The 53,673-nt window shown below is 58.2% G+C and carries 44 protein-coding genes and 1 riboswitch (1 of these 45 only partly in view); of the genes, 24 read left to right on the plus strand and 20 right to left on the minus strand.

Translation table 11 applies throughout. The features are described from left to right. A protein-coding gene (aroD, locus tag ACESQ2_RS18000) for a type I 3-dehydroquinate dehydratase (protein ID WP_014837399.1) crosses the window boundary here: on the plus strand, nucleotides 1-211 show its 3' end. The gene continues 545 nt to the left of window position 1, outside the view; 211 of the gene's 756 nt are visible here — the last part of the coding sequence; the start codon falls outside the window, past its left edge; it ends in the stop codon at nucleotides 209-211. 38 nt (nucleotides 212-249) lie between these two features. Here the strand turns inward: aroD and ACESQ2_RS18005 are convergent, their stop codons facing one another. After that, a complete protein-coding gene (locus ACESQ2_RS18005; RefSeq protein ID WP_049069199.1) occupies nucleotides 250-1,146 on the minus strand; it encodes a LysR family transcriptional regulator in 897 nt (298 codons plus the stop codon). Nucleotides 1,147-1,376: 230 nt separating this feature from the next. On the opposite strand from ACESQ2_RS18005, the gene ACESQ2_RS18010 reads away from it, so the two are divergent. After that, nucleotides 1,377-2,687, plus strand: coding sequence for an MFS transporter (locus tag ACESQ2_RS18010; protein WP_025106482.1), 1,311 nt, complete (start codon nucleotides 1,377-1,379; stop codon nucleotides 2,685-2,687). Nucleotides 2,688-2,734: 47 nt separating this feature from the next. On the opposite strand, the gene ACESQ2_RS18015 is transcribed toward ACESQ2_RS18010, so the two are convergent. Further along, nucleotides 2,735-3,919, minus strand: a complete 1,185-nt coding sequence (locus ACESQ2_RS18015; RefSeq protein ID WP_373171044.1) for a sugar efflux transporter — start codon at nucleotides 3,917-3,919, stop codon at nucleotides 2,735-2,737. Nucleotides 3,920-4,147: 228 nt separating this feature from the next. Further along, the gene (gene sgrT / locus ACESQ2_RS18020; RefSeq protein WP_004098552.1) at nucleotides 4,148-4,300 is read right to left on the minus strand and encodes a glucose uptake inhibitor SgrT; all 153 of its coding nucleotides are present in this window, start codon (nucleotides 4,298-4,300) and stop codon (nucleotides 4,148-4,150) included. Nucleotides 4,301-4,387: 87 nt separating this feature from the next. Between sgrT and sgrR the strand changes: the two genes are divergently transcribed. The 4 genes from sgrR (at nucleotide 4,388) to thiQ (ending at nucleotide 9,529) form a co-directional block, all read left to right on the plus strand. After that, on the plus strand, nucleotides 4,388-6,043 hold the full coding sequence (sgrR, locus tag ACESQ2_RS18025) for an HTH-type transcriptional regulator SgrR (protein WP_014227906.1): 1,656 nt from the start codon (nucleotides 4,388-4,390) through the stop codon (nucleotides 6,041-6,043). 37 nt (nucleotides 6,044-6,080) lie between these two features. Next, nucleotides 6,081-6,243: riboswitch (TPP riboswitch) on the plus strand. A gap of 31 nt (nucleotides 6,244-6,274) precedes the next feature. Next, nucleotides 6,275-7,258, plus strand: a complete 984-nt coding sequence (thiB, locus tag ACESQ2_RS18030; protein WP_009654640.1) for a thiamine ABC transporter substrate binding subunit — start codon at nucleotides 6,275-6,277, stop codon at nucleotides 7,256-7,258. Further along, a complete protein-coding gene (gene thiP / locus ACESQ2_RS18035) occupies nucleotides 7,234-8,844 on the plus strand; it encodes a thiamine/thiamine pyrophosphate ABC transporter permease ThiP (protein WP_373171045.1) in 1,611 nt (536 codons plus the stop codon). Before thiB ends, thiP begins: the two co-directional genes overlap by 25 nt. After that, nucleotides 8,828-9,529 (plus strand): thiamine ABC transporter ATP-binding protein ThiQ, encoded by a 702-nt coding sequence (thiQ, locus tag ACESQ2_RS18040; RefSeq protein ID WP_014227903.1) that lies wholly within the window; start codon nucleotides 8,828-8,830, stop codon nucleotides 9,527-9,529. The genes thiP and thiQ overlap by 17 nt, the downstream gene beginning before the upstream one ends. Here the strand turns inward: thiQ and ACESQ2_RS18045 are convergent. Together ACESQ2_RS18045 and araC are read right to left on the minus strand one after the other, a co-directional pair. Next, nucleotides 9,516-10,283, minus strand: a complete 768-nt coding sequence (locus ACESQ2_RS18045) for a DedA family protein (protein WP_046877810.1) — start codon at nucleotides 10,281-10,283, stop codon at nucleotides 9,516-9,518. The two genes, thiQ and ACESQ2_RS18045, sit on opposite strands and share 14 nt — an antisense overlap. A gap of 128 nt (nucleotides 10,284-10,411) precedes the next feature. Beyond that, on the minus strand, nucleotides 10,412-11,257 hold the full coding sequence (gene araC, locus ACESQ2_RS18050; protein ID WP_004098545.1) for an arabinose operon transcriptional regulator AraC: 846 nt from the start codon (nucleotides 11,255-11,257) through the stop codon (nucleotides 10,412-10,414). Nucleotides 11,258-11,594: 337 nt separating this feature from the next. Between araC and araB the strand changes: the two genes are divergently transcribed. From araB to rluA, 6 genes are all read left to right on the plus strand, one after another. Then, nucleotides 11,595-13,304: a ribulokinase gene (gene araB, locus ACESQ2_RS18055; RefSeq protein ID WP_046877811.1), complete on the plus strand. Its 1,710-nt coding sequence runs from the start codon at nucleotides 11,595-11,597 to the stop codon at nucleotides 13,302-13,304. A gap of 10 nt (nucleotides 13,305-13,314) precedes the next feature. Next, a complete protein-coding gene (araA, locus tag ACESQ2_RS18060; RefSeq protein WP_014837391.1) occupies nucleotides 13,315-14,817 on the plus strand; it encodes an L-arabinose isomerase in 1,503 nt (500 codons plus the stop codon). A 73-nt stretch (nucleotides 14,818-14,890) separates the two neighbouring features. After that, the gene (gene araD, locus ACESQ2_RS18065) at nucleotides 14,891-15,586 is read left to right on the plus strand and encodes an L-ribulose-5-phosphate 4-epimerase (RefSeq protein ID WP_014227900.1); all 696 of its coding nucleotides are present in this window, start codon (nucleotides 14,891-14,893) and stop codon (nucleotides 15,584-15,586) included. Between the two features lie 150 nt (nucleotides 15,587-15,736). Then, nucleotides 15,737-18,094: a DNA polymerase II gene (gene polB / locus ACESQ2_RS18070; protein ID WP_049069205.1), complete on the plus strand. Its 2,358-nt coding sequence runs from the start codon at nucleotides 15,737-15,739 to the stop codon at nucleotides 18,092-18,094. 187 nt (nucleotides 18,095-18,281) lie between these two features. Continuing rightward, complete coding sequence (gene rapA, locus ACESQ2_RS18075; RefSeq protein WP_025106476.1) at nucleotides 18,282-21,188, plus strand: RNA polymerase-associated protein RapA; 2,907 nt, start codon at nucleotides 18,282-18,284, stop codon at nucleotides 21,186-21,188. Nucleotides 21,189-21,200: 12 nt separating this feature from the next. After that, complete coding sequence (gene rluA / locus ACESQ2_RS18080) at nucleotides 21,201-21,860, plus strand: bifunctional tRNA pseudouridine(32) synthase/23S rRNA pseudouridine(746) synthase RluA (RefSeq protein ID WP_373171047.1); 660 nt, start codon at nucleotides 21,201-21,203, stop codon at nucleotides 21,858-21,860. Between the two features lie 81 nt (nucleotides 21,861-21,941). Here rluA and citX read toward each other — a convergent pair whose 3' ends face one another. Both citX and ACESQ2_RS18090 read right to left on the minus strand, forming a co-directional pair. After that, the gene (gene citX, locus ACESQ2_RS18085) at nucleotides 21,942-22,481 is read right to left on the minus strand and encodes a citrate lyase holo-[acyl-carrier protein] synthase (protein ID WP_004098536.1); all 540 of its coding nucleotides are present in this window, start codon (nucleotides 22,479-22,481) and stop codon (nucleotides 21,942-21,944) included. A 168-nt stretch (nucleotides 22,482-22,649) separates the two neighbouring features. Further along, the gene (locus tag ACESQ2_RS18090; RefSeq protein WP_025106474.1) at nucleotides 22,650-24,005 is read right to left on the minus strand and encodes a 2-hydroxycarboxylate transporter family protein; all 1,356 of its coding nucleotides are present in this window, start codon (nucleotides 24,003-24,005) and stop codon (nucleotides 22,650-22,652) included. A gap of 322 nt (nucleotides 24,006-24,327) precedes the next feature. Between ACESQ2_RS18090 and ACESQ2_RS18095 the strand changes: the two genes are divergently transcribed. Both ACESQ2_RS18095 and ACESQ2_RS18100 read left to right on the plus strand, forming a co-directional pair. Further along, nucleotides 24,328-25,953, plus strand: a complete 1,626-nt coding sequence (locus ACESQ2_RS18095; protein WP_014837388.1) for a sensor histidine kinase — start codon at nucleotides 24,328-24,330, stop codon at nucleotides 25,951-25,953. Then, the gene (locus tag ACESQ2_RS18100; RefSeq protein ID WP_046877813.1) at nucleotides 25,943-26,641 is read left to right on the plus strand and encodes a response regulator; all 699 of its coding nucleotides are present in this window, start codon (nucleotides 25,943-25,945) and stop codon (nucleotides 26,639-26,641) included. Before ACESQ2_RS18095 ends, ACESQ2_RS18100 begins: the two co-directional genes overlap by 11 nt. 30 nt (nucleotides 26,642-26,671) lie before the next feature. Here the strand turns inward: ACESQ2_RS18100 and djlA are convergent, their stop codons facing one another. Then, nucleotides 26,672-27,499, minus strand: coding sequence for a co-chaperone DjlA (gene djlA / locus ACESQ2_RS18105; RefSeq protein WP_224260307.1), 828 nt, complete (start codon nucleotides 27,497-27,499; stop codon nucleotides 26,672-26,674). A 244-nt stretch (nucleotides 27,500-27,743) separates the two neighbouring features. Between djlA and lptD the strand changes: the two genes are divergently transcribed. The 6 genes from lptD (at nucleotide 27,744) to apaH (ending at nucleotide 34,578) form a co-directional block, all read left to right on the plus strand. Further along, nucleotides 27,744-30,086, plus strand: coding sequence for an LPS assembly protein LptD (gene lptD / locus ACESQ2_RS18110; protein ID WP_014227893.1), 2,343 nt, complete (start codon nucleotides 27,744-27,746; stop codon nucleotides 30,084-30,086). A 53-nt stretch (nucleotides 30,087-30,139) separates the two neighbouring features. Next, nucleotides 30,140-31,426: a peptidylprolyl isomerase SurA gene (gene surA, locus ACESQ2_RS18115; protein WP_004098530.1), complete on the plus strand. Its 1,287-nt coding sequence runs from the start codon at nucleotides 30,140-30,142 to the stop codon at nucleotides 31,424-31,426. 121 nt (nucleotides 31,427-31,547) lie between these two features. After that, on the plus strand, nucleotides 31,548-32,528 hold the full coding sequence (gene pdxA, locus ACESQ2_RS18120; RefSeq protein WP_014837386.1) for a 4-hydroxythreonine-4-phosphate dehydrogenase PdxA: 981 nt from the start codon (nucleotides 31,548-31,550) through the stop codon (nucleotides 32,526-32,528). Then, on the plus strand, nucleotides 32,525-33,346 hold the full coding sequence (rsmA, locus tag ACESQ2_RS18125; protein WP_004098527.1) for a 16S rRNA (adenine(1518)-N(6)/adenine(1519)-N(6))-dimethyltransferase RsmA: 822 nt from the start codon (nucleotides 32,525-32,527) through the stop codon (nucleotides 33,344-33,346). The genes pdxA and rsmA overlap by 4 nt, the downstream gene beginning before the upstream one ends. 2 nt (nucleotides 33,347-33,348) lie before the next feature. Beyond that, the gene (gene apaG, locus ACESQ2_RS18130) at nucleotides 33,349-33,726 is read left to right on the plus strand and encodes a Co2+/Mg2+ efflux protein ApaG (RefSeq protein WP_004098526.1); all 378 of its coding nucleotides are present in this window, start codon (nucleotides 33,349-33,351) and stop codon (nucleotides 33,724-33,726) included. Nucleotides 33,727-33,729: 3 nt separating this feature from the next. Next, entirely contained in the window at nucleotides 33,730-34,578 is an 849-nt protein-coding gene (gene apaH / locus ACESQ2_RS18135) for a bis(5'-nucleosyl)-tetraphosphatase (symmetrical) ApaH (protein ID WP_014227890.1), read from the plus strand. A gap of 40 nt (nucleotides 34,579-34,618) precedes the next feature. Here apaH and folA read toward each other — a convergent pair whose 3' ends face one another. The 12 genes from folA to citC all read right to left on the minus strand — a co-directional run bounded on the left by folA (nucleotide 34,619) and on the right by citC (nucleotide 49,197). Then, nucleotides 34,619-35,098: a type 3 dihydrofolate reductase gene (gene folA, locus ACESQ2_RS18140; protein ID WP_004098524.1), complete on the minus strand. Its 480-nt coding sequence runs from the start codon at nucleotides 35,096-35,098 to the stop codon at nucleotides 34,619-34,621. Nucleotides 35,099-35,295: 197 nt separating this feature from the next. Further along, entirely contained in the window at nucleotides 35,296-37,161 is a 1,866-nt protein-coding gene (gene kefC / locus ACESQ2_RS18145; protein ID WP_014227889.1) for a glutathione-regulated potassium-efflux system protein KefC, read from the minus strand. Beyond that, nucleotides 37,154-37,687, minus strand: a complete 534-nt coding sequence (gene kefF / locus ACESQ2_RS18150) for a glutathione-regulated potassium-efflux system oxidoreductase KefF (protein ID WP_004098522.1) — start codon at nucleotides 37,685-37,687, stop codon at nucleotides 37,154-37,156. The genes kefC and kefF overlap by 8 nt, the downstream gene beginning before the upstream one ends. Nucleotides 37,688-37,836: 149 nt before the next feature. Next, nucleotides 37,837-38,070, minus strand: a complete 234-nt coding sequence (locus ACESQ2_RS18155; protein WP_014227888.1) for a YgdI/YgdR family lipoprotein — start codon at nucleotides 38,068-38,070, stop codon at nucleotides 37,837-37,839. 387 nt (nucleotides 38,071-38,457) lie between these two features. Continuing rightward, nucleotides 38,458-41,682, minus strand: a complete 3,225-nt coding sequence (gene carB, locus ACESQ2_RS18160; RefSeq protein WP_014837385.1) for a carbamoyl-phosphate synthase large subunit — start codon at nucleotides 41,680-41,682, stop codon at nucleotides 38,458-38,460. 159 nt (nucleotides 41,683-41,841) lie between these two features. Further along, nucleotides 41,842-42,990: a glutamine-hydrolyzing carbamoyl-phosphate synthase small subunit gene (gene carA, locus ACESQ2_RS18165; protein WP_373171052.1), complete on the minus strand. Its 1,149-nt coding sequence runs from the start codon at nucleotides 42,988-42,990 to the stop codon at nucleotides 41,842-41,844. 457 nt (nucleotides 42,991-43,447) lie between these two features. Further along, nucleotides 43,448-44,269 (minus strand): 4-hydroxy-tetrahydrodipicolinate reductase, encoded by an 822-nt coding sequence (gene dapB, locus ACESQ2_RS18170; protein ID WP_004098517.1) that lies wholly within the window; start codon nucleotides 44,267-44,269, stop codon nucleotides 43,448-43,450. 245 nt (nucleotides 44,270-44,514) lie between these two features. Next, a complete protein-coding gene (citG, locus tag ACESQ2_RS18175) occupies nucleotides 44,515-45,360 on the minus strand; it encodes a triphosphoribosyl-dephospho-CoA synthase CitG (RefSeq protein ID WP_373171056.1) in 846 nt (281 codons plus the stop codon). 82 nt (nucleotides 45,361-45,442) lie between these two features. Next, the gene (gene citF / locus ACESQ2_RS18180) at nucleotides 45,443-46,969 is read right to left on the minus strand and encodes a citrate lyase subunit alpha (RefSeq protein ID WP_085520376.1); all 1,527 of its coding nucleotides are present in this window, start codon (nucleotides 46,967-46,969) and stop codon (nucleotides 45,443-45,445) included. Nucleotides 46,970-46,979: 10 nt separating this feature from the next. Further along, a complete protein-coding gene (citE, locus tag ACESQ2_RS18185; RefSeq protein WP_046877817.1) occupies nucleotides 46,980-47,849 on the minus strand; it encodes a citrate (pro-3S)-lyase subunit beta in 870 nt (289 codons plus the stop codon). Then, nucleotides 47,846-48,139: a citrate lyase acyl carrier protein gene (citD, locus tag ACESQ2_RS18190; RefSeq protein WP_014227881.1), complete on the minus strand. Its 294-nt coding sequence runs from the start codon at nucleotides 48,137-48,139 to the stop codon at nucleotides 47,846-47,848. The genes citE and citD overlap by 4 nt, the downstream gene beginning before the upstream one ends. Nucleotides 48,140-48,168: 29 nt before the next feature. Next, complete coding sequence (citC, locus tag ACESQ2_RS18195) at nucleotides 48,169-49,197, minus strand: [citrate (pro-3S)-lyase] ligase (protein WP_025106466.1); 1,029 nt, start codon at nucleotides 49,195-49,197, stop codon at nucleotides 48,169-48,171. A 405-nt stretch (nucleotides 49,198-49,602) separates the two neighbouring features. Between citC and citS the strand changes: the two genes are divergently transcribed. The 4 genes from citS to ACESQ2_RS18215 form a co-directional block, all read left to right on the plus strand. Next, the gene (gene citS / locus ACESQ2_RS18200) at nucleotides 49,603-50,943 is read left to right on the plus strand and encodes a citrate/sodium symporter CitS (RefSeq protein WP_014837380.1); all 1,341 of its coding nucleotides are present in this window, start codon (nucleotides 49,603-49,605) and stop codon (nucleotides 50,941-50,943) included. A gap of 160 nt (nucleotides 50,944-51,103) precedes the next feature. Next, the gene (locus ACESQ2_RS18205; RefSeq protein ID WP_345911763.1) at nucleotides 51,104-51,352 is read left to right on the plus strand and encodes an oxaloacetate decarboxylase subunit gamma; all 249 of its coding nucleotides are present in this window, start codon (nucleotides 51,104-51,106) and stop codon (nucleotides 51,350-51,352) included. Nucleotides 51,353-51,367: 15 nt separating this feature from the next. Further along, complete coding sequence (oadA, locus tag ACESQ2_RS18210) at nucleotides 51,368-53,137, plus strand: sodium-extruding oxaloacetate decarboxylase subunit alpha (protein ID WP_373171053.1); 1,770 nt, start codon at nucleotides 51,368-51,370, stop codon at nucleotides 53,135-53,137. A gap of 15 nt (nucleotides 53,138-53,152) precedes the next feature. Then, nucleotides 53,153-53,673 (plus strand): sodium ion-translocating decarboxylase subunit beta (locus ACESQ2_RS18215; RefSeq protein ID WP_204309154.1); only part of this gene is annotated, 521 nt, incomplete at its 3' end.

Consider the following 53,673-nt stretch of genomic DNA (forward strand, 5'->3'; position numbering starts at 1 on the left):
CCTGACCCTGCTCTCGGCAACCCTGACGATGAAAGAGAAGTACGCCACTCGGCCGTTAATCACCATGTCGATGGGTAAATCCGGCGGCGTGAGCCGGGTAACCGGCCGTTTGTTCGGTTCAGCAATGACCTTCGGTACCGTCGGCCAGGCTTCTGCGCCAGGGCAAATCGCCATTACCCAACTGCGTGAACTGATGGATATTCTTTCCTGATAAAACATCGCCCGGGGGTCACCCTCCGGGCGAGGTTGCTAGCGGATTTTTTGGCTGTCATTAATAATGACATCTTTAAATGACTGAATCGCCGGAGAAAGTACCCGCTCTTTCATCGTTGCCAGATAGATATAACGCGGAGGAATCGCATTTTTAATCGTCAGGATATGCACGTTGTAATACGAGAGCGCGGAAATTCGCGGCATAATCGCAATACCGTAATCAATACTGACCAGCCCCGCCATCGCCGTATCCTCATCAACGTAGCAGGCAATATCCGGCACCAGCTTTTGCTGCATAAACACGTTATCAATAAAGGGGCGTAACCCGCTATTTTCCGAAAAATAGATATAGGGATAGTGGATAGTCTCCACCAGGTCGACTTCATTTTCATAGAGCCTGGCCAGAGGGTGATCTTTTGCCGTTACCACGACCAGCTCCTGCTGAATAATAGGAATAAAGTCGATATCAGGCTCATCCGCAATATAGGAACAAATCGCCAGGTCGCTTTTCCCGGCCTTCAGTTCCTGCAGAAGCGTTAACGACGTTCCCTGAGTAAAAGAAAATGTCACATTGTGACGAGATGGTGAAAGGGAATATTTATTAATTAACTGCGGAACAACATATTCGCCCATGGTATAAATAAACGCAATGCGAATATTTTCCTTGTTCTCGTCGCTATTTTTTTGCAACGTCATGCGGCCATTCTCTAATGAGGACAGGGCATCTTCGACGTAGGGCAGAAAGCGCTTACCATTCTGCGTAATTTTGACATTGCGCCCTTTCCTGGCAAATAGCGCCACGCCAAGCTCTTTCTCCAGTTCAGATATGGCGTGGCTTAGCGAGGGTTGAGTGATAAAAAGACTGGAGGCGGCTTCAGTGTAGTGCTCGGTTTCTGCCAGCCGCTTAAAATAATAAAGTTGCTTTAGGTTCATTATTTTTGCTCGTATAATATAAGAATAAAACTCATGCCCCTAATATACCATACAGGCTATCGATGATGAGCCGAAAAGGAGAAATATCGGGGTCATATCAAATATTGTTCTGCCATGTCACAGAAGCCGTAACAAAGCGTGACTTATCATCGATAGCGTCAACGTCAAATAGAATATTTTTGCCTGCATAACTTCATGCAAAAATATTTTAAACTTTAAAGGAAATCACTATGAGGACGATCGATGCTCAGGAACGGCCGATTTTGCCGTCGGCCACGCAAAAGCGAACTAAAACGCGAATTGTAATTTTAATGTTACTATCGATAGGGACGATGATAAATTATCTCGATCGGACTATTTTAGGTGTTGTTGCGCCCAAGTTAACGAGCGAAATAGATATTGACCCGGCCATGATGGGGATCGTTTTTTCCGCTTTCGCCTGGACCTACGCGCTGGCGCAAATACCCGGCGGGATGTTTCTCGATCGCTTCGGCAATAAGCTAACCTACGCGCTTTCTATTTTTTTCTGGTCAACCTTTACCTTACTGCAAAGCTTTTCTGTCGGCCTAAAATCGCTGCTGCTGCTGCGTTTAGGCTTAGGCATCAGCGAAGCCCCCTGTTTCCCGGTTAATAGCCGTGTCGTCAGTAAATGGTTTCCGCAACATGAACGCGCCCGGGCAACGGCGACTTACACCGTCGGTGAATATATTGGCCTGGCCGCATTCTCTCCGCTCCTTTTTTTAATTCTGGAGCATCATGGCTGGAGAACGCTATTTTTCCTGACCGGTGGATTGGGTATTGCGTTTACTTTTGTATGGTGGAAGTTTTATCACGAGCCACATGAATCAAAAACGGCAAATAAAGAAGAGCTGGAGTATATCGGCGTAGAAAATACGACATCCGTCAATGAAAACATCCCTTTCAACTGGCATGATGCGAAACGTCTGCTGTGCTGCCGGCAAATCATCGGCGCCAGCCTTGGTCAATTTGCCGGTAACACCACGCTGGTTTTCTTCCTGACATGGTTCCCGACTTATCTGGCTAACGAACGCCACCTCCCCTGGCTTCACGTGGGTTTCTTCGCCTCCTGGCCGTTCCTGGCCGCGGCTATCGGTATCTTTTTCGGCGGTTGGGTATCCGATAAAATAATAAAGAAAACCAACTCAGTAAATATTAGCAGAAAGCTGCCAATTATTTCCGGGCTGCTACTGTCGAGCTGCATCATCATTGCTAACTGGGTCGATAGCAACACCGCAGTCATTATTATTATGTCGATTGCATTTTTTGGCCAGGGTATGGTTGGCCTCGGCTGGACGCTTATTTCTGACATTGCCCCTAAGAATATGGGCGGATTGACCGGCGGCATTTTCAACTTCTGTGCTAATATGGCATCAATTATTACCCCATTAATTATTGGGGTTATCATATCCATGACCGGTAATTTTTTCTACGCGCTGATTTATATCGGTTTAACCGCGCTGGTTGGCGTTATCGCGTATGTTTTTATTATCGGCGATATTAAAAGGATCGTGTTGAAATAACCTGTCCAGCCCCTGTCCCGGCATCCTGCCGGGACAGGGGGGGCGATTCAGATATCTTTCACCCTGCTGGTCATAAACAGCGTCACCAGCGAAATTGCGGCAATCGTCCAGTAGACGCTGGCGTGACCATAGCTTTGCGACAGCGCGCCCTGAATCACCCCCGCCAGAATCACCCCGGTGGAAATACTGTTGGTAAACAGCGTCGTCGCGGCGCCCGCCCGTCCGGGCATCAGATCCTGAAACCACAGCATGCCAATCCCGGCAACAATCCCGATAAATACGGCATTAAACAGCTGTAGCACCAGCAGCGCCACGCGGTCGTGGAACAGAATCAGACCGATATAAAACAGCACGCCCGCCGCAACCGCTGTCACCATCATCTTGCGTTTGCCCCAGCGCTTAACGTAGTAGCCCGCCAGTATCATCGCCGGGATCTCCAGCCCGGCAGCAGTGCCCATCAAAATCCCCGCGAGGCTGTCCGGCAGGCCAAGATCGCTGCTGATCCACAGAGGCATATCAATGATATACATGGTATTGCATGTCCACATCAGCGTGGAGGCGATGAACAGCATCCGCACGTTTTTATCGTGCCATCCTCCGGCCTGCACCAGCACGTCAGCGCCTTCAGAAGGCTGCTCAACGCGGGCGACCGAGGGCAGTTTGACGGCGATCAGCGCCAGGCTTATAACAAAGATCCCGGCGGCAATCGAAAACATGGTGGTGAAGCCATAATTCAGCGCCAGCATAAAAGCCAGCGGTGGACCAATAACCCACGCCAGCGAAAGCTGCGCACGCATTATCGAACTGAACATCACCACTTCGCGCGCCGAGCTATCGGCATATTCCCGCGCCAGGGCAAAAAGCTGCGGCATCGCGGCATTCGCCACCGAGGCCAGCATAACCCCGCAGGTAATCAGCGTCAGATAGTGGCGATTAAAAGCGAACAGCAGCGCGTTTCCCACCGCCATCAGGCAGCAAAACATAATCAGCCGCCGGCGATCGCCCCGGCTGTCGGAGCGTTTAGCCAGCCCCAGGCTGACCAGAATGCCGGCAATGGCGTTAACCGTATAGAACAGCCCTACCCAGAACGGCTGCGCGCCCACTTCGCGGCTGAGGAATAAGCTGAGCGTCGGCGCCTGCAGCGCGCCGGCGATCCCCATCATGAAAGCGACAAGCATAAAAGCGGCGTAAACGCCGTTTAGACGACGCCCCATCGTCATTAACCACAGCATGAAATATCCTTAAGCACGCGAAGAAAACGAAAAAAGCCAGCAGAAGTATTCTGCTGGCGGGTGATTCTATACTCTATGGATTTCGAGTTGCGGGCAGGCGGCCAGAACGTAAGTCCCTGGAAACATAGATAACTATGTGGCCTGGGCGAGCGGGCGCAGCCAACGCACCTGCAGCTTGAAAGACGACGAGTATAACACCAATACTCAGTCACACATGATGTCTGCAAGTCAATGATCCGAGGTCTGCGACGTAACTCCCCACTGCATCAGTTCGCCGAGCATTTTCTGCTGTCTTCCTGCCATCAGGCGGGCCAGCCAGGACGCATCCTGCGTCGCAGAAAAGTAGCGTTGGTAGAACTGTTTCATGGTTGACCCCATCATATTCACCTCCTCGCTTCATCGACGTTGATTATTGACTTAATATAGGAAGTAATAAATTGCTGAGTTTTTATCAGGAGTTCCCCTTTTATGTCTTCCGGTCGTTTACAACAGCAGTTCATCCGCCTGTGGCAGTGCTGCGATGGCAAGTCGCAGGAGACCACGCTGAATGCGCTGGCAGAGATGCTAAGCTGCTCGCGCCGCCATATGCGTACCCTGCTCAACATGATGGAAGCGCGCGGCTGGCTGACCTGGGAGGCGGAGGCCGGGCGCGGCAAGCGCTCCCGCCTCTCTTTTCTCTATACCGGTCTCGCCCTGCAGCAGCAGAGGGCGGAAGATCTGCTGGATCAGGACAGAATCGATCAGCTGGTGCAGCTGGTTGGCGATAAAGCCGCCGTCCGACAAATGCTGGTTTCCCATTTAGGCCGCAGCTTTCGTCAGGGCCGGCATATCCTGCGCGTGCTCTACTATCGGCCGATGAAAAATCTGCTGCCCGGCAGCGCGCTGCGCCGCTCGGAAACGCATATTGCCCGGCAGATTTTTAGCGCCCTGACGCGGGTAAATGAGGAAAATGGGGAACTGGAGGCCGATATTGCTCACCATTGGCAGCAGATCGCCCCCACCCACTGGCGCTTTTTTCTGCGTCCGGGGATTCATTTTCATCATGGACGAGAGCTGGAGATGGAAGATGTCATTACCTCTCTGCAGCGCAGCAACGCCCTGCCGCTGTTCTCTCATATTGAGCGCATCGACTCTCCCACCGCATGGACCCTCGACATTCATCTCCGCCAGCCCGACCGCTGGCTGCCGTGGTTGTTAAGCCAGGTCCCGGCCATGATCCTCCCGCATGAGTGGCGAACGATGGAGAATTTCTCCAGTATCCCCGTGGGGACCGGGCCCTACTCGGTTGTGCGTAATAACCAGAACCAGCTCAAAATTCACGCCTTCGATGACTATTTCGGCTACCGGGCGCTGATCGATGAAGTGAACGTCTGGGTCCTGCCGGAAATCAGCGAAGAACCCAACGGCGGGTTGACGTTACAGGGCACCACGCAAAGCGAAAAAGCGGTGGAAAGCCGCCTGGAAGAGGGGTGTTATTACCTGCTGTTCGACGCCCGCAGCCCGCTGGGCGGTAACAGCGCGGTACGCCAGTGGCTAAGCTATGTGTTCCAGCCCGCTAACCTGCTCTATCACGCGGGCGAGCACTATCAGGGCAACTGGTTCCCGGCTTATGGCCTGCTGCCCCGCTGGCATCATGCGCGCAGCCACGCCTGCGAGAAGCCTGCCGGCCTTGAGACGGTCAGGCTGACCTACTACCAGGATCACGTCGAGCATCGCGTGATGGGCGGGATCATGGCAACGCTGCTGGCCGAGCATCAGGTTAAGCTGGAGATCCAGGAGCTGGAGTATCAGGAGTGGCACCGCGGGGAGGTGGTCAGCGACGTTTGGCTCAACAGCGCCAACTTTACGCTGCCGATCGATTTCTCCCTGTTTGCCTGGCTGTATGAAGTTCCGCTGATTCGCAACTGTATCCCCATCGACTGGGAGCAGGACGCCGCGCGCTGGCGCGCGGGCGAGCTGAACCCGGCCACCTGGAGTCAGCAACTGTTGGCCAATCAAACCGTGGTGCCGCTGATCCACCACTGGCTGATGATCCAGGGGCAGCGCAGCATGCGCGGCGTACGCATGAACACGCTCGGCTGGTTTGACTTTAAGTCCGCGTGGTTCGCACCGCCGGAGCCGTAATGCTTTCCGTTGGCAAACAAAATCATTACACTAACTGCCGTTCTCAACGGGGTGCTAATAAACATACGCAATCTCATTCAAGTTGCCTCAACGCGCGGTTAGCGCAGAAGCAACCCGAAGACAAAGCGTATGGGCTGAGAAAATACCCGTCGAACCTGATCCGGATAACGCCGGCGAAGGGATTTGAGGCCCTCTCAAAATCCTTTGCCACCCCTTTTTCTGAGGTGCAAAGTGTTGAAAAAATTACTCCCCCTGCTGGCGCTGGTCGCCGCGCCCGTTTTTGCCAAACCGCTGCTCACCGTTTATACCTACGACTCGTTCTCCGCCGACTGGGGCCCGGGCCCGGCGGTTAAAAAAGCCTTTGAAGCCGACTGCGGCTGCGAGCTGAAGTTCGTGGCGCTGGAAGATGGCGTCTCGCTGCTCAACCGCCTGCGAATGGAAGGCAAAAACAGCAAAGCCGACGTGGTGCTGGGGCTGGATAACAACCTGCTGGAAGCCGCTTCGCAAAGCAAGCTGTTCGCCAAAAGCGGCGTCCCGGCGAGCGCGGTCAGCGTGCCCGGCGGCTGGGACAACGACACCTTCGTGCCGTTCGATTACGGCTACTTCGCCTTTGTTTACGATAAAAACAAGCTGAAAAATCCGCCGAAAAGCCTGAAAGAGCTGGTTGAGGGCGAGCAAAAATGGCGGGTGATTTATGAAGATCCGCGCACCAGTACGCCGGGCCTGGGCCTGCTGCTGTGGATGCAAAAAGTCTACGGCGATAAAGCGCCGGAAGCCTGGCAGAAGCTGGCGGCGAAAACCGTTACCGTTACCAAGGGCTGGAGCGAAGCCTACGGCCTGTTCCTGAAAGGCGAAAGCGATCTGGTGCTGAGCTACACCACCTCCCCGGCTTACCACATTATCGAAGAGAAAAAAGATAACTACGCCGCGGCAAACTTCGCTGAAGGCCACTACCTGCAGGTTGAGGTAGCCGCCCGCACCGCGGCCAGCAAACAGCCGGAGCTGGCGGAAAAGTTCCTTAAATTTATGGTATCGCCGGGCTTCCAGAACGCGATCCCCACCGGCAACTGGATGTATCCGGTGACGACGGTTGCGCTTCCGGCAGGCTTTGACGCGCTGATGAAACCGCAAACGACCCTCGAATTCACACCGCAACAGGTGGCCGCCGAACGTCAGAACTGGATTAGCGCATGGCAACGCGCCGTCAGCCGCTAGCTTTCGGCTGGCTCCTGCCGGGACTCACGGCGGCCATCGTTCTGGTCGTCGTGGCGCTGGCCGCCTTTCTGGCGCTATGGTTCAGCGCCCCGGAGACCACCTGGAGCGCGCTTATCCGCGACAGCTATCTCTGGCACGTGGTGCGTTTCTCCTTCTGGCAGGCCTTCCTTTCCGCGCTTTTTTCGGTGCTACCGGCGATATTCCTCGCCCGCGCCCTGTACCGGCGGCGCTTTCCCGGGCGCACGCTGCTGCTGCGCCTTTGCGCGATGACCTTAATTCTGCCGGTACTGGTGGCGGTCTTCGGCATTCTTAGCGTCTACGGTCGTCAGGGTTGGCTGGCCCAGCTATGCCACGTTTTTGGCTGGCAGTGGGAATTCTCGCCCTACGGGCTACAGGGGATCCTGCTGGCGCACGTATTCTTTAATATGCCGATGGCCACGCGCCTGCTGCTGCAGACGCTGGAAAATATCCCCGGCGAACAGCGGCAAATCGCCGCCCAGCTCGGCATGCGCGGCTACGTCTTCTTCCGACTGGTCGAGTGGCCGTGGCTGCGTCGGCAAATTCCACCGGTCGCGGCGCTGATCTTTATGCTCTGTTTCGCCAGCTTTGCGACCGTGCTGTCGCTGGGCGGCGGCCCGCGGGCGACCACCATCGAACTGGCGATTTACCAGGCCCTTAATTTCGACTACGACCCGGCGCGCGCGGCGATGCTGGCGCTTATCCAGATGGTCTGCTGCCTCGGGCTGGTGCTGCTTAGCCAGCGCCTGAGTAAAGCCCTCGCCATCGGGGCCAGCCATATTCGCGGCTGGCGCGATCCCGACGACCGGCTGTACAGCCGGCTGTGCGACGCGGCGCTGATTGGCGCGGCGCTTTTACTGCTGCTGCCGCCGCTGCTGGCGGTGATAGGCGACGGGCTGAACAGCAATCTGCTGAGCGTGCTGCATCAGCCGGCGCTATGGCAGGCGCTGTGGACATCTCTGCGTATCGCCCTTGCCGCCGGGGTCTTAAGCGTCATCCTGACCATGATGCTGCTCTGGAGCAGCCGCGAGCTTCGCGCCCGCCGTCACCCTCTGGCCGGTCAGGCGCTTGAGCTGAGCGGGATGCTGATCCTCGCCATGCCGGACATCGTGCTGGCCACCGGTTTCTTCCTGTTGCTCAATAACAGCGTGGGCCTGCCCGAGTCCGCCGACGGTATCGTGATTTTCACCAATGCGCTGATGGCAATCCCCTATGCGCTCAAGGTACTGGAAAACCCGATGCGCGATATCGCCGCCCGCTACGGCACCCTCTGCCAGTCGCTGGGGATGCGCGGCTTCACCCGCCTTCGGGTGGTCGAGCTTCGCGCTTTAAAGCGGCCGCTGGCCCAGGCGCTGGCCTTCGCCTGCGTGCTGTCGATTGGCGATTTCGGCGTCGTGGCGCTGTTCGGCAACGAAGATTTCCGTACGCTGCCCTTTTATCTGTATCAGCAAATTGGTTCTTACCGTAGCCAGGACGGCGCCGTGACCGCCCTTCTGCTTCTGCTGCTGTGCTTTTTACTCTTTAGCGTGATTGAAAAACTTCCGGGACGCGATGCTAAAACTGAATGATGTGACCTGGCTTTACCAGCATCTGCCGATGCGTTTTACGCTTTCCGTCGAACGCGGTGAGCGAATCGCGGTTCTTGGCCCGAGCGGGGCCGGAAAAAGCACGCTGCTGAACCTGATTGCCGGTTTTTTAACGCCCGCCAGCGGCAGTATCGCGCTCGACGGCCAGCCCCATACCCACACGCCGCCCGCGCGTCGTCCGGTATCGATGCTGTTTCAGGAAAATAATCTGTTCAACCATCTCACCATCCGCCAGAACATTGCGCTGGGAATGCACCCGGGGCTCAAGCTGAACGCGGATCAATCCGCCCATCTGCAGGCGATTGCCGGGCAGATGGGGATTGACGCGATGTTAGAGCGGCTGCCGGGCGAGCTTTCCGGCGGCCAGCGCCAGCGTGCGGCGCTGGCGCGCTGTCTGGTGCGCCAGCAGCCGGTACTGCTGCTGGATGAGCCCTTCTCGGCGCTCGATCCCGCGCTGAGGCTGGAGATGCTGACGCTGGTTGCCGACGTCTGCCAGCAGCGGCAGCTGACGCTGCTGATGGTCTCGCACAGCGTGGAAGATGCGGCGCGCATCGCGCCGCGGTCGGTGGTCGTGGCTGAGGGACGCATTGCCTGGGATGGCGCGACCGCCGCGCTGCTCAGCGGCAACAGCAGCGCCTCGGCGCTGCTGGGAATTAGCGCAAAATAACCTTATGCAGGATGTCGAGATAGACCGGCATCAGCGGATGACGGAAGGCAAACACCAGCGCCGCGCCGGCGGCGCACACCGTGAGCGGAGCGAGCCACAGCAGACGCGAACGCGGCAGAAAACGGGTGAGACGATCGCCTGCGCTTTTGGCGCTGCGCCACAGCCGCCAGCATAGCCACGCCGCCAGCCACGCCAGCAGCGCCGCCCCCAGCAGCAGCCACTTAAAGCTGGCGCTATTCTCATCGGCCGGGATATCAATGGCCGCCCCGGCAAGGATTCCCGGTAAGAAGTAGAGCGGCGGCCACAGCAGGCAGCCGATGATATTCGGCGGGATGAACTTCGCGACCGGCAGATCGAGCATCCCGGCGACCATCGGCACCAGCGGGCGCGTCGGCCCGACGAAGCGGCCAATCAGAATCGTAAACATGCTGTGCTGATGCAGCGCATGTTCGGTTTTATCCAGCAGTGCTTTGTTTTTCTTCAAAAAAGACCAGCGATGCAGCGGCTTTTTAAACCGCCAGCCAAGCCAGAATGAAATCCAGTCGCCGAGCAAACAGCCGATAATCCCCGCCAGCCACGCCTGCCAGAAGTTAACCTCGCCGCTGCCGATCAGCGCCCCCAATCCGGCCATCATCACCGTTCCCGGTAAGATAAGCCCCACCAGCGCCAGCGACTCGAGGAAGGCGACCAGCAGAACGGCTATCAGAGAATAGACCGTGGATTGAGTAATAAAGTGTTCCAGCAATGCTTGCATAATGTACCCGGTTTAAAAACGAAGCACGGATTCTCCGGAGCCGTTCATACTTCGTCAAGCCATCATTTGTTTGTATAGTTTACTGGCTGTGTTAAAAATCCGGGCCATCATTTCACTTTCTTTACTTTTTATTCACACCCTGCGCGAAACTCGCTCGGGCTGGCGCCGGTGCATTTCTTAAACACGCGCGAAAAGTAGAGCTGGTCCTCAAAACCGACGTTACGGCCAACGGTCGCGATCGGCATCCGCGTCGTGCTCAGCAGCAGCTTGGCCTGGCTAATGCGCTGATCCTCCCGCCACCCCAGTACGCTGATCCCCAGCTGCTGGCGAAACAGATGCGACAGGCGCGACGGCGACAGGCACACGTGCTGGGCGACGCTGGCAATATCGAAATGGCTGTCCGCCAGATGATCGCTGATGTACTGGCAGGCATCGCGCACCCGGTTATCCAGCGGCGGATGCAGCGATTCGTTGATAGCTTCCATGCGCCTGAGCAGCAGCTGCTCCATAAGATTGATCGCCAGCAGCTCGGAGTAACGCCCGGCGCCCTGCCCGGCCTCCACAATCTGCCCGAACAGTTCGCCAAAGCGCGCCTGCCACTGCTCATCCGGGCGGAAAAAGCCGGTCTGGGCAAAAATCGTTGGCCAGTTAAGCCATTCATGCCAGTAGGCGCGCGGCCGGAAATAGACCCACTGGTGATACCACTCGCGGGCATCGGGATGGCGGCCATAATGGTGAATCTCTCCCGGCGGGAACAGCAGCATATCGCCAGGCCGGCAGATAAACTGCTCCCCGTGGTTATTGATCACCCCTTCGCCGCGAATCGTCAGATTAAGGATATAGCCCTTCATGCCCAGCGGACGGTCAATAAAGAAATCAAGATAGCCATCGGCTTCAATTGGCGTCAGGCCCGTCACCAGATGGGCGTTAAAAGAGTAACCCGGCAACAAAGGATCGTTTTGCGTTTCGGCCATAAACTCTGCTCTCCAGGAGACATTGAGGACACCAATTGTCCATACCTTGTATTTTATCCTCTGGCTGGTCGCTCATGCTGCGACGCGGGTTAGAAAATGAATTAAAACCCGCCTCTTCTCGATAAAAACCGAGCATGGCGCACAGTTCAGGCGCTTTCAGCGCATAACTGAAGTGTCTATAAAGACGGCAGGAAAGTCCACATTGAATATTTGCACGGCGTCACACTTTGCGACGTCACAGCAATATAGTCCATAAGATTAGCGAATACGGCCTGACGGTTTTCAGCCCAGATATCTACTGTTTCACCATGAATGATTTTTAGCATGGAGTAACAGTATGGCAATTGCGATTGGCCTCGATTTTGGCAGTGATTCAGTACGCGCCCTGGCGGTAGAGTGCGCGACCGGCGAAGAGCTCGCCGCAAGCGTCGAGTGGTATCCACGCTGGCAGGAGGGGCTATTCTGCGATGGCCCGAACAACCAGTTCCGCCATCATCCACGCGACTATATCGAATCAATGGAAGCCGCGCTGAAAAGCGTCCTCGCATCCCTTAGCGCCGAACAGCGCGCTGCCGTGGTGGGTATCGGCGTTGACAGCACCGGCTCCACCCCCGCGCCCATCGACGCCGACGGCAACGTGCTGGCGCTGCGCGACGAATTCGCCAGCAACCCCAACGCCATGTTCGTGCTGTGGAAGGACCATACCGCGGTGGAGGAGGCGGAGGAGATTACCCGCCTGTGCCACCAGCCGGGCAAAGAGGATTACTCCCGCTATATCGGCGGTATCTACTCCAGCGAATGGTTCTGGGCCAAGATCCTCCACGTGACCCGCCAGGACAGCGCCGTCGCCGAGGCCGCCGCGTCGTGGATTGAGCTGTGCGACTGGGTGCCAGCCCTGCTTTCCGGGACCACCCGCCCGCAGGATATTCGTCGCGGCCGCTGCAGCGCCGGGCACAAATCCCTTTGGCATGAAAGCTGGGGCGGACTGCCGCCTGCCGGTTTCTTCGATGAACTCGACCCGATAATCAACCAGAGCCTGGCCTACCCGATGTTCAGCGATACCTGGACTGCGGATGTCCCGGTCGGCACGCTCACCGCCGAATGGGCCGCGCGCCTGGGCCTGCCGCAAACCGTCGCCATCTCCGGCGGCGCATTCGACTGCCATATGGGCGCCGTCGGCGCCGGTGCGCAGCCAAACGCGCTGGTCAAAGTTATCGGCACCTCCACCTGCGACATTCTGATCGCCGATAAACAGAGCGTTGGCGAGCGCACGGTGAAAGGGATTTGCGGTCAGGTCGACGGCAGCGTCGTGCCTGACTTTATCGGTATGGAAGCGGGGCAATCCGCTTTTGGCGACATCTACGCCTGGTTTGGCCGCATTCTCGGCTGGCCGCTGGAGCAGCTGGCGCAGGCCCACCCGGAACTCAAAGAGCAGATCAAAGCCAGCCAGAAACAGCTGCTGCCCGCGCTGACCGACGCATGGGCAAAAAATCCGTCTCTTGACCACCTGCCGGTGGTGCTGGACTGGTTTAACGGCCGCCGTACGCCGAATGCCAACCAGCGTCTGAAAGGGGTCATTACCGATCTGAACCTCGCCACCGACGCCCCGGCGCTGTTCGGCGGACTTATTGCCGCCACCGCTTTTGGCGCCCGCGCCATTATGGAGTGCTTCACCGAACAGGGGATCCCGGTCAATAACGTGATGGCGCTCGGCGGCATCGCGCGCAAAAACCCGGTGATCATGCAGGCCTGCTGCGATGTGCTGAATCGCCCGCTGCAAATCGTCGCGTCCGATCAGTGCTGCGCCCTGGGCGCGGCTATCTTCGCCGCCGTTGCCGCCGGCGTATACCGCGATATCCCTGCCGCGCAGGAAAACATGGCCAGCCAGGTGGAAAGCACCCTGCAGCCTCGTCCGGCGCAGGCGCAACGCTTCGAACAACTCTATCAGCGCTACCAGCAGTGGTCGCTCAGCGCGGAACAACGTTATCTCCCTTCGACTGCAAAAGCGGAATCCGCGCCGCAATCTCAGGCAGCCCTCACCCATTAAGGACATGAAAATGACGATTTTTAATAACTATGAAGTGTGGTTCGTTATCGGTAGCCAGCATCTGTACGGCCCTGAAGCGCTACGTCAGGTGACAAAGCACGCAGAACATGTGGTGAACAGCCTGAATGCGGAAGCCAAACTGCCGTGCAAACTGGTGCTTAAGCCGCTGGGTACCACGCCGGATGAGATCACCCATATCTGCCGCGACGCAAACTACGATGATAAGTGCGCCGGGATGGTGGTGTGGCTGCATACCTTCTCGCCGGCGAAAATGTGGATCAATGGCCTCACGATCCTGAATAAACCGCTGATGCAGTTCCATACCCAGTTCAACGCGGCCCTGCCGTGGGACAGCATCGATATGGACTTTATGAACCTGAACCAGACCGCCCACGGCGGCCGCGAATTTGGCTTCATCGGCGCCCGCATGCGTCAGCAGCACAGCGTGGTGACCGGCCACTGGCAGGATAAAGAAGCCCATCAGCGCATCGGCGCGTGGATGCGCCAGGCGGTCTCTAAACAGGATACCCGCCACCTGAAAGTGTGCCGTTTCGGCGATAACATGCGCGAAGTGGCGGTCACCGACGGGGATAAAGTCGCCGCGCAGATTAAGTTTGGCTTCTCGGTTAATACCTGGGCGGTGGGCGATCTGGTGCAGGTCGTCAATGCGGTCACCGACGGTGAAATCAGCGCCCTGGTGGATGAATACGAAAGCAGCTATCGCCTCACCCCCGCGGTGCAAATCCACGGCGATAAGCGGCAGAACCTTCTCGATGCCGCGCGCATTGAGCTGGGGATGAAGCGCTTCCTGGAACAGGGCGGCTTCCACGCGTTCACCACCACCTTTGAAGATTTACACGGCCTGAAACAGCTTCCGGGTCTCGCCGTGCAGCGTCTGATGCAGCAGGGTTACGGCTTTGCGGGCGAGGGCGACTGGAAAACCGCCGCTCTGCTTCGCATCATGAAGGTGATGGCAACCGGTCTGCAGGGCGGCACCTCCTTTATGGAGGATTACACCTACCACTTCGAGAAAGGCAACGATCTGGCGCTGGGCTCGCATATGCTGGAAGTCTGCCCGACCATCGCCACCGCTGAAAAACCGATTCTCGACGTGCAGCCGCTGGGCATCGGCGGGAAAGCCGATCCGGCGCGCATCATCTTTAACACCCAGACCGGCCCGGCGATCGTCGCCAGCCTGATCGATCTCGGCGATCGCTATCGTCTGCTGGTGAACACCATTGAAACGGTGAAAACGCCGCACGAACTGCCGAAGCTGCCGGTGGCCAACGCCTTGTGGAAAGCGCATCCGGATCTGCGCACCGCGTCCGAAGCCTGGATCATCGCTGGCGGCGCACACCACACCGTCTTCAGCCATGCTCTCACCCTCGACGATATGCGCCAGTTTGCTGAGCTGCAGGATATCGAGCTGACCGTAATTGATAACGAAACCCGTCTGCCCTCCTTCAAGGACGCGCTGCGCTGGAACGAAGTGTATTACGGTTCAAAACGCTAAGGGGCCGCCCCCTCACCCTCTCCCTGAGGGTGCGGGTGAGGGGAACTGACTCGCCAGCAATTCGGAGCACAGTATGTTAGAAGATCTTAAACGCCAGGTTCTCGAAGCCAACCTGGCCCTGCCAAAGCACAATCTGGTTACCCTCACCTGGGGCAACGTCAGCGCCGTCGACCGTGAACGGGGCGTGCTGGTGATTAAACCCTCCGGCGTCGACTACAGCGTCATGACCGCCGAGGATATGGTGGTGGTCAGCCTGGAAACCGGCGACGTGGTGGAAGGCAAGAAAAAGCCCTCGTCGGATACGCCAACCCACCGTCTGCTGTATCAGGCATTCCCGACGCTGGGCGGCATTGTTCATACCCATTCGCGTCACGCCACCATCTGGGCGCAGGCCGGACAGTCGATTCCCGCTACCGGCACCACCCACGCCGACTATTTCTACGGCGCGGTCCCCTGTACCCGGCTGATGACCGACGATGAGATCAACGGCGAGTACGAGTGGCAAACCGGCGAAGTGATCGTTGAAACCTTCCGTGAAAAAGGTATCGATCCGGCGCAAATGCCCGGCGTGCTGGTGCACTCGCACGGCCCGTTTGCCTGGGGGAAAAACGCCGAAGACGCGGTGCATAACGCTATCGTGCTGGAAGAGATCGCCTATATGGGCATCTTCTGCCGCCAGCTGGCGCCGCAGCTGCCGGAGATGCAGCAGACGCTGCTGGATAAACACTATCTGCGCAAGCACGGCGCGAAAGCCTATTACGGGCAGTAACGCCGCAACATTCCCGGCTCGCGCTGCGCTTAGCCGGGCTACAGGCTGGTAGCCCGGCTAAGCGCAGCGCGCCACACCTGTATAAAACCCCAGCATCATTCGGTGAACCAGGCTATAATCAGGCCTGGTTTTTACTGATGAGAGCACGGCGTGACGCAGCCACGAGCAGGTTTTTTACTCACCCGTCACTGGCGGGATACCCCGCAGGGCACCGAACTGACATTCTGGCTGGCGACCGATGACGGCCCGCTTGAGGTCACCCTGCCGCCGCAGGAATCCGTCGCGTTCATTCCCGAATCGCAGCGCCCGCAGGCTGAACGCCTGCTGCAGGGCGAAAACGGCCATCGCCTTGCTGCGCTCACTCTGCAAGATTTTCATCGCCAGCGGGTCTTTGGCCTCTACTGCCGCGCTCACCGCCAGCTGATGCGGCTGGAAAAAAAGCTGCGCGAAAACGGCGTCACGGTATATGAAGGCGACGTTCGCCCGCCGGAGCGCTATCTGATGGAGCGCTTTATCACCGCCCCGGTGTGGGTTGAAGGCGAGGCGCGCGGCCAGCGGCTGGTCAACGCGCGGATGAAGCCCAATCCCCACTACCGACCGCCCCTGAAATGGGTGTCGCTGGACATCGAAACCAGCCGCCACGGCGAGCTCTACTGCATCGGCCTTGAAGGCTGCGGCCAGCGGGTTGTCTATATGTTAGGGCCGGAACCTGCCACCCCGCCTGCCGTCGATTTCGAACTGGAGTACGTCGCCAGCCGCCCGCTGCTGCTGGAAAAGCTTAACACCTGGTTTGCCGCCCACGACCCGGACGTGCTGATCGGCTGGAACGTGGTGCAGTTTGATTTACGCGTCCTGCAAAAGCACGCCGAGCGCTATCGCATCCCGCTGCTGCTCGGCCGCGGCAACAGCGAACTGGAGTGGCGCGAACACGGTTTTAAGAATGGCGTCTTCTTTGCTCAGGCCAACGGCCGCCTGATTATCGATGGCATCGAGGCGCTGAAATCCGCGTTCTGGAACTTCTCCTCTTTTGCGCTGGAGTCGGTCGCCCGCGAGCTGCTCGGCGAGGGCAAAGCCATTGATAATCCCTGGGATCGGATGGATGAAATCGATCGCCGCTTTCACCAGGATAAACCGGCGCTGGCCACCTATAACCTGCAGGACTGCGAGCTGGTCACGCGCATCTTCCACAAAACCGAGATCATGCCGTTTTTGCTGGAGCGCGCGACGGTCAACGGCCTGCCTGCGGATCGCCACGGCGGTTCGGTCGCCGCCTTCAGCCATCTCTATTTCCCGCGCATGCACCGGCTCGGCTACGTCGCGCCGAACCTCGGTGAAGTGCCGCCGCAGGCCAGCCCCGGCGGCTACGTGATGGACTCCCGCCCCGGCCTCTACGACTCGGTGCTGGTGCTGGATTACAAAAGCCTGTACCCGTCGATTATCCGCACCTTTCTGATCGACCCGGTGGGACTTGTGGAAGGTCTGGCGCAGCCCGATGACGCTCACAGCACCGAAGGCTTTCTCGGCGCGCGCTTCTCGCGAGAAAAACACTGCCTGCCGGGGATCGTCGGGCAAATCTGGCACGGGCGCGACGAGGCCAAGCAGCATAAAAACAAACCGCTGTCGCAGGCGCTGAAAATCATTATGAACGCCTTCTACGGCGTGCTCGGTACCAGCGCCTGCCGCTTTTTCGATCCGCGTCTGGCCTCATCCATCACCATGCGCGGCCACGCGATTATGCGCCAGACCAAAGCGCTGATTGAATCCCAGGGCTATGACGTTATCTACGGCGATACCGACTCCACCTTCGTGTGGCTCAAGCGATCCCACAGCGAAGAGGAAGCCAGCAGCATCGGCCGCTCGCTGGTGGCCTTCGTCAACGAATGGTGGGCGGCGGAGCTGAGCAAAGAGGGGCTTGTCAGCACCCTCGAGCTGGAGTTCGAAACCCACTTCTGCCGCTTTCTCATGCCCACCATTCGCGGCGCGGATACCGGCAGTAAAAAGCGCTACGCCGGGATGATTCAGGAAGGCAGCGAGCAGCGCATGGTGTTTAAAGGGCTGGAGACGGTACGCACCGACTGGACGCCGCTGGCCCAGCAGTTTCAGCAGGAGCTTTATCTGCGCATTTTCCGCCATCAGCCCTATCGCGATTACGTGCGCGAAACCATTGATAAGCTGATGAACGGCGAGCTTGACGATCGGCTGGTCTACCGCAAGCGCCTGCGCCGTCCGCTGGCGGAGTATCAGCGCAACGTGCCGCCGCACGTGCGCGCGGCCAGGCTCGCTGATGAGCAAAACGTCAGGCTGGGCAGGCCGCAGCAGTATCAGCAGCGCGGCAGCATTAAATACGTCTGGACCACCGGCGGGCCGGAACCGGTGGATTATCAGCAATCACCGCTGGATTATGAACACTATCTTTCTAAGCAATTAGAGCCTGTCGCCGAAGGAATACTTCCCTTTGTCGACGACGATTTTGCTACAATAGTGACGGGGCAGCTGGGGCTATTTTGATTTTTTCTCACTCATTCCGCTGGCGCAAAAGCCGCAAAATGAAGGGTGAGGAGGACGTGACGAACGTTCCGCCATCCAGTAATATAGCGCCCTTTCCATTCCTGGACCCAATTTTGACGTATCTCCGATTCTCCATGGAGATGCTCAACTATTGCCTGCAATCAAAGAACTAAAGAGCCGAACATATATGCCTTTTACACTTGGTCAACGCTGGATTAGCGACACAGAGAGCGAACTGGGATTAGGGACGGTCGTTGCGCTGGACGCGCGCATGGTGACCCTGCTTTTCCCCGCCATCGGCGAAAACCGTCTGTACGCACGCAACGACTCCCCAATCACCCGCGTGATGTTTAACCCGGGCGATACCATCACCAGCCACGAAGGCTGGCAACTCCAGGTTGACGAAGTTAATGAAGAGAACGGTCTGCTGGCCTACACCGGCACCCGCCTCGATACTCAGGAAGCCAACGTTACCCTGCGTGAAGTGCTCCTCGACAGCAAGCTGGTCTTCAGCAAACCGCAGGACCGTCTGTTCGCCGGACAGATCGACCGTATGGACCGTTTCGCCCTGCGCTATCGTGCGCGTAAATTCCAGAGCGAACAGTACCGTATGCCGTGGAGCGGCCTGCGTGGCCAGCGCACCAGCCTGATCCCGCATCAGCTGAATATCGCCCACGACGTTGGCCGCCGCCACGCGCCGCGCGTCCTGCTGGCGGACGAAGTGGGTTTAGGTAAAACCATTGAAGCCGGGATGATCCTGCATCAGCAGCTGCTCTCCGGCGCCGCGGAACGCGTCCTGATCGTCGTCCCGGAAACCCTGCAGCACCAGTGGCTGGTGGAAATGCTGCGCCGCTTTAACCTGCGCTTCTCGCTGTTTGACGATGAGCGCTATGCCGAAGCGCAGCACGACGCGATTAACCCGTTCGAAACCGAACAGCTGGTGATCTGTTCGCTGGATTTCGTGCGCCGCAGCAAGCAGCGCCTGGAACACCTGTGCGAAGCCGAATGGGATCTGATGGTCGTTGATGAAGCGCACCACCTGGTCTGGAGCGAAGACGCCCCGAGCCGGGAATATCAGGCGATTGAACAGCTGGCCGAATGCGTGCCGGGCATTCTGCTGCTCACCGCGACGCCGGAGCAGTTGGGAATGGAGAGCCACTTCGCCCGCCTGCGCCTGCTCGACCCCAACCGTTTCCACGACTTCGCCCAGTTTGTTGAAGAGCAGCAGAACTACCGTCCGGTTGCCGACGCGGTCGCCCTGCTGCTGGCCGGTAATAAGCTGAGCGACGCCGATCTGAACGCGCTGAGCGATCTGATCGGCGAACAGGATATTGAACCATTATTGCAGGCCGCCAACAGCGATCGCGATGATGCCCAGGCCGCTCGTCAGGAGCTGGTGTCGATGCTGATGGACCGCCACGGCACCAGCCGCGTGCTGTTCCGCAACACCCGTAACGGCGTCAAAGGTTTCCCGAAACGCGAGCTGCATACGATTCGTCTGCCGCTGCCGACCCAGTACCAGACGGCCATTAAGGTTTCCGGCATTATGGGCGCCCGCAAAACCGCCGAAGAGCGCGCCCGCGACATGCTCTATCCGGAGCAGATTTATCAGGAATTTGAAGGCGATACCGGCACCTGGTGGAACTTCGATCCGCGCGTTGAATGGCTGATGGGCCATCTCACCAGCCACCGCTCGCAGAAAGTGCTGGTCATCTGCGCCAAAGCGGCCACCGCGCTGCAGCTGGAGCAGGTCCTGCGCGAGCGCGAAGGCATTCGCGCCGCGGTGTTCCACGAAGGGATGTCGATTATCGAACGCGACCGCGCCGCCGCCTGGTTCGCCGAGGAAGATACCGGCGCTCAGGTGCTGCTGTGTTCTGAGATCGGCTCTGAAGGCCGCAACTTCCAGTTCGCCAGCAATCTGGTGATGTTCGACCTGCCGTTCAACCCGGATCTGCTGGAGCAGCGTATCGGCCGTCTTGACCGTATCGGCCAGGCTCACGATATTCAGATCCACGTTCCCTATCTGGAAAGAACCGCCCAGTCGGTGCTGGTGCGCTGGTATCACGAAGGCCTGGACGCGTTCGAGCACACCTGCCCGACCGGCCGTACCGTCTACGACAGCGTGCATAACGAACTGATCAACTATCTTGCCACGCCGGAAAATACCGACGGCTTCGACGACCTGATCAAAGCCTGCCGCCAGCAGCATGAAGCGCTGAAAGCGCAGCTGGAACAGGGCCGCGACCGTCTGCTGGAGATCCACTCCAACGGCGGAGAAAAAGCCCAGCAGCTTGCGGAAAGCATTGAAGAACAGGATGACGACACCAGCCTGATCGCCTTCTCCATGAACCTGTTTGATATCGTCGGCATCAACCAGGACGATCGCGGTGAGAATCTGATTGTCCTGACCCCCTCCGACCATATGCTGGTCCCGGATTTCCCGGGCCTGCCGGAAGATGGCTGCACCATTACCTTTGAGCGTGACGTCGCCCTGTCCCGCGAAGACGCGCAGTTCATCACCTGGGAGCATCCGCTGATTATCAACGGTCTGGATCTGATCCTCTCCGGCGATACCGGCAGCAGCACCATTTCGCTGCTGAAGAATAAAGCGTTGCCGGTAGGTACTCTGCTGCTGGAGCTGATTTACGTCGTTGAAGCGCAGGCGCCGAAGCATCTGCAGCTCAACCGCTTCCTGCCGCCGACGCCGGTGCGCATGCTGCTCGACAAAAACGGCAACAACCTCGCCGGTCAGGTGGAGTTCGAAAGCTTCAACCGTCAGCTGAGCGCGGTTAACCGCCACACCGGCAGCAAGCTGGTCAACGCCGTCCAGCAGGACGTCCACGCGATTTTACAGCAGGGCGAAGGCCAGGTAGCCAAAGCGGCCCAGGCGCTGATCGACGCCGCGCGTAAAGAAGCCGACGATAAGCTGACGGCCGAGCTGTCGCGCCTTGAAGCGCTGCGCGCCGTGAACCCGAACATCCGCGATGATGAACTGGCGGCTATCGAGAGCAACCGTCAGCAGGTTATGGACGCGCTGGCGCAGGCAGGCTGGCGCCTGGATGCTCTGCGCTTAATCGTGGTCACCCACCAGTAACGGAACGCGAATATGGCGATGGAAAACTACAATCCGCCGCAGGATCCCTGGCTGGTTATCCTCTACCAGGATGAGCACATTATGGTGGTCAACAAGCCAAGCGGCCTGTTGTCCGTACCGGGCCGGCTGGCTGAGCACAAGGACAGCGTGATGACGCGCATTCAGCGCGATTTCCCGCAGGCCGAGTCGGTGCACCGGCTGGATATGGCGACCAGCGGCGTGATTGTGGTAGCCCTGACCAAAGCGGCAGAGCGCGAGCTTAAGCGGCAGTTCCGCGAACGCGAGCCGAAAAAGCAGTACGTCGCCCGCGTCTGGGGGCATCCGGAAAAAGCCGAGGGTCTGGTGGATTTACCGCTGATTTGCGACTGGCCGAACCGGCCAAAGCAGAAGGTGTGTTACGAAACCGGCAAAGCGGCACAAACCGAGTATGAAGTGCTGGAGTTGGCGGTGGACAACACCGCCCGCGTGCGCCTGAAGCCGATTACCGGGCGTTCGCATCAGCTGCGCGTGCATATGCTGGCGCTGGGCCATCCGATTCTTGGCGACCGCTTTTATGCGTCGCCGGAAGCGCTGGCCATGGCGCCTCGTCTGCTGCTGCACGCCGAAACGCTGACCATCACCCACCCCGCTTTCGGTAATACGATGACGTTTCGCGCGCCGATCGACTTCTGACCGTACCTCTCTGTCCCGGGTCGTGCCGCCAGCGGCTCACCCGGGCTACTCCTCGCTCATCAATGCCGCGGAAAACGGGCGTCAGTCGCGGGCAAACCACGCATCAATCATCTGCTCAACGCGGGCCACAACCTGCCCGGTGTCATGACGGCGGCTGCGCGCGCAGGCGTGCGCGGGCTCGTCGCACAGCAGGCAGCGGCGCTGGTTCTCCCCCATTGACTGACGGCCAACCAGGCCATTTTTCGGGCAAATGACGTCAATATCCCACAGGCGGCCCAGCGGATGGGTATGCTCAAGATCGGTACAGAAGGCTTTGATTTCACTGGCGGCGTGATCGACGCACCACAGCGCTTCCGGCCCGGTCGGCAGCCACAGCACCTGGCGATCCAGCGTCTGCCAGCGGTGTTTCCACAGCATCTGATCGCAGGCCTGCAGCGCCACCCCCATCATATTACGGTAGCGAATGCTGTCTTTCACCGCGCCCGGCGTCACCAGGGTCAGCGAAATCACCGGCCGCTGATAATGGGCTAACCAGTCGGCCTGGCGCGCGGCGCGCTGCTCTTTCGCCGCCAGCAGCGCTTCCATGCTTACGCCCTCACGGGCGAGAGTATCCACTGACATTTGTTTCTCTCCTCACTTAATAAAAGGCAGCGGACAGGCTGCCGTCGCAGTCGCGAATAATGGCGCTGATTGTATCGCTAAACGATCCCTGTTTTGGAGACGGGGCGCAGATATTTTCTGCGCCATTTAGCACGAAAAAGCAGACTTAGCGGTTATAAAAAAGTTAAATCAGGCCAGAAAGTGACTGAGGAACAGCAGACCCAGCGAAACATTAATCGCGCCGCCGATCCGGGTTGCGATCTGCGCGAACGGCATCAGGTTCATGCGGTTGCCGGAGGTCAGAATCGCCACGTCACCGGTACCGCCCTGACCGCTCTGGCAGCAGGAGACAATCGCCACGTCAATCGGGTACATGCCAATCTTTTTGCCGACCAGGAAACCGGTCGCCACCAGCGCCGTTACGGTGCTGATAATCACCAGCAAATTGGTCACGGTAAAGGCGTTGACCAGCTCCTGCCACGGAGTGATCGCCACGCCGACGGCAAACAGAATCGGATAGGTGACCGCCGTACGGAAGAACTTATACACCATCTGCGAGCCCTCCTGCAGGCGCGGAGAGACGCCGTTCACCAGCTTCAGCAGCACCGCGAGGAACAGCATGCCCACCGGCGCGGGCAGGCCGATGGTCTTCTGCCCCAGCATACCCAGCATATAGAGCAGCACCGCCAGCAGCGCGCCGGAGGCCAGCGTTGTCACGTCCATTTTGCCCTCGACGGGCGTTTCGCGATGCGTCTCGTTGCGGCGGTTCGGCATCAGCTGCCCCTCACCGGTCAAATGCGGGAAACGCTTGCCCAGCTGGTTCAAACAGCCGGAGATAACGATCGCCGTCAGGCTGCCCAGCATCACCATCGGCAGCACGCGCCCAAGCGCCACGCCCTGATCCATATGCATCAGCGCGGCGTAACCAATCGACAGCGGGATCGCCCCCTCGCCGACGCCACCGGCCATGATCGGCAGGACGATAAAGAAGAACACCTGAAACGGCTCCAGCCCCAGCGCGGTACCGACGCCGACGCCGACCACCATGCCGACGATTTCGCCGCACAGCATCGGGAAGAAAATCCGCAGAAAGCCCTGAATCAGCGTGGTGCGGTTCATGCTCATAATGCTGCCGACGATAATGCAGCAGATATAAAGATAAAGAATGTTGGTCGACTTGTAGAATTTGGTGGTCGACTCCACTACCACCTCCGGCAGCAGGCCGTAATGCACCAGCGCAGAAGGGATAAAGGTCGCGCAGATGGCCGCCGCGCCGAGCTTGCCGAGTACCGGCAGCCGTTTACCAAATTCGCCGCAGGCAAAGCCGAAAAAGGCCAGCGTCGCTACCATCACGACGATATCGCTCGGCAGCTTGCCGCCCAGGCAGTCCAGCGCGATCAGGCCGCCAGCCAGCAAAAAGAGCGGCAGCGGGATAATACCGACTTTCCAGTTATCGAGAATATGCCACCAGCGCTGCTTAAGCGCGGGTTTCGGCGTATTAATAGGGTCGATGGTTGCAGAGAATGCATTGTCTGTGGTGCTCATAATTAAGCCCTCTGGTTATTATTACTTTTCAGGTTAGAGGGCCACGTGCGGAGTTAATGTGAGGATCGGCAGATTAAAAAAGAAGTTTTAATGGTCACTATGGTTTTTATGGTTTCTATTATTATTGTGAAACCGCTCTGATTTATTGTCGTGGTTTTTAAGGTTTTTAAATCCAGCGCCTGATTAACCTTGATAAATTCCCCGCCAGCGGATAATTCTGGTTCCCGGACGCTCTTGTGACGTTCACCGGTTTCCCTCAGCCACGATGCCGGCAGCGAAAAAATGATACGCTGCCGTATCCCTGATACTGTGCATTATACTTATGAAGGTTTCATTTCAGTTTAAGCTGTTCATTTCGCTGGTCGCTTTTTTCTCAGTGCTGTTTGCGCTGCTGGGCGTGTATTACTATTTCGACGCCAGCCATCAGCTTTATCAGGAAATGAGCGCCCGCGCGAAAATACAGGCAGAAGAAATCGCGCTGATGCCGGATTTACGTCAGCAGGTGGCGCGTGAAGACGCGCTGGCGATAAAGCCTTTTATGCAAAATATCGCCGCCCACAGCGACGCCAGTTTTATCGTCATTGGCGATAAGCGGGGCGTGCATCTGTTTCACTCTGTCCATCCGGAGTGGGTCGGCACGCGGCTGGTTGGCGGCGATAACCAGCCGGTACTTGAGGGGAAAAGCACGACCACCATCCGCAAAGGAGGACTCGGTATTTCCCTGCGCAGCAAAGCGCCCATTTTCGATGACGCGGGTCGGGTCGTTGGCATTGTCTCCGTCGGCTATCTCACCAGCTATCTCGACAGCATTACGCTGGCAAAAGTCATCAATATCTTCATCGCCGCGGTGCTGCTGCTTATCGCGCTGTTTATCTTCTCCTGGTACTTCACCCGCAGCATTAAGAAACAAATTTTCTCGCTGGAGCCGCGCGAAATCGGCCTGCTGGTGCGTCAGCAAAAAGCGATGATGGAGTCGATATACGAAGGGGTGATTGTGATTGACCATCACCGGCGTATTGAAGTGATAAACCACGCCGCCCGCAGCCTGCTCGGACTGAGCCAGCCCGCGCACCAGCTGCGCGGTAAGTCTATCGATAGCGTCATTACGCCGCAGCCGTTTTTCGCCGGCGGAGAGATGTTCGAAAGCGATACCCACGACGAGCTGTGCCGTTTTAATCAGCTGACGGTACTCGCCAGCCGGGTGCGAATCATGCTGGAGAATGCGCTCCAGGGCTGGGTGATCACCTTCCGCGACCGCGATGAAATCAACTCCCTGAGCGCCCAGCTCAGCCAGGTAAAACGCTACGTTGATAATCTGCGCATCATGCGCCATGAACAGCTCAACCGGATGACGACCCTCTCCGGCCTGCTGCATATGGGCCACTATGATGAGGCGATTCGCTATATTCAGGCGCAGTCGGAGCATGCCCAGGAGCTGCTGGACTTTATTTCATCGCACTTTAATTCGCCGACGCTGTGCGGCCTGCTGCTGGGTAAAGCCGCCCGCGCGCGGGAAAAAGGGGTTGAGCTGAGCTTTGACCCGGCCTGCCGCATCGACCGCCCGCTGCCGTCGTTGATGGAGTCCGAGCTTATCTCTATCATCGGTAATCTGCTGGATAACGCCATTGAAGCCACCCAGCGCGCTGAACTGCCGCACGAACCGGTCGAGATCCTGATTCAGCTCAACGCCCGGGAATTAATGATTGAAGTCGCCGATCGCGGCGTCGGTATTCGTCCGGAGATCCGCGAGCATATATTTGAGCGCGGCGTCACCACCAAAACCCGCGGCGATCACGGTATTGGACTGTATCTTATTGAGCGCTACGTTACCCAGGCTGGCGGCACGATTGAAGTGGCCGACAACGCGCCGCGCGGGGCGATTTTCACGCTGTTTATTCCCGCCAGCGGGCCAGCCCATCCGCAAGAAGAGACGCACTATGCATCATGACCTGGTCGATGTCCTGATCGTTGAAGATGAAAGCGAACTGGCGCGGCTGCACGCCGAGCTTATCCAGAAACACCCGCGCATGCGGCTGACCGGCACGGCGGCCTCTCTCGCCCAGGCGCGGCAGATACTCAACGCCAGACCGCCGCAGCTGGTGCTGCTGGATAACTACCTGCCGGACGGCAAAGGGGTCACCCTGATGAACGACCCTATTATGGCCCATGCTAACTGCTCGGTGATCTTTATCACCGCCGCCAGCGATATGGAAACCTGTAGCCAGGCAATCCGCAACGGCGCCTTCGACTACATTCTTAAGCCGGTATCATGGAAGCGCCTGAGCCAGTCCCTTGAACGGTTCGTGCAGTTCTACGATCAGCAGCGCGAATGGAAGATCGTCGACCAGCAGAACGTGGATTCGCTGTATCAGCTGCAGGCTAAAAACTACCGAGCCGATAGCGGCAGTAAAGGCATTGAAGAAAAAACGCTGGCGCTGGTGCAGAGCCTGTTTACCGGCGAAGAAGAGCGCTGCTTTTCGGTTGATGACGTGGTGAACGAGGCTGGCTTGAGCAAAACCACTGCTCGTCGCTATCTGGAGCACTGCGTGGAAATCGGCTTTCTGGAGGTGGAAATGCTGTACGGCAAGATTGGCCATCCGCGGCGTATGTACCGCCGCGCCGCCGGCGCATCGTGACGCCTCTCCCGCCCGGGAGAGGCCGGTCGTTCAGAAGCCGCGCTGCTCTTTAATCAGCTCCCAGGCTTTCTGGATCTCCTGCGCTTTCTGCTTAGCCATCTCCATCATTTCCGGCGGTAGCCCTTTCGCCACCAGCTTATCCGGATGGTGCTCGCTCATCAGCTTACGATAGGCGCGCTTGACGGTGGCGGCATCGTCGGTCGCTTTGACGCCCAGCACATTGCAGGCATCTTCAAGGGTTGGCCCGCGCTGCGCCTGCTGCCAGCCGGCGTTGCCGCCGCGCTGGCCGTAAGATTGCTGCTGCGAACCGCCGCCAAACTGCGCCCCGCCCTGCATCATGCGCAGGAACTGTTCGAACTGAGCGCGGGAGATGCCCAGCTCGTCGGCAATCACAAACAGCACGTCACGTTCGTTGGGATGCAGTTCGCCGTCGGCGAAAGCCGCCTGCAGCTGAATTTCCAGAAACATCCGAATTAAATCAAAACGCCCAAAGCAGACGCTGCGCAGCTGGCGCATTTTCTCCCGCAGCGGGTAATCATCTGATTTCCCTACGCGAAACGCGTGCTGGGCCGCGGTACGCGCTTCGCCGTGCAGGTTCATGCGATCCATCAGCAAATTGGCGACCTGAATATCGACTTCGGTAACGCGCCCTTTCGATTTGGTCAGATGCCCCATCACTTCAAACGTCGTCGAGAAAAACAGCGACTGGCGCTCCTGCTGATTGGCAAAGACGTTCAGCCGGCGGCTGCGCGCGCGGTCAAACATATGCCCGATTAAGAAGCCCAGCACCACGCCCCAAAAGCCGCCGCCCATCATCAACGCAACCGCAACGCCAATTATTTTACCCAAATACTGCATAGACTCCCCAATCTCTCTGCCGCCAGTTAAGCTATATCTGACCGCACGTTACAAAGCGTTTACGCCTCGGTCAATTGTGGGACATAGCCTATAATTTGCTTTATCATACTCGTCATTCTACACGGTGCCTAACGCTCGGGCTCGAAACGGGCAGGATTAACACTAGCGCGATTTAGACGAGTACGTTAGGCTCTGACCGTTTGCAAGCCGCTGCCACACGATGACGGAACAACAAATACAACGTATGAAAAAACGTATTCCCAGCCTCCTGGCCACCATGATTGCCAGCGCCTTGTATAGCCAGCAGGGCCTCGCTGCCGATCTCGCCACGCAGTGTATGCTTGGCGTACCAAGCTACAATCGTCCTTTGGTTGAAGGGAAACCCAACGACCTGCCGGTGACGATCGATGCCGATCATGCGAAAGGCAACTATCCTGATAACGCCGTATTTACCGGCAACGTTGATATCAATCAGGGGAACAGCCGACTGCAGGCCGATGAAGTGCAGCTTCATCAGCAGCAGGCCGCGGGCCAGCCGCAGCCGGTGCGCACGGTCGACGCCCTCGGCAACGTTCACTATGATGACAATCAGGTGATCCTCAAAGGGCCGAAAGCCTGGTCGAATCTGAACACCAAAGATACCAACGTCTGGCAGGGCGATTACCAAATGGTTGGCCGTCAGGGGCGCGGTACCGCTGACCTGATGAAACAGCGCGGTGAAAACCGCTATACCATCTTAGAAAACGGCAGCTTCACCTCCTGTCTGCCGGGCTCTGACACCTGGAGCGTGGTCGGCAGTGAAGTCATCCACGACCGCGAAGAACAGGTCGCTGAGATCTGGAACGCCCGCTTCAAGCTCGGTTCCGTACCGATTTTTTATAGTCCCTACCTGCAGCTGCCGGTGGGCGACAAGCGTCGTTCGGGCTTCCTGATCCCCAACGCCAAATACAGCACCAAAAACGGCGTCGAGTTCTATCTTCCTTACTACTGGAACATCGCCCCGAACTTCGACGCCACGCTGACGCCGCACTATATGAGCAAGCGCGGCGGCGTCATGTGGGAGAACGAATTCCGCTATCTGACCAAAGCAGGAACCGGCCTAATCGAGTTCGACTACCTGCCTTCGGATAAAATTTACCAGGACGATCACTCCGGCGACAGTAATAGCCGCCGCTGGCTGTTCTACTGGAACCATTCTGGCGTCGTAGACCAGGTGTGGCGCTTCAACGCCGACTATACCAAAGTCAGCGACCCGGACTACTTTAACGACTTCAGCTCTAAATACGGTTCCAGTACCGATGGCTACGCGACGCAGAAGCTCAGCGCCGGCTACGCGAATCAGAACTTTGACGCCACCGTATCGACCAAGCAGTTCCAGGTCTTTAACCGCGACTCAAGCAACGCCTATTCCGCCGAGCCGCAGCTGGACGTGAACTACTACCAGAACGATGTCGGCCCGTTTGATACCCATCTTTATGGCCAGGCGGTGCATTTTGTTAACTCGAACAGCAGAATGCCGGAAGCAACGCGCGTTCACTTCGAGCCAACCATCAATCTGCCGCTGTCTAACGGCTGGGGAAGCATCAATACTGAGGCAAAACTGCTGGCAACCCATTACCAGCAAAGCAACCTTGATGACTACAACGCGGCCAACGGTACCGATTACAAAGACTCCGTTAACCGCGTCATGCCGCAGTTTAAAGTCGATGGTAAAATGGTTTTCGAGCGCGATATGCAGGAGAACTATACCCAGACGCTTGAACCGCGGATGCAGTATCTGTATATCCCCTATCGTGACCAGAGCAAGATCGGCAGCTACGACTCAACCCTGCTGCAGTCGGACTATAGCGGCCTGTTCCGCGACCGTACCTATAGCGGCCTCGACCGTATCGCTTCCGCCAACCAGGTCTCCACCGGCGTCACATCTCGCGTTTATGATGCCGCCGCCGTTGAACGTTTTAATATTTCCGTTGGTCAAATCTACTATTTCACCGAGGCACGTACCGGTGACGACAACATCAACTGGGAGAACAACGACACGCGAGGTTCACTGGTATGGGCTGGCGATACCTACTGGCGCATCGCCGATGACTGGGGTTTACGCGGGGGAATTCAGTACGATACGCGTCTGGATAACGTCGCAACCGGCAGCGGAACCGTGGAATATCGTCGCGACGAAAACCGTTTAGTACAACTTAACTATCGTTATGCGAGCCCGGAATACATTCAGGCGACCCTGCCGTCTTATTCCACCGCTAAGCAGTACAAAGATGGTATCTCGCAGGTGGGGATGACCGCCAGCTGGCCAATCGTCGATCGTTGGGCAGTCGTCGGCGCGTATTACTACGACACGAATACCAGAAAGTCAGCGAACCAGATGTTAGGGGTTCAGTATAGCTCCTGCTGCTACGCTATCCGCGTCGGCTATGAACGTAAGATCAACGGCTGGGATAACAGCAGCAGCGAAAGCAAATACGACAACACCTTCGGCTTTAACATTGAGCTGCGCGGCCTGAGCTCCAACTACGGTCTCGGCACCCAGCAGATGCTGCGTTCGAACATTTTACCGTACCAGAGCTCCCTGTGATGTGGCTGGTTTACACGTAATCCGCAATTGCGGTTAATTGAAATGGAAAAAGTATGAAGAACTGGAAAACGCTGCTTCTCGGTATCGCCATGATCGCGAATACCAGTTTCGCTGCCCCACAGGTTGTCGATAAAGTAGCGGCTGTCGTCAATAATGGCGTTGTTCTTGAAAGCGACGTCGATGGCTTGATGCAATCGGTAAAACTGAACGCCGGCCAGGCCGGGCAGCAGCTGCCGGATGACGCCACCCTGCGTCATCAGATCCTTGAGCGTCTGATCATGGACCAGATTGTCCTGCAGATGGGCCAGAAAATGGGCGTGAAGATCTCTGACGATCAGCTCGACCAGGCCATCGCCAACATCGCCAAACAAAACAACATGACCATGGATCAGATGCGCAGCCGTCTGGCCTATGACGGTATCAACTACAGCACCTACCGTAATCAGATTCGTAAAGAGATGCTGATTTCGGAAGTACGTAACAACGAAGTCCGTCGTCGTATCACCGTTCTGCCGCAGGAAGTTGAAACCCTGGCCAAACAGATTGGCGATCAGAACGACGCCAGCACCGAGCTGAATCTCAGCCACATACTGATCCCGCTGCCGGAAAACCCAACGTCCGAGCAGGTGGCCGAGGCTCAGGATCAGGCCAATTCAGTGGTTCAGCAGGCGCGCAGCGGCGCGGACTTTGGCAAACTGGCTATCACCTACTCTGCCGACCAGCAGGCGCTGAAAGGCGGCCAGATGGGCTGGGGCCGGATTCAGGAACTGCCGGGCATCTTCGCCCAGGCGCTGAGCACCGCGAAAAAAGGCGATATCGTCGGCCCGATACGTTCCGGCGTGGGCTTCCATATCCTGAAAATTAACGATATGCGCGGCGGCAGCCAGAACATCTCCGTGACCGAAGTTCACGCTCGCCATATCCTGCTGAAACCGTCGCCGATCATGAACGACGATCAGGCTCGGGCGAAGCTGGAGCAGATCGCGGCGGATATTAAGAGTGGAAAAACCACCTTTGCCAAAGCGGCAAAAGAGTTCTCTGAAGATCCGGGCTCTGCCAACCAGGGCGGTGATTTAGGCTGGGCGACGCCGGATATCTTCGATCCGGCCTTCCGCGACGCCATTCTGCGCCTCAATAAAGGCCAGACCAGCGCTCCGGTTCACTCCTCCTTCGGCTGGCACCTGATTGAGCTGCTGGATACCCGCAACGTCGACAGAACCGACGCCGCGCAGAAAGATCGCGCTTACCGCATGCTGATGAACCGTAAGTTCTCTGAAGAAGCGGCGACCTGGATGCAGGAACAGCGCGCCAGCGCCTACGTGAAGGTTCTGAGCAACTAATTGCATTAGCCTCATACACAACATCGCTCAGGGTGTATCGAGGCGGCTGAGCAAATCGCCCCGGTCTCTGACGGGGGCGACGAAGCGCAGCCAGTAAGAGACCGCCTGAAGGATGACGTGTATGAATCGAGTTGTTATCACTCCCGGTGAACCCGCCGGGATTGGCCCCGACCTCGTTGTGCAGCTTGCGCAGCGCGACTGGCCGGTAGAGCTGGTGATCTGCGCCGATGGCGCTCTGCTGTCTGACCGGGCGAACCTGCTCGGTCTTCCTTTATCGCTTCTGCCTTACAACCCCACCGCTCCCGCTACGCCGCAGCGTGCAGGCACCCTGACCCTTCTCCCCGTCGCGCTCAACGCGCCGGTTGAACCGGGCGTGCTCAACGTCAGCAACGGCAGCTACGTGGTGGAAACGCTGGCCCGCGCCTGCGATGGCTGCCTGAACGGCGAATTCGCCGCGCTGATTACCGGGCCGGTGCACAAGGGCATTATTAACGATGCGGGGATCGCCTTTACCGGTCATACCGAGTTCTTTGAAGAGCGCTCGCAGGCCAGTAAAGTGGTGATGATGCTGGCGACCGAAGCGCTGCGCGTGGCGCTGGTGACCACTCACCTGCCGCTAAAAGCGATAAGCGATGCGATTACCCCTGAGCTGCTGCGGGAAATCATCACTATCCTGGATCACGATCTGCGCACCAAATTTGGTATCAGCAACCCGCACGTGCTGGTTTGCGGCCTGAACCCGCACGCGGGCGAAGGCGGCCATATGGGGACGGAAGAGATCGATACCATCATTCCGGTGCTCGAAGAGATGCGCGCGAAGGGGATGAATCTCAGCGGCCCGCTGCCGGCGGATACCCTGTTTCAGCCGAAATACCTCGACCATGCCGATGCGGTACTCGCGATGTATCACGATCAGGGCCTGCCCGTGCTAAAATACCAGGGCTTTGGCCGCGGCGTGAACATTACGCTCGGTTTACCATTTATTCGCACTTCCGTTGACCACGGCACCGCGCTTGAACTTGCGGGCCAGGGGAAAGCGGAAGTCGGCAGTTTTATCACGGCGCTTAATCTCGCCATTAAAATGATTGTTAATACTCAATGAATAATCGAGTCCATCAGGGCCACTTAGCCCGTAAACGCTTCGGGCAAAACTTTCTCAACGATCAGTTTGTGATCGACAGCATTGTCTCGGCCATCAATCCACAAAAAGGCCAGGCGATTGTTGAAATCGGCCCCGGCCTCGCCGCGCTGACCGAACCGGTCGGTGAACGCCTCGACCAGCTCACCGTTATCGAGCTGGACCGCGACCTGGCCGCTCGTCTGCAGACGCATCCGTTCCTCGGACCTAAGCTGACGATTTATCAGCAGGACGCGATGACCATGAACTTCGGCGAGCTGTCGCAGAGCATGGGCCAGCCGCTGCGCGTATTCGGCAACCTGCCGTACAACATCTCGACCCCGCTGATGTTCCATCTGTTCAGCTATACTGATGCCATTGCCGATATGCACTTTATGCTGCAAAAAGAGGTCGTCAATCGCCTGGTTGCCGGGCCGAACAGTAAGGCGTATGGTCGGTTAAGCGTAATGGCGCAGTACTACTGCCAGATCATTCCGGTGCTTGAAGTTCCGCCGAGCGCCTTTACGCCGCCGCCTAAAGTCGATTCCGCCGTGGTGCGTCTGGTGCCTTACCGCACGCTGCCGCATCCGGTGAAAGAAGTGCGCGTACTGAGCCGTATCACGACGGAAGCCTTTAACCAGCGTCGGAAAACGATCCGCAACAGTCTCGGCAACCTGTTCAGCGTTGAGGTTCTGACCGAACTGGGCATCGATCCGGCGAAGCGCGCAGAGAATATTTCCGTAGCGCAGTACTGTCAGCTAGCTAACTGGTTATCTGAGAACGCGCCCACCAAGGAGAGCTAACCATGATTAATTCGCCCCGAGTTTGTGTACAGGTGCAAAGCGTCTACATCGAATCGCAATCTTCTCCGCAAGAAGAGCGCTACGTCTTCGCTTATACCGTGACCATTCGCAATTTGGGGCGGACGCAGGTTCAGCTTCTTGGCCGCTACTGGCTTATCACCAACGGCCACGGTCGTGAGACCGAAGTCCAGGGTGAAGGCGTGGTCGGCGAGCAGCCGCATATTCCGGCCGGCGGCGAATATCAATATACCAGCGGCGCGGTCATTGAAACGCCGCTGGGCACCATGCAGGGACATTATGCGATGATCGATGTGAACGGCGCGCCGTTCACCATCGAAATCCCTGTTTTCCGTCTCGCAGTACCCACTCTCATCCATTAAAACATGTCTACATACCTTATTGGCGACGTTCACGGTTGCTACGATGAACTGATCGCATTATTAGAGCAGGTGGAGTTTAACCCTGAGACTGATACGCTGTGGCTCACGGGCGACCTGGTCGCGCGCGGCCCCGGTTCGCTCGAAGTACTGCGTTTCGTGAAACAGCTTGGCGATAGCGTACGCCTCGTTCTGGGCAATCATGACCTGCACCTGCTGGCGGTCTTTGCGGGCATTAGCCGCAATAAACCCAAAGATCGGCTGAAATCGCTGCTTGAGGCGCCGGATGCCGACGATCTGCTCAACTGGCTGCGTCGTCAGCCGATGATGCAAATCGATGAAGAGAAAAAGCTGGTCATGGCCCATGCCGGGATCACCCCGCAGTGGGATCTGGAAACCGCCAAACAGTGCGCCCGCGATGTGGAAGCCGTACTTGCCAGCGACTCCTATCCGTTCTTCCTCGATGCGATGTACGGCGATATGCCGAACAACTGGAGCAACGAACTCAGCGGCCTGGCGCGCCTGCGCTTTATCTCCAACGCCTTTACCCGCATGCGCTACTGCTTCCCGAACGGGCAGCTGGATATGTACGCCAAGGAGGCGCCGGAAAACGCGCCCGCGCCGCTCAAGCCGTGGTTTGCTATTCCCGGGCCGGTGGCCAGCGAGTACAGCATTGCCTTCGGTCATTGGGCTTCGCTGGAAGGGAAAGGCACGCCGGAAGGGATTTACGCGCTGGATACCGGCTGCTGCTGGGGCGGCGATCTGACCTGCCTGCGCTGGGAAGATAAAACGTACTTCACGCAGCGATCGAACCGGCAGAGCAATCTTGATGAAGGCGAGGCGATCGCCTCCTGAAGAGAGTCACCCCGGTGAGCGAACGTCACCGGGGAAAACCTTAGCGGCGCTCCAGAATCTCGAAGCAGTAGCTATGGGAATTCTGCGCATCGGCATCGTGGAACTCGCTGAATACCGACTCCCACTCATCCGGATCGTAATCCGGGAAGTGGGTATCCCCTTCCACTTCCGCATCAATATGGGTCAGATAGAGCTTGTGCGCTTTCGGCAGGAACTGCTCGTACACGCGTCCGCCGCCGATCACCATCATCTCTTCCACGTCGCCGCAGGCGGCAATGGCTTCATCTACCGATTTGACCCACTGCACGCGATCGTCGGTGCCGGGCTGGCTGCTAATCACGATATTTTTACGCCCCGGTAACGGACGACCGATGGATTCCCAGGTAAGACGTCCCATCACTACCGGTTTGTTTAAGGTATTGCGCTTAAACCAGGCGAGATCGGCAGGCAGATTCCATGGCATGGCGTTTTCCATACCAATGACGCGATCTACCGCTAACGCCGCAATCAGACTGATCATTGAATAATTCCCGAATGCAAAAAATTGTCGCCACTATACGGAAAGCGTAATACTTCGTCGACTGGGCGAAGAGTAAAGAATCAGAAAATTTTAAGATTTGCTGGCGAGCCCACGTAAGCCCCGTGAGCCGCCAGGCAGGATTTAAATTGAAAACAAAATGTTACTTGTAAAGCTAACGTAACACCCTGAATTCTCCCTTATGCCGAGGGCTTATTTTGCGGCTCATCGGCGATGTCACCGGTATGCCGTCCCTCTTCCGTTCCTTGCCAGCCGTGACGCTGAACCAGCGATAAATGATTGCGGTCTTCGTTGATAATGCCGGTCAGCATATCGCTGGTGCGCTTGAATACCGCCACCCGGGAAGCCGCGTCGTTTTCCGCCATCGCCACCATCTCTTCCACCATTTGCAGATTGAAACGGCGGAACAGATCGGCCCGTTCGCGGGCCTCGTAGGCGCCCAGGCCCAGCGCCTCCAGCGTCATGCGTCCGGACTTCAGCGCCGCTTCGAAGGTTTCACGCTCCGGCGCTTCGACCCCGGCCTGGCGCAGCTTGATGTAATGATCGACATCGCGGGCGCGGGAGATGATCTGCAGATGCGGGAAATGCTCTTTTGCCAGCTCCGCCAGCTGCAGGTTCGTCTGCGGATCGTCGATGGCGTTAATCAGCACTTCCGCCTTTTCCGCCCCCGCCGACTCCAGCAGGTCCACCCGCGTCGCATCGCCGTAGAACACCTTCATATCAAATTTACGCAGGGTGTCGACGTGGTCAGGATCGTGATCGAGAATCACCATCTTCACCCCGCTGGAGAGCAGTACGCGGCCGGCGATCTGCCCGTAACGGCCAAAGCCGGCGATAATCACCCGCGGCTGCTCTTCGTCAATTTCATCGGCTTCGCGCTCCTGGCCGCTGGCGGATTTCTCCAGGCGGGTCAGCAGCACCAGCAGGATTGGCGTGGCCGCCATTGATAGCGCCACCGCGAGGGTCAGCGCCTTCGCCCATTCGCCGTCCAGGACATCGGCCATCTGCGCCGCGCCGAAGACCACAAAGGCGAATTCGCTCCCCTGCCCCAGCAGCACCGCAAACCAGCGGCGCTGGGCGCGCGGAACGCCTAACGGCCGGGCGATCAGCCACAGCATCAGGGATTTAATCACCAGGAATCCCACCAGCAGAATCAGGATCCGCAGCGGATGGGTCACCAGGGTACCGAAGTCGATAGACATCCCGACGCCAATAAAAAACAGCCCCAGCAGCAGGCCCTTAAACGGTTCAATATCGCTCTCCAGGGCGTGGCGGTACTCCGAGCTCGCCAGCAGCACGCCGGCGAGGAAGGCCCCCATCGCCATCGACAGCCCGACCTCTTCCAGCAGCAGCCCGAAGCCAAACACCAGGAACAGCGCCACGGCGCTGAAGACTTCACGCAGGCCGGAGCGCGCGACAAAACGCAGCATCGGCCGGGTCAGATAGCGTCCGAGCGCCACCACCAGCGCCAGCGCGCCCGCCACTTTCAGGGCCGAGAGCGCAAACGCGCCCAGCGTCGTCGAGCCGCCGCTCGCCGCCAGCAGCGGGATCATCGCCACCAGAGGAATGGCCGCGATATCCTGGAACAGCAGCACCGCAAAGGCGCTGCGGCCCAGCTGGGTAACCGTCAGGTTACGTTCGTTCATCGCCTGCATAGCGATCGCCGTTGAGGAGAGCGCCAGGGTCATACCAATCAGCTCGGCAACCTGCCAGCGCAGACCCAGCGACATGCAGAACAGGCCAATCAGCACGCCACAGACGACCATCTGCAGCGCCCCGCCGCCGAACACCGAGGCGCGCAGTTTCCACAGCCTCTGGGGATCGAGCTCAAGACCGATAACGAAAAGCATCAGCACCACGCCGATTTCCGCGAAGTGCAAAATCGACTCGGCGTCGGTGACCAGCCGCAGCCCCCACGGGCCAATAATACAGCCGGCAATTAGGTAGCCGAGCACCGACCCCAGCCCAAGGCGTACGGCAATCGGCACGATCAGCGCGGCGGATCCTAAATAGATCAGCGCCTGTATCAGCGTATGGCTATCCATTATTGTGCGCCTCCTGCCATTCGATTAAACGTTGACGGTAGTGGCGCGCCTGCGCCTGAAGGGTTTCGTCATCGCAGATAAAAGTGCAATGCATCGCGAACGGCGGCAGCCATTTCATGCCGCAATACAGCGCGGTCGCCTGCAGCGGCTGCGCCAGGACGTCGAAACCGGGAAAGGAACCAATATCAAAGTGGCTTTCGCCGCCGCCGGTGGTCACCGCCCACATCAGCGATTTACCGCGCAGCGCGATACCGTTGTGCCCGTATGCCCAGCCGTGCGCCAGCACTTTGTCCATCCACAGCTTGAGCAGCGGCGGCACGCTGTACCACTGCATCGGATGCTGCCAGATGACCAGATCGGCACGGGCCAGCGCCGCCTGCTCGGCAGCGATATCGATATTGAAATCGGGGTAAAGTTGATAGAGAGAGCGTATCTCGACGCCGTCAAGCGTCCCTGCCTGCTCAAGCATCCGCTTATTCGCATGCGAGTGCTGCGGATAAGGGTGCGCATAAATTATGAGGATCATTGATTAGCCTGCGTTAGCTCTTGTTGTAATCAGCAAGAGTGTAGACAGTTAATCGAACCGCTTACAGTGATAAGTGTGATTTATCTCTCGTTCAGGGCGAGGATCGGTCAGGCAGGCGTGACCCCGCGGTACGGGGCCGTGGATAACGCTTAGTTATCCAGTTCGTCCATGGACTTAACCTGATCGCGATTGATCTGCTCGGTGCGGCCGGTTTCCGCGTTTTTGTAGGACACCAGGCCGGTGTCGTCATCCACCTGCGGTTTGCCATCGGTGACAATGGTTTTTCCGTCGGTCGTTTTTAGCGACTGATTAGATGAACAGCCGGCCACGGTGAAAAGTGCGGCAGCGGCGAAGATAGCAGCGGTGAGGGGCTTGTTGTGCATGGTGTTTCTCTCCCGTTATTAAGAGCCTATCCCATTAGGACTATTTCACTTGCCATTTTGGACCTGGGCAGTGCTCGAAATCCTCACGTACTACGTGTACGCTCCGGTTTCTCCGCGCTGTCCGTATCCAAACTGGCTGCGCCAATAACGCCTACTGGGATAGGCTCTAAGTCATATTCATTATCACCCTAACCACTTTAGGCTAGCTGACTGTCCGGCGAGAGAAAACCAGAACTCTCCGAAGTGGCCTGTTAACGCCGATCCCCCTGTTTTTGTTCGACGTTCAGCGCCGCGGGGAGCGTCACTTTATTCCGCCCAGGCTTATCGTCACGCAAAAAAAAGCGCCTCCGGCGTGGCCACCGGAGGCGCTTTTACTGGCAGATAATATTACTTTTTAATCTGCGCGTGCATTTCCTGCACCGAGGTCACTTTTTCCATCGCATTGGCATTCAGCGCCATTGCGGTCGCGAAACCGCCGTTCAGCGTGGTGTCGTAGTGCACTTTGTATTGCAGGGCGCTGCGGCGAATCAGCTTGGAGTCTTCAATCGCCTGGCGGCCCGCGGTGGTGTTGATGATGTAGGTGTATTCGCCATTCTTGATGCGGTCCTGAATGTGCGGACGGCCTTCATGCACCTTGTTCACCAGACGCGGGTTGATGCCGGCTTCGCCCAGCACAATCGCGGTACCGTGGGTCGCATCCAGCTCGAAACCAAACTTCAGCAGTTTTGCCGCCAGATCCACCACGCGCTCTTTGTCGCCTTCGCGAACGGAGAGCAGCGCGCGTCCCTGTTTCTTCATCGTCGAGTTGCTGCCCAGCTGCGCCTTGGCGAACGCTTCCGCGAAGGTGCGGCCTACGCCCATGACTTCACCGGTAGAGCGCATTTCTGGCCCTAACAGCGGGTCGACGCCCGGGAATTTGTTAAACGGCAGCACCACCTCTTTCACCGAATAGTACGGTGGGATGATCTCTTTCGTGACGCCCTGCTGAGCCAGCGTTTTGCCCGCCATCACGCGCGCCGCGACTTTTGCCAGCGGTACGCCGGTGGCTTTCGAGACGAACGGGACGGTACGCGCCGCGCGCGGGTTGACTTCAATCAGGTAGACTTCGTTGTTTTTGACCGCAAACTGCACGTTCATCAGGCCGCGCACCTGCAGCTCAAAGGCCAGCTTCTGCACCTGCTCGCGCATCACGTCCTGAATTTCCTGGCTCAGGGTGTAGGCCGGCAGCGAACACGCGGAGTCGCCGGAGTGCACGCCCGCCTGCTCAATATGCTCCATGATACCGCCAATCAGCACCATTTCGCCGTCGCAGATCGCATCGACGTCGACTTCAACCGCATCGTCAAGGAAGCGGTCCAGCAGCACCGGCGCATCGTTAGAGACGCTGACGGCGGTCTGGAAGTAGCGACGCAGGTCGATTTCGTCGTAGACGATTTCCATCGCGCGGCCGCCGAGAACGTAGGACGGACGCACCACCAGCGGGTAGCCAATCTCTTTCGCCTTTTCGACCGCCATTTCGATCGCGGTCACGGTGGCGTTCGCCGGCTGCTTCAGCTTCAGGCGGTCAACCGCGTGCTGGAAGCGCTCGCGGTCTTCCGCACGGTCGATAGCATCCGGGCTGGTGCCGATAACCGGCACGCCTGCCGCTTCCAGCGCGCGCGCCAGCTTCAGCGGCGTCTGGCCGCCGTACTGCACGATAACGCCTTTCGGCTTCTCAATGCGCACGATTTCCAGCACGTCTTCCAGCGTCACCGGCTCAAAGTAGAGGCGGTCGGAGGTGTCGTAGTCGGTAGAGACGGTTTCCGGGTTACAGTTGACCATAATGGTCTCGTAGCCGTCTTCGCGCAGCGCCAGGGAGGCATGGACGCAGCAGTAGTCGAACTCGATGCCCTGGCCGATACGGTTCGGGCCGCCGCCGAGCACCATGATTTTGTCGCGGTCAACGGACGGGTTGGCTTCGCACTCGTCTTCATAAGTGGAGTACATGTAGGCGGTGTCGGTAGCGAATTCCGCCGCGCAGGTATCCACGCGCTTGTAGACCGGGTGCAGGTCATACTGGTCGCGCAGCTTGCGGATTTCCGCTTCGCGCACGCCAGCCAGCTTCGCCAGACGCGCATCGGCAAAGCCTTTACGCTTGAGCTGACGCAGGAAGTCGGCGTCGAGGCCGGTAATACCGACTTCAGCCACTTTCTCTTCCAGACGCACCAGCTCTTCAATCTGCACCAGGAACCAGCGGTCGATATTGGTCAGGTTGAACACGCCATCAACGGAGAGGCCCGCGCGGAAAGCGTCAGCGATGTACCAGATACGCTCAGCGCCAGCATCTTTCAGCTCGCGGCGAATCTTGGTCAGCGCTTCCGGGTCATCGAGGCTCACTTTCGGGTCGAAACCGGTAGCGCCCACTTCCAGGCCGCGCAGCGCTTTCTGCAGGGACTCCTGCTGGGTACGGCCAATCGCCATCACTTCGCCCACCGACTTCATCTGGGTGGTCAGACGGTCGTTCGCGCCGACGAATTTTTCAAAGTTGAAGCGTGGGATTTTGGTCACGACGTAGTCGATGGACGGCTCAAACGACGCCGGGGTGCGGCCGCCGGTGATATCGTTCATCAGCTCATCAAGGGTGTAACCAACCGCCAGCTTCGCCGCCACTTTAGCGATCGGGAAGCCGGTGGCTTTCGAGGCCAGCGCCGAGGAGCGGGAGACGCGCGGGTTCATTTCGATAACGATCAGGCGACCATCTTTCGGGTTCACCGAGAACTGAACGTTGGAGCCGCCGGTTTCTACGCCGATTTCACGCAGTACCGCCATCGAGGCGTTACGCATGATTTGGTACTCTTTGTCGGTCAGGGTCTGCGCCGGCGCCACGGTGATGGAGTCGCCGGTGTGGATGCCCATCGCGTCGAAGTTTTCGATGGAGCAGACGATGATGCAGTTGTCGTTTTTATCACGCACCACTTCCATCTCGTACTCTTTCCAGCCGATCAGCGATTCATCAATCAGCAGCTCGTTGGTCGGCGAGAGATCCAGACCGCGTTCGCAGATCTCTTCGAACTCTTCGCGGTTGTAGGCGATACCGCCGCCGGTGCCGCCCATCGTAAAGGACGGACGGATGATGCACGGGAAGCCAACTTCAGCGGCAACCGCCAGCGCTTCTTCCATGGTATGCGCGATACCGGAACGCGCGGTATCGAGACCGATTTTCTTCATCGCCACGTCGAAACGGCGGCGGTCTTCGGCTTTATCAATCGCGTCGGCGGTCGCGCCAATCATGGTCACGCCGAACTCGGCCAGCACGCCCTGACGCTCCAGCTCCAGCGCGCAGTTCAGCGCCGTCTGGCCGCCCATGGTCGGCAGAACCGCATCCGGACGCTCTTTCTCAATGATCTTGCGCACCACTTCCCAGTGAATCGGCTCGATGTAGGTAGCATCGGCCATTTCCGGGTCGGTCATGATGGTGGCCGGGTTAGAGTTCACCAGAATGACGCGGTAGCCCTCTTCGCGCAGCGCTTTACACGCCTGGGCGCCGGAGTAGTCAAATTCACACGCCTGACCGATAACAATCGGGCCCGCGCCCAGAATCAGGATGCTTTTTATATCTGTACGTTTTGGCATTGCTTTCTTCTCCGAAGAACCTGTTTATGGTCGTCGCGAGCGATGGGTAGACAAGGAAAAAATTTGTGAGAAAGCGCAGTTTACAAAACGTAAATGAGCATTTTGAACAAATTTTTAACGCCGTATTCCCGAGCACAGCAGAACATAAACAGGTTCTGATTATTTCGCGGACTGACGGTAGAGCTTAATTAACTCGATAAAATGGTCGAACAGCGGTGCGGCATCGTGCGGGCCGGGGCTCGCCTCCGGATGCCCCTGGAAGCTGAACGCCGGTTTATCGGTACGGTGAATCCCCTGCAGGGTGCCGTCGAACAGCGACTTGTGGGTCACGCGCAGGTGGGCGGGCATAGACGCCTCATCCACCGCAAAGCCGTGGTTCTGCGCGGTGATCATCACCACGTTGTTATCAATATCTTTTACCGGATGGTTGCCGCCGTGGTGGCCGAACTTCATCTTCACGGTCTTCGCGCCGCTCGCCAGAGCCAGCAGCTGGTGGCCGAGGCAGATGCCGAATACCGGAATATCGGTCTCCAGGAACTTCTCAATCGCTGCGATAGCGTAGTCGCAGGGCGCCGGGTCGCCGGGACCGTTAGACAGGAAGATACCGTCCGGATTCATCTTCAGCACCTCTTCAGCGGAGGTCTTTGCCGGCACCACCGTCAGACGGCAGCCGCGATCGACCAGCATGCGCAGGATGTTGCGCTTGGCGCCGAAATCGTAGGCCACCACGTGGAACGGCAGCTCGCTTTCCGCTTTGGCTTCCGGCAGGTCGCCCGCCAGCGTCCAGCTCCCCTGCGTCCAGCTGTAGGTTTCTGCGGTGGTCACTTCCTTCGCCAGATCCATGCCGTTGAGGCCCGGGAACGCTTTCGCTTTTTCCAGCGCCAGCTGCGCATCCGGGCTATCGCCGGCGATGATGCAGCCGTTCTGCGCGCCTTTTTCGCGCAGCAGGCGGGTCAGCTTACGGGTATCGATATCGGCAATCGCCACGATATTGTGGCGCTTCAGATAAGAAGAGAGGTCTTCGGTATTGCGGAAGTTGCTGGCAATCAGCGGCAGATCGCGAATGACCAGACCCTGCGCATGTACCTGAGAAGATTCTTCATCGGCGGCATTGGTGCCGACGTTGCCGATATGGGGATAAGTTAGAGTGACGATTTGGCGGGAATAGGAAGGATCAGTGAGGATTTCTTGATAACCGGTCATTGAAGTATTGAAAACGACTTCCCCAACCGCCGTGCCGGTAGCCCCAATGGCCCGACCGTGAAACTGGGTTCCGTCTTCCAGAACCAATAGCGCTGACTTAATCAAAACACCCTCCAGAGAATATCCACTCACTTTATTTGCATATTAATTCATAACGTAGATCTGAATCAATGCAAATCTGTTGCCCGCAGAATTTTGGCAAACGGCGGCATTCTGGAGAGATGGCGGATAAAAGTCAACTTAAAGCGGATATTTTTAATCTTGTTTCAGGCCACTATTCAGCAATACCTGTCTTAACGGGCAAAAAGATCACCTAACTCGCCCGGGAAAACGCTTGCGGAGGAGGATGTTTGTAAAATCGCCGGGCAGGGATTGAAAAAGTAGACCAGATGGTCAAAATTTACAATAAAACAACAAAAATAAGGCGGATAAGATAGTATTTTTCAGGCCTGGCGATAAAAAATCGATTAAACGCCAAAAATAAAAAAGGGCAATAAAACATTGCCCCTTGCAATCAATTACTTATTGAAAGCAATAACCACATCACGATGGGTAATAATCGTTATAAAGAGTTCAATTCAAGCACATCACGCATATCAAAAAGACCGTTTTTCTTTCCTTTTAGCCATAAAGCGGAACGAACGGCACCATTTGCAAAAGTCATTCGGCTGGAAGCCTTATGGCTGATTTCAATACGTTCGCCGATATCCGCAAACATCGCCGTATGTTCGCCGACGATATCCCCGGCGCGCACGGTCGCAAAGCCGATGGTGCCGGGAACGCGTTCGCCGGTATAGCCTTCGCGACTGTAGACCGCACACGCTTTCAGATCTTTATCCAGGGCTCCGGCAATCGCCTCGCCCATCGCCAGCGCCGTACCCGATGGCGCGTCGACTTTGTGACGATGATGCGCTTCGATAATCTCAATATCGGTATAGTCGCCCATCACCTTCGCCGCCTTTTCCAGCAGCTTAAGCATCACGTTGACGCCGACGCTGAAGTTGGCGGCAAACACGATGGCGATCTCCTGCGAAGCGTCGCGAATCGCCTGCTTCCCGGCGTCGTCAAAGCCGGTGGTGCCGATAACCATGCCTTTGCCGTGTTGACGGCAAAACGCAAGATGGGCCAGCGTGCCTTCCGGGCGGGTAAAATCGATGAAAACGTCAAAATCGTCTTTTACCGCCTCAAGGCTGCTTTGCACCACCACCCCTGACCTGCCCGCGCCCGCCAGCTCGCCCGCATCGCTGCCGAGCAGCGAGGAACCTTCGCGCTCCAGCGCCGCGCCAAGCGCCGCGCCGTCCATCTGCTGTACCGCCTGAATTAACTGGCGTCCCATCCGGCCGCCCGCGCCCGCGATGGCCACGCGGATTTGTGCATCATGCATAGCTATTCTCTTTTGTTAACACTACGTAAATTGTTTTCAGAGTAACCAGCCCAACGATGAGCCGCTACTCAAAAACACCGATAATTAGAAATTTATGACAAACTGCCGCCGATATCAGTAAAAACTATAAGATTGTGCCGGGAATTTGCCGTGGAGTAGTGAGAAGCGAGGAGCGCGCGCAGTCCGCAACCCCGGCCCGGCCCTGTATGGCCAATCCGGGGAATACGGCGACAGAAAAGCAGCGATTAGTGCAGGAACAGCTCGCCGGCCGGGAAACCGGACAGGAACCAGGTGACCGCCAGCAGGTCGGCGCTGCCGCCCGGGCTAAGGTGGCGAATAATCAGCTCATCATCCAGCCGGCGCAGCGCGTCCATCCCGCCGTCGGACAGCACCCCGCCTTCCCACAGCAGCTTTTGCGCCTGCTGCTGCACAAAATTGAGCCCTTCCAGCCCGCCGCGCGACACCAGATTGGTATCGTCATTCCAGGCCATCAGGTGCAGCAGAGTCTGCAGTAACGCCAGATTGGTATCGCCGGTGTCCGCCATAACGCGATTGAAGACCGGCATCGCCTGAGTGCGCACGGTGCGAAAGCCGCTTTCCGCTTCGCCTCTGGCGCCGGAGAGCCCGTAGCGCAGGAAATGCCCTTCGCCTTTACTGACCTTCATTCCTTCTGGAGAGGAGAGCTCGCGCCCGACCAGGCCGCGGCAGAAGCGGGCCACCCGATCGCAAACCCGGTGCTGTTCAACCGGCTCCCCTCTGGCCACCAGCCTTCCCGCCGCCGCGCAGAGCAGGCCAAAAGCGAAGATCGCGCCGCGATGGGTATTCACCCCGCCGGTAGCCTCCAGCATATCCGTCTCGCACGCCATGCCCACCGGACGCAGCATCGTCAATACCTGCTCCGGCGTGATATTGGCCGTGTCGTGGCCCATAATGAAAAACTTCTCCATCCATGGCGCGACAGCCGCCGTGCTGGCCTCAAAAGAGGCCAGATCCATATCCCGATGCGCGCCGGCGTTACGAATATCCACCAGGCCCGGTTTCGGCGTCAGGCGGACTTCGGTCAGCAGCGCCCGTTCCACGCGAGAAACCATCTCCTCCGCCGTCACCGTTTGACGGCTCAACGGGCGACGCTGGCTTATCATCACTTCGCTCATGCCTTTCTCCTCAGCGCGTTTAACCGGCGCTTTTAACCTGATGAATGACATCAATCACTGACCCGTCGCGATAGCGCACCACGGCCACCACCCGATCGGTGAAGGCGATCGGGTCAGGCTTGCCGGTCAACAGTTCGGCGCGCTGCTGCAGCTCTTCAATGGTCAGCAGCGGGATACCCGCGTTACGCAGGTTATCAATCAGGTCCTGACGCGCCGGGTTGACGGCGATACCGTGATCGGTGACCAGCACATCCACGCTGGCGCCCGGCGTCACGCGAGTCAGCACCTTCTCCACCACGCACGGGATGCGCCCACGCACCAGCGGCGCGGTGATAATGGTTAAATCCGCGCCCGCCGCCGTATCGCTGTGGCCGCCGGACGCGCCGCGCAGCACGCCGTTGGAGCCGGTCATCACGTTAACGTTGAATCCGGTATCGATCTCCAGCGCGCTCAGCATCACCACGTTCAGGCGTTCGCAGGAGACGCCTTTCGAGCCGGGATTGGCGTACTGATTAGCGGAAATTTCGATATGGTTAGGGTTATTGGCCAGCGAACGCGCGGCATCGCCGTCAAAAGACTGGGTATCCAGCAGCGCTTTGATCAGCCCCTTTTCGTGCAGATCGACCATCGTGCCGGTGATCCCGCCCAGACCAAAGCTGGCGGTAATGTTGTTACGACGCATCTTATCTTCGAGGAAACGGGTCACCGCCAACGATGCGCCGCCGGTCCCCGTCTGCAAAGAGAAACCGTCTTTGAAATAACCAGAGTGTTCGATCACCTTCGCCGCCTGGCGGGCGATCAGCAGTTCGCGCGGGTTGCTGGTCAAACGGATCGCCCCGGCGGTGATTTTCGCCGGATCGCCGACCTCATCGACCTGCACGATCAGATCGACCCGATCCTGGGCGATGCTGGCCGGATAGTTTGGATAATCTACCCACTCTTCGGTGAGCAGCACCACGCATCCGGCGGCCTCGGCATCCACTCTGGCGTAGCCCAGCGATCCGCAGCGGGATTTACCGCTAAAGCCGTTGGCGTTGCCATACTCATCGCAGCACGGCACGCCGAGGAACGCCACATCAATGCGTAGCTCACCGGTTTGCACTAAATGCGCCCGGCCGCCGTGAGAGTGGATTTGTACCGGGTTTTCCATCAGGCCGGCGGAGATCGCTTCGCCCAGCTTACCGCGCAGACCCGAGGTGTAAATCTGGCGGATCACGCCATTCTTAATATGCTCAATCAGCGGCCAGTGGGCATCGATAAGCGAGCTTGAAGCCAGCGTCAGATCGCGAAAACCCATTTCAGCCAGCTTCGCCACCACCATATTGACCACCTTGTCGCCGCCGCGGAAGGCGTGGTGAAAAGAGATGGTCATGCCGTTTTGCAGCCCGGAACGGCGAATCGCCTCCTCCAGCGAGGCGCAGATTTTACGCTGCCGCTTTTCGCTTTCGCTGGCCAGCCACGGGCTCTGCGCCGTCACGCCCGCATAGGGTGCTAATCCTTCCGGCATCACGTACTGCTGATTAAGCATTGCTACGGTCTCTTTCATTATTTACTCCTTAATCACGAATGCCGGAAGCCGACAGCGCCACGACTTTGCGCGCATGATCGATAATCGGTCCATCTATCATCTTGCCGTTCAGCGATACCACACCCAGACCGCGCGCTTCCGCCTCTTCCGCCGCCGCGATCACCTCCCGCGCATGTTCAACGTCTTTCAGCGTGGGGGCATAAACCTGGTGCAGCAGCTCAATCTGGCGCGGGTTAACCAGCGATTTACCGTTAAAGCCAAGATTCTTCGCCAGATTCGCTTCCGCGAGGAAACCCTCTTCATTGTTAATATCCGACCACACCACGTCGTACGCCGCGATCCCGGCGACGCGCGCCGCGTGCAGCACAGCGCAGCGGGCGTAAAACAGTTCGGTGCCGTCGCCGCGGCTGGTGCCCATATCCATAACGTAATCGAAGGCCGCCAGCGCGATGGCCGACAGGCGCGGGCTGGCGCGAGCGATCTCAACCGCGTTCACTACGCCCAGCGCCGACTCTATCGCCGCCATTAATTTCGTGCTGCCCACTTCCCGGCCGCATTCGCGCTCAATCCGCTCGACCTGCGCTTCCAGCTCATGGATATCTTCTTTGCTATCGGTTTTCGGCAGGCGCACCATATCGACGCCCGCGCGCACCACCGTCTCAAGGTCGGCGAGACCAAACGGCGTGCTGAGCGGGTTAATGCGCACCACGGTTTCCACGTCCCGGTAGAGCGGATGCTGTAGCGCATGATGCACCAGCAGGCGGGCGGTATCTTTTTCACGGAGCGAGACGGCATCTTCGAGGTCGAACATCACCGCGTCAGCGCCGTAAACAAATGAGGTGCTTAACATCGCGGCGTTGGCGCCGGGGATAAACAGCATACTGCGACGAGGTTTCATAGCTGACTCCAGTGCGGTTGAGATTGTTGCGCCGCGCGCAGCGCCGCGGCCTGAACCCGAGCCTTCAGTACGCATTCGAGCGCGCCTTTATCATCGACGACGACGTTCGCCCGGGTAACGCCAAGCTGCGTCAGCGTCTCTCTGACCACCCGCTCAATCGCCGCGCCAAACTGCTGCTTCACAATGCTGTCGATTTCAAGCTGAATACCTGGCTCATTCGCAGGCCCGATCCTGACCATCACATCGCTGGATTCCAGCGTGCCGGCCAGGGCGTCAATCATCATTTCCATAGAGGCTGATCCTTAGTTATGGAGGTAAATCAGGCGGTTTGGTGTTCGCTTTCCGCCAGATGCATCAGAAAAGAGAGGGTTCCCGGCGGCACCAGCGGCGCAATCGACGACCACTGGCGCTGCTGATACAGCCTGCGCACCCGGGAAGCGGAAATGGGCGCGCCCTCTTTCTCAACCCGCGCCAGCTCAACCACCTGAATCGCCGGCGCGTCGCCGGGCGCTTCCAGCAGCTGGCGCATGCGCTGGTTGTAGCGACGGGTTAATTCACACAGCGGTTCGCTGCCGACAAAGCGGTGGGTCACGCCCAGCGCCGGGGCTAAACGTTCGCGAAAGAGCTGCAGATCGATCTGGCTGTGGCAATCGTCAACCACGCCTTTGTCTTTAAGGAAGTAGCCGGGAAAAGTGGCGCGCGAGATCAGATAGGCCGATCCCGGATGCAGGGTCACGTTGGCGATCCCGGCGATCCCCTGTTCAATCAGCGCCACGCGATCGCGGTAGCGGAAAAACGAAGCATCCTCCTTCACCACGAACAGATGCAGCCAGTCGCAGCGTTGAGCCGCCTGCTCCACCAGCCAACGATGCCCCAGGGTAAAGGGATTGGCGTTCATCACGATGGCGCCGATTTTTTCGCCGGGCTGACGATACATCGTAAGCTGGCGGCAATAGCGGGCCAGACGTTCGCGGCTATTTTCCATTAACACGGCCTGCTCCCCCGCGCGGGCGATAGGCCAGAACCCGGCGCAGGAGAAGAGCGCCGCGTTATAGGGTTTAGTGAACAGAAACAGTTCGCTGCGGCCCAGCTCATACGCCAGGGTCATCAGTTCAGTCAGCAGCTTCAGGCTGAGCCCTTCCCCCTGCAGCGACGGGTCGACGGCAATACACTTCAGGACGCATCCGGCAATGGCGCCGCAGCCGACAATGCGCCGCTGGTACTCGACGATAATCGCCCATTCGCAGTCCGCCTCCAGCGAGAGCTGGTGCTGATGAAGAAAGAGGTCAACGGCCTCTCGCCGCCGTGGGTCGAGCTGTACCGCGACGCGTTTTACTATCAGATTCATTTTTTTCGCGCTTCATTGACCAAAACGAGCTGTATTTCGCCATCGTTCCCGCAGCGGTTCTTTTATTTCAATCACATTTTTCCGCGTACCTTAATTGGCTTTATGGTTTTTATGTTGTTAATTAATTCAGAAGAATAAAAACAATTAAATTAATTAAAAACACGACTAATCAGTGAAGATAATCACATATCGCCGGGGAACATATTTATTATTATGCCGCCGTCCTATTATTGTTTTTTCTAACGGCATTAATACACAAAATCATTCAAGTTGCATCGAGGCGGTAACTGAATGAATCCCCAGGAGCTTACGCATAGTAAGTGACTGGGGTGAGTGAAGGCTGCCAACAAAGAGGCAGCTTGAAGGATGATGTGTATATTCCTTTTTTTAACAGGGTGACGTCATATGACTAATATGAGCCAGGCTCCATCTGCGGAGAAAAAAGGGGTTAGCGATATTCTGGGGTTTAAAATCTTCGGCATGCCGCTACCGCTTTACGCCTTTGCGTTAATCACTTTACTACTTTCACACTTTTATAATGCCCTGCCGACCGACATTGTTGGTGGCTTCGCGATCATGTTTATCATTGGCGCCGTTTTTGGCGAAATTGGCAAACGCCTGCCAATCTTCAATAAATATATTGGCGGCGCGCCGGTGATGATCTTCCTCGTGGCCGCCTATTTCGTTTACGCCGGCATTTTCACCCAGAAAGAAATTGATGCAATCACTAATGTGATGGATAAAAGTAACTTCCTGAACTTATTCATCGCAGTATTGATTACCGGCGCAATCCTCTCGGTTAACCGCAAGCTGCTGCTGAAATCTCTGCTGGGTTATATTCCGACCATTTTAATGGGGATCCTCGGCGCATCCATCTTCGGGATTATCATTGGTCTGTGCTTCGGTATCTCCATCGACCGCATCATGATGCTGTACGTCCTGCCGATTATGGGTGGCGGCAACGGCGCGGGCGCGGTGCCGCTGTCTGAAATTTATCACTCCGTCACCGGTCGTTCGCGTGAAGAGTACTACTCCACCGCGATTGCTATCCTGACCATCGCCAACATCTTTGCCATCGTCTTTGCTGCACTCCTCGATATTATCGGTAAAAAACACACCTGGCTGAGCGGTGAAGGCGAACTGGTGCGTAAAGCCTCCTTTAAAGTCGACGACGATGAAAAAGCGGGCCAGATTACCCATCGCGAAACCGCCGTCGGCCTGGTGCTCGCCACCACCTGTTTCCTGCTGGCCTACGTTATTGCCAAGAAAATTTTGCCAAGCATTGGCGGCGTCTCTATCCACTATTTCGCCTGGATGGTGCTGATCGTCGCGGCGCTGAACGCTTCCGGCCTCTGCTCGCCGGAGATTAAAGCCGGGGCCAAACGCCTGTCTGACTTCTTCTCTAAGCAGCTGCTGTGGGTACTGATGGTCGGCGTCGGCGTGTGCTACACCGACCTGCAGGAAATTATCGACGCGATTACCTTCGCGAACGTCATCATCGCGGCGGTGATCGTGGTGGGTGCGGTCGTCGGCGCGGCCGTCGGCGGCTGGATGATTGGCTTCTTCCCGATTGAGTCCGCGATCACCGCCGGTCTGTGCATGGCCAACCGCGGCGGCTCGGGTGACCTGGAAGTGCTCTCGGCCTGTAACCGTATGAATCTTATCTCTTATGCGCAAATATCCTCCCGTCTGGGCGGCGGTATTGTGCTGGTCATCGCCAGCATTGTGTTCGGCATGATGATGTAACCAACACGCACGATGGCGATGTTTGAGCGTCAACCACAGCGGTGCTCTTTAGGGTCCAGAGCCGGGGGCGGCTTCGGGAAATCCACCCTACTCCTTAGCCGGAAGTATCGTTTGGTTAGCCTTCAGGCACGCCGTCGTGCTCTTACTTTAGGGTCTTTCAATGACTGAAGCTGTACTGCTGGGTGAAGGCTTCACCCTGATGTTTCTCGGCATGGGGTTCGTGCTGGCGTTTCTGTTTCTGCTGATTTTCGCCATCCGCGGCATGTCCGCCGCCGTCAACCGCTTCTTCCCGGAACCGGCTCCCGCGCTGAAGGCGGCACCTGCGCCCGCCGCGCCCGCTGACGACTTCGCCCGCCTGGCGCCGGTGATTGCCGCCGCTATCCACCACCATCGCCGACTTAACCCTTAATTCACGGAGGAATCCATGACCGTTGCCATTACCGATGTCGTCCTGCGCGACGCCCACCAGTCCCTTTTCGCCACCCGCCTGCGCCTCGACGATATGCTCCCCGTTGCGGCCGCCCTCGATGACGCGGGCTACTGGTCCCTTGAATGCTGGGGCGGCGCCACCTTTGACGCCTGCATCCGCTTCCTCGGCGAGGACCCCTGGGTCCGCCTGCGCGAGCTCAAAAAGGCCATGCCGAAGACCCCGCTGCAGATGCTGCTCCGCGGCCAGAACCTGCTCGGCTACCGCCACTACGCCGATGACGTGGTGCAGCGCTTCGTCGAGCGCGCCGTCAAAAACGGCATGGACGTGTTCCGCGTCTTCGACGCCATGAACGACCCGCGCAATATGCAGGCCGCCCTGCAGGCGGTGCGCAGCCACGGCGCCCACGCCCAGGGAACGCTCTCCTACACCACCAGTCCGGTCCACACCCTGCAGACCTGGCTCGACCTGACCGAACAGCTGCTGGAGACCGGCGTCGACTCCATCGCGATTAAGGACATGTCCGGCATTCTCACCCCGATGGCGGCCTTCGAGCTGGTGAGCGAAATCAAAAAGCGCTATGACGTCAGGCTGCACCTGCATGCTCATGCCACCACCGGGATGGCGGAAATGGCCCTGCTGAAGGCCATCGAGGCCGGCGTCGACGGTGTCGATACCGCCATCTCTTCCATGAGCGCCACCTACGGCCACCCGGCCACCGAAGCGCTGGTGGCGACGCTGGCAGGCACAAAACATGACACCGGGCTGGATATCCTCAGGCTTGAGAGCATCGCGGCGTACTTCCGCGAGGTACGCAGGAAATACCACGCCTTTGAAGGCCAGCTGAAGGGCACCGACAGCCGTATCCTCGTGGCCCAGGTGCCGGGCGGGATGCTCACCAACCTCGAGGGCCAGCTGAAGCAGCAGAACGCCGCCCACCGTCTGGATGAGGTGCTGGCGGAAATCCCCCGGGTGCGCGAGGACCTCGGCTTTATCCCGCTGGTCACCCCGACCTCGCAGATTGTCGGCACCCAGGCGGTGCTTAACGTGCTGACCGGCGAACGCTACAGAACCATCGCGAAAGAGACCGCCGGGATACTGAAGGGCGAGTACGGCCACACCCCGGTGCCGGTCAACGCGGCATTACAGGCGCGGGTGCTGGACGGAGCAAAGGCCATCACCTGCCGTCCGGCGGACCTGCTGAAGCCGGAGCTGGCGCAGCTGGAAGCCGACGTGAAGCGCCAGGCGCAGGAGAAGAATATTCAGCTTGCCGACAACGCCATCGACGACGTGCTCACCGTGGCCCTGTTCCCGCAGGTCGGCCTGAAGTTCCTTGAGAACCGCCATAACCCGGCGGCGTTCGAGCCGCTGCCGCAGGCTGAAGAGGTCAAACCGGCGGTGAAAGCAGAGAAACCGGCCGCCTCCGGCGTCTACACCGTGGAAGTGGAAGGCAAGGCCTTTGTGGTGAAGGTCAGCGACGGCGGCGATATCAGCCCGCTGACGGCAGCGGCCCCCGTTCAGGCCACGGCCCCCGCAGCCGCCCCGGGAGGCGCCGGCACCCCGGTAACCGCGCCGCTGGCGGGCACCATCTGGAAGGTCATTGCCACGGAAGGCCAGACGGTGGCTGAAGGCGACGTGCTGCTGATTCTGGAAGCCATGAAGATGGAAACCGAAATCCGCGCCGCGCAGGCCGGGACCGTGCGCGGTATCGCGGTGAAATCCGGGGACGCGGTGGCGGTGGGCGACACCCTGCTGAGCCTGGCGTAAGGAAGAGGACGCGAAATGGAAAGTCTGAACGCCCTGATTCAGGGCATGGGGCTGATGCACCTCGGCGCCGGCCAGGCCGTCATGCTGCTGGTGAGCCTGCTGCTGCTGTGGCTGGCCATCGCGAGGAAGTTCGAGCCGCTGCTGCTGCTGCCGATTGGCTTCGGCGGCCTGCTGTCGAATATCCCGGAGGCCGGGCTGGCGCTGACCGCCCTGGAGAGCCTGCTGGCGCACCACGACGCCGGGCAGCTGGCGGTGATTGCCGCGAAGCTCCACTGTACGCCGGATGTCCACGCCATCAGGGAGGCGCTGGCCCTGGCCCTGCCGTCGGTGCAGGGGCAGATGGAGGACCTCGCCGTGGATATGGGCTACTCCGCCGGGGTGCTGGCCATCTTCTATAAGGTCGCCATCGGCTCGGGTATCGCCCCGCTGGTGATTTTTATGGGCGTCGGGGCGATGACCGACTTCGGCCCGCTGCTGGCCAACCCGCGCACCCTGCTGCTGGGGGCGGCGGCGCAGTTCGGCATCTTCGCCACGGT

The sequence above is a fragment of the Klebsiella sp. Q11 genome (assembly GCF_964241505.1).
In the GTDB taxonomy this organism is placed as follows: domain Bacteria; phylum Pseudomonadota; class Gammaproteobacteria; order Enterobacterales; family Enterobacteriaceae; genus Klebsiella; species Klebsiella michiganensis.

What these genes read in the sequence shown, in the direction of transcription:
- pdxA (WP_014837386.1), top strand. Translation starts at nt 31,548, where the DNA reads ATGAATCGAGTTGTTATCACTCCCGGTGAACCCGCCGGGATTGGCCCC.
- thiQ (WP_014227903.1), top strand. Translation starts at nt 8,828, where the DNA reads ATGCTAAAACTGAATGATGTGACCTGGCTTTACCAGCATCTGCCGATG.
- araB (WP_046877811.1), top strand. Translation starts at nt 11,595, where the DNA reads ATGGCAATTGCGATTGGCCTCGATTTTGGCAGTGATTCAGTACGCGCC.
- ACESQ2_RS18015 (WP_373171044.1), bottom strand. Translation starts at nt 3,919, where the DNA reads ATGCTGTGGTTAATGACGATGGGGCGTCGTCTAAACGGCGTTTACGCC.
- sgrR (WP_014227906.1), top strand. Translation starts at nt 4,388, where the DNA reads ATGTCTTCCGGTCGTTTACAACAGCAGTTCATCCGCCTGTGGCAGTGC.
- apaH (WP_014227890.1), top strand. Translation starts at nt 33,730, where the DNA reads ATGTCTACATACCTTATTGGCGACGTTCACGGTTGCTACGATGAACTG.
- citF (WP_085520376.1), bottom strand. Translation starts at nt 46,969, where the DNA reads ATGAAAGAGACCGTAGCAATGCTTAATCAGCAGTACGTGATGCCGGAA.
- kefC (WP_014227889.1), bottom strand. Translation starts at nt 37,161, where the DNA reads ATGGATAGCCATACGCTGATACAGGCGCTGATCTATTTAGGATCCGCC.
- ACESQ2_RS18010 (WP_025106482.1), top strand. Translation starts at nt 1,377, where the DNA reads ATGAGGACGATCGATGCTCAGGAACGGCCGATTTTGCCGTCGGCCACG.
- ACESQ2_RS18005 (WP_049069199.1), bottom strand. Translation starts at nt 1,146, where the DNA reads ATGAACCTAAAGCAACTTTATTATTTTAAGCGGCTGGCAGAAACCGAG.
- djlA (WP_224260307.1), bottom strand. Translation starts at nt 27,499, where the DNA reads ATGCAGTATTTGGGTAAAATAATTGGCGTTGCGGTTGCGTTGATGATG.
- thiP (WP_373171045.1), top strand. Translation starts at nt 7,234, where the DNA reads ATGGCAACGCGCCGTCAGCCGCTAGCTTTCGGCTGGCTCCTGCCGGGA.
- araC (WP_004098545.1), bottom strand. Translation starts at nt 11,257, where the DNA reads ATGGCCGAAACGCAAAACGATCCTTTGTTGCCGGGTTACTCTTTTAAC.
- apaG (WP_004098526.1), top strand. Translation starts at nt 33,349, where the DNA reads ATGATTAATTCGCCCCGAGTTTGTGTACAGGTGCAAAGCGTCTACATC.
- ACESQ2_RS18095 (WP_014837388.1), top strand. Translation starts at nt 24,328, where the DNA reads ATGAAGGTTTCATTTCAGTTTAAGCTGTTCATTTCGCTGGTCGCTTTT.
- kefF (WP_004098522.1), bottom strand. Translation starts at nt 37,687, where the DNA reads ATGATCCTCATAATTTATGCGCACCCTTATCCGCAGCACTCGCATGCG.
- rapA (WP_025106476.1), top strand. Translation starts at nt 18,282, where the DNA reads ATGCCTTTTACACTTGGTCAACGCTGGATTAGCGACACAGAGAGCGAA.
- oadA (WP_373171053.1), top strand. Translation starts at nt 51,368, where the DNA reads ATGACCGTTGCCATTACCGATGTCGTCCTGCGCGACGCCCACCAGTCC.
- ACESQ2_RS18205 (WP_345911763.1), top strand. Translation starts at nt 51,104, where the DNA reads ATGACTGAAGCTGTACTGCTGGGTGAAGGCTTCACCCTGATGTTTCTC.
- ACESQ2_RS18155 (WP_014227888.1), bottom strand. Translation starts at nt 38,070, where the DNA reads ATGCACAACAAGCCCCTCACCGCTGCTATCTTCGCCGCTGCCGCACTT.
- surA (WP_004098530.1), top strand. Translation starts at nt 30,140, where the DNA reads ATGAAGAACTGGAAAACGCTGCTTCTCGGTATCGCCATGATCGCGAAT.
- rluA (WP_373171047.1), top strand. Translation starts at nt 21,201, where the DNA reads ATGGCGATGGAAAACTACAATCCGCCGCAGGATCCCTGGCTGGTTATC.
- rsmA (WP_004098527.1), top strand. Translation starts at nt 32,525, where the DNA reads ATGAATAATCGAGTCCATCAGGGCCACTTAGCCCGTAAACGCTTCGGG.
- citC (WP_025106466.1), bottom strand. Translation starts at nt 49,197, where the DNA reads ATGAATCTGATAGTAAAACGCGTCGCGGTACAGCTCGACCCACGGCGG.
- carB (WP_014837385.1), bottom strand. Translation starts at nt 41,682, where the DNA reads ATGCCAAAACGTACAGATATAAAAAGCATCCTGATTCTGGGCGCGGGC.
- araA (WP_014837391.1), top strand. Translation starts at nt 13,315, where the DNA reads ATGACGATTTTTAATAACTATGAAGTGTGGTTCGTTATCGGTAGCCAG.
- citS (WP_014837380.1), top strand. Translation starts at nt 49,603, where the DNA reads ATGACTAATATGAGCCAGGCTCCATCTGCGGAGAAAAAAGGGGTTAGC.
- dapB (WP_004098517.1), bottom strand. Translation starts at nt 44,269, where the DNA reads ATGCATGATGCACAAATCCGCGTGGCCATCGCGGGCGCGGGCGGCCGG.
- ACESQ2_RS18045 (WP_046877810.1), bottom strand. Translation starts at nt 10,283, where the DNA reads ATGCAAGCATTGCTGGAACACTTTATTACTCAATCCACGGTCTATTCT.
- folA (WP_004098524.1), bottom strand. Translation starts at nt 35,098, where the DNA reads ATGATCAGTCTGATTGCGGCGTTAGCGGTAGATCGCGTCATTGGTATG.
- ACESQ2_RS18100 (WP_046877813.1), top strand. Translation starts at nt 25,943, where the DNA reads ATGCATCATGACCTGGTCGATGTCCTGATCGTTGAAGATGAAAGCGAA.
- citX (WP_004098536.1), bottom strand. Translation starts at nt 22,481, where the DNA reads ATGTCAGTGGATACTCTCGCCCGTGAGGGCGTAAGCATGGAAGCGCTG.
- citG (WP_373171056.1), bottom strand. Translation starts at nt 45,360, where the DNA reads ATGGTTTCTCGCGTGGAACGGGCGCTGCTGACCGAAGTCCGCCTGACG.
- citE (WP_046877817.1), bottom strand. Translation starts at nt 47,849, where the DNA reads ATGAAACCTCGTCGCAGTATGCTGTTTATCCCCGGCGCCAACGCCGCG.
- lptD (WP_014227893.1), top strand. Translation starts at nt 27,744, where the DNA reads ATGAAAAAACGTATTCCCAGCCTCCTGGCCACCATGATTGCCAGCGCC.
- ACESQ2_RS18090 (WP_025106474.1), bottom strand. Translation starts at nt 24,005, where the DNA reads ATGAGCACCACAGACAATGCATTCTCTGCAACCATCGACCCTATTAAT.
- citD (WP_014227881.1), bottom strand. Translation starts at nt 48,139, where the DNA reads ATGGAAATGATGATTGACGCCCTGGCCGGCACGCTGGAATCCAGCGAT.
- sgrT (WP_004098552.1), bottom strand. Translation starts at nt 4,300, where the DNA reads ATGATGGGGTCAACCATGAAACAGTTCTACCAACGCTACTTTTCTGCG.
- araD (WP_014227900.1), top strand. Translation starts at nt 14,891, where the DNA reads ATGTTAGAAGATCTTAAACGCCAGGTTCTCGAAGCCAACCTGGCCCTG.